Source organism: Mycobacterium sp. RTGN4, assembly GCF_033804635.1.
Taxonomy (GTDB): Bacteria; Actinomycetota; Actinomycetes; order Mycobacteriales; family Mycobacteriaceae; genus Mycobacterium.
The window spans coordinates 1-57,029 of the sequence record NZ_JAPZLB010000010.1 but is presented as its reverse complement, the minus strand read 5'-3'; the positions used below and the strand labels follow the sequence as shown (position 1 = coordinate 57,029).

The window sequence follows — 57,029 nt, the reverse complement described above, 5'->3', positions numbered from 1 at the left end:
AGTCGACCCATTCCATCGTTGCGTACTCGACGTCGTCGATGATGCGTAGCGGTCCGGTGAGGAATGGGCTGCCGTGGCCGATGGCTTCGGTCTTGAACAACCCGATCGTGGTCTCTGCCAACGTATTGTCGTATGCATCCCCGATGCTTCCGATCGATGCCGCGATCCCTTCCAGGACAAGGGTTTCCGCGAATGCGATGGACGTGTATTGGGCGAGCCTGCGTCGCTGTGATGGATCAACCCGACATCGACGCGGTGCTCGGCGTGATCGCGCCGCCACAACGCCATCTTCAGCACCGTGGTGACCATCGCGGTACCTACGTGGTCGGCGCCAACCCGGCCGACACCATGCCGCCAGCGATGCAGTTCATCGACGCCGCCCGCGAACGCAGCGCGCGCCTGATCGTCATCGACCCACGGACGACGAAGACCGCCGCCGGCGCCTTCCGCCATCTGCAACCGGTCCCGGGAACCGACCTCGCGCTGGCCAACGGCATGCTGAACATCGCCGTCCGCGAGAAGTTGATCGACGACGCCTACGTCGCCGAGCGCACCACCGGGTTCGAGGCCGTGCGCCGCACGGTACGCACCTACTGGCCCGACCGGGTCGAACGCATCACCGGCGTTCCCGAACAGGACATCGCCGACACCATCCACGCCCTCGCGAGCGCCGAGCACGCCATCATCCTCACCGCCCGCGGCGCCGAGCAACACCGCTCGGGTTCGGACACCGTCGTCGCCTACATCAATCTGGCTCTGGCCCTGGGCCTCACCTACCGGATAGGGTCGCGCCGCTCTAAATGAAGACCGCCGCGTAAGCGGGTGCGATACGCGATCACCGGTGCGAAACACTGAGCCCATGAGGGCTTGAACCTGCGATCGGCGGGTTCGCGTTTGGCCGTTTCCATCGGATGCCGGTTTGTTCCGGATTCTGTTGTTGCCTTTCGTAGCAAGCCCTTCCGCCGTTAAGCGTTGAACCCGCCGGCGCACACCAGTGTCTGCGCGCTGATGTAGTCCGACTCTGGGGTGCACAGCAGGTAGACCGCACCAGCAGCCTCGGTTGGTGTACCGGCTCGGCCCAGCGGCACCATGTTCTCGATTGCCGTCAGCAGAGCGGGGTTGACACCGACCTTGATATTGCGGCCCTGGATGTCGATCGATTCGGCGCCGTCCACGGTCGCGGCAGTCAAGCGTGTCGTGATGAGTCCGAATGCGACAGCGTTGACGGTGACGTTGTAGCGGCCCCATTCCTTGGCAAGGGCTTTGGTCAGGCCAATCAACCCGGCCTTGGCTGCAGAGTAGTTGGCTTGGCCTGAGTTTCCACCGACGCCCGACAGTGAGGACACGTTTACCACCTTGCGGCACGGGGCGGGTTGACCATGCTCAGCGGCCTGATACACGAGTTCACTGATGACTGGCTGGGCTGCGCGCAAGATCTGGAACGGCGCTCTCAGATGGACGTCGAGGATGGCGTCCCACTGTTCGTCAGTCATGTTCTGGACGTCTGAGTCCCAGGTGTAGCCGGCGTTGTTGACGATGATGTCCAACCCACCGAAAGCCTCGATCGCGCAGCCTACGAATCGGTCTGCAAAGGCTGCTTCGGCGACACTGCCCGGGCAGGGCACCGCCCGGGCGCCAAGCGCCTCGATGGCACGCACCGTCTGCTCGGCAGGTCCCACATCAAGGTCGTTGACGACGAGATGGGCGCCTTCAGAGCTAAGTTTCAAAGCAATCTCGCGGCCTATTCCTCGGCCGGCTCCGGTGACGATAGCCACCTTGCCGTCAAGTTTTCCCATTGCTGATCAGCAACCTTTCCGTTCAGCGAAACTTCGTTTGAGGTGCAGCGAGACCACGAATAATCCGCGCGGTTGGCGGCCTGTGTCGCGGTAGGGGCACGGGATCTGCGAACGTCGATAGCACACAGCGCACCCACGGGCCCCGGATCCGCACCCACGGAGTGGCGGCGAAGTCGGACAGACTTTCACTCCCGCGCCCTGACGGTCGGCCGGACCGGACCATCGCAGAGTCGGCTTGGCCCCGATAGCGCAATCTAGGCCGAATCTCGTTGCCTGCCAAAGCCACCCCTCGACGGCTAGCACCCCAGTGCGGACGAAGCGGACGTCGCTGCGCCACGTTCTCGTCGACGCCTCCGCCGCGGCGATTGCCGACGATGATGTCCTCCTGCGCAGCTTAGTTGCCATTATGGCAACTCATATGTACAAATACGGAGTGTGTTGACTGCAATGTGCGTTGACTCTACCTTGCTCAGGAGAGCACGCTAGATGCATCCGTGTTGCTTGCCCTGCATCGGCTGTGAGTGGCGATCGATGCCCGTCCTGTTATTACGGGCTGTGGGCTTGCCGCGACTGTTAGAGCCCGTTGACGAGTTGCCCGTCACTACAGCGCACCCACGTACGAGGAGATGAGAATCAAGACATGAAGACATTGGTTGTAGGGGCTACCGGCTATCTCGGCTCCGCCATCGCGCGCAATCTGAATCTGCACGGAGCGGAAACGTATGGGCTAGCGAGAAGTCCGGAGAAGTCCGCGCAGTTGACAGCGGCCGGCGTGCGCCCCTTTGACGGCGGGCTCGACGACATCGGCCAACGTAAGGCGCTTGTCGAACCGTTCGACGTCATCGTCCTTGCCGCCGCCATGCCATTCGATCTCGAATATGAAGTCGTCTCCTCGCTTGTCGACCTCTGTCGAGGCTCACGACGGCACCTGATACTTACCTCGGGCACGGGTGTGCTCGCGATCGACAGCAAGGACGGCCGGTGGAACGAGAACACGTTCGCCGAAGATGATCCTTTTCCGTTCCCTGCGTCCTTTGCGCGCGAAGCGCGACTCAAAACCGAGGACCTCGTCCGGGCAGCAGCTGCGGACGGTTTGCATACCACCGTCGTCCGGCCACCGCTGCTCTACGGTCATGGCGGAAGTTCTCAAGTGCCAATGATCTTCGATTCCGTCAGCAAGACGGGCGACGCCAGCTACATCGGTCACGGTCTCAACCTCTATAGCAATGTGCACGTCGATGATGCTGCCGACGTGTTCCGGCTGGCGATCGAAAAGGGCACGCCAGGGGCGCTCTATCACGCTGTGGCAGGAGAGGCGGACTACCGCTCGATCGCGGAGGCCGTCGCCACTGTGTCCGGCTGCAAGGCGCAGAGCATCAGCTACGAGCAGGCATGTGAAATTTGGCATCCGATCGCCGCCACCATGGGCCTCGCGGTGAATAGCCGCTCAACCTGCCCCAGAACCCGCAGGGAACTGGGCTGGGAGCCGCAGCGTCTGGACTTGATCGAGGACATCCGCAGCGGTTCATACCGCGACACCTACCTGGAAACGGCGCGCTGAACACCCCCTGGATTCCGTGGCCCGACTGCACCGGAGGCGGCCCACCACAGTCCACCACTCCGGATCGCCGGACGGCATCACCACCCGCTGGACTAAGAACCTGGTCGATTTCGTCATCGACATTCATTGAAGACAATGAGTCCACAACGAAACACCCTGAACCTCAAATGGTGTGTCTACTACATCAACGAAAGGCAGCCCAGGTACCGGACATCACCATTGAAATCCTCAAGCGGCAACATCCTTCTTCGTCCGGGAGAGCGACCCGCGCAACCGCCACTGACCAGTTCAGTCCCCACCGTGGATTCCTTGAGGTGCACGGTGTGGCCATTGCGCCAGGTGTGGCTCGTCGCACGACTGATACCCCGCTCGGCGCACTGTCTGCCGGCGCGCAGGTCTGCTCGACGGTTGACGGGTCACCGAAGATGCGGCCCTCGGTATCCTGAGTTGCAAAACAGGCAACTGAGTGGAGCGTTTGTGGCGGCAGCGAAACAACCCGGGCGGAAACGCAGTGCGACTGGCGTGAGTAACCGTGGTACCCGAACCACCGGCCCGCGCGTCGCGCCGGCCGACACACGGGACATGACCGGCGAAGGGTGGGAGTCGCGGGTAGTGGCGCGATCGTTGGGAGCAGCGAAGAAGCGCTCCCTAGATCGCTCGCGCGCGTTCATCGAAGCAGCGGTCGCTTTACTGCGAGAGAAAGGCCACGGATTTACCCTGGAGGAGGTTTCGGCGCGCGCCGGATTTTCGCAGCGGCTGTTCTACCAGCACTTCGGCGGTAAGCAAGACCTATTGCTGGCGGTTCTCGAGGAGGAATTGCGGGTCGCCACTCTCGACATCCGCGCCGAGGTGAATCGCGAACCCGATCCTCTGCGCAGGTTGGTTCGGCTTCTGGACTTGTTCTTAAAAGGTCCTCGCGAACACGTACCGCACAACCTGGCCCTGATTTCGTACGAACTCGGGCTGGTCACCACTCACCCGCAGCAGGTGGCGCGAGCGCACGCCCCGGAGGCCGAGCTCGCGGGAGAAGTCCTAGCCGCAGGTATAGAGGCAGGTGTGCTTACTCTGCGGAGTGCCGAGGAAGGGGCTTACATGGTCATCGCCCTAAAGCGCGCGTACAACCATTCACGATTAGTCGGCAACGAGCTGGGGATGATGTTGCCGCCCCCCGAGGAATTGATCCGGTTCTGTGTTGAAGGCCTCGGCGCACAGCTGACCGAATATGCGGCAAGTACCAAGGAACCCATCACACCCGGTCGGTGAACACATGCCCTCGTCATATGGCCAAACCGATGGGCCAATCCGACTAACGAGACGAAGTCATGCCGTCACACTGAAACGTGTTCACAGCGTTCAGTATTCGTTGAGCACCGAATGTCTGGGCCGCTTGCACTTGGTTCCCGGGCAGGTGTAATTCTCGATGCCAACCCCGACTCATTGTTGGGTTGCTCCGCGTTGTTGGGTTGCTCCGCGGAATGTCCATTCAAGCATCAACCGAACACGACGTTGAGCGGTCGCCAGGAGCGAGTGTAGTAACCGTCGAAGTGCGGTTGCTGAGCCGACGGATCGAAGCGAAGGTTGCGCAACCGCGTAAAGACGGTCTGCAATGCCACCTTCATTTCGGCACGCGCAAGCCCGGCGCCAGGACAGGTGCGCGGGCCGACGCCAAAGGCGAGATGCTTCTTGGGCAACCGTCGGCTTAGATCTACTTCCTGGGGGCATTCGTAGGTTTCCGGATCGCGATTTGCCGCAGCATGGTGGAGGACGATGCTGGCGTCCTTGCGTATCGGAACGCCACCGATTTCCAAATCCTGGGCGGCATACCGTACTTGGTATTGAACCGATCCATAAAAGCGCAGGGTCTCTTCGATGATCGCCTCGGCTGTCGCGTCGGCGTCGTCCAAGAGACCGGCTCGAGCTTCGTCGTGCGTCAGAATTAGGTAGAACGCGTTCGCGATGGCGTGGACCGTGGTGTCACTTGCGGCCAACAATAGTTCGCGACACATTGCGATGACGTCTTGGTCAGACATGTTCTCGTAGTGGTTCGGGCCCTCGGCGAGCGCTCGACTGACAAAATCCACTCCCGGCTCGGCTCGCCGACGTTGAATGAAGGGCAAGATCAAGTTGTTGAGTTGTTCCGAGGCCGTCTTGGCCTTGCGTTCACTCTCGACATCACCGGTGGCGCGCAGGCCGATCCAAGTCATCACGGCATCGTTGTGTTTGAGCAGGTCGCTGACCAGATCGTCGTCCTGCCAAGGCATGCCGAACAGTGCTGCCGTGAGCCGTGGCGGCAGCTGGTCACCAAAGTCCGCCGTGAGGTCCGCTGTCCCTCTCCGAAGGATCCGGTCGATCAGGAAATCCGTGATGGGCGCGACGAAGTCCTTGCAATACTCTTCGACAGCCGCGCGGGAAAGTAGCTGTAAGTGGAACCGCCGCATGCGGAGGTGCTCTTGCCCCTGCATCGACGTGATGTTGGGTCCGCCTTTGATCTGCTCAAACTGTGGATTCACCTTTGCGTAAGCGTTGTGGAATAGGTCCTCGTCGCTTTCGATGTACCGGCACGTCGCATAGTCCAGAACGATCCAGGATCGCATGCCCTCATCCCAGAGCACCTTGCCGCGGGTTCGCAGCTCCTCGAACACGTCCCATGGTTCGACTCCTTCGACGCATCGAAGGCTTACGGGGCAGCCGGGCGCGGACACCTCGAGTCTCACGGCGACGTCCTTCCACAGCGTTATGAGCGATAGTCCTGAAAACGAAGGCTCACGCATCCTGGACACGCGCGCCTTTGTTAAATTGTCACTCAGTGACAAAGTAACAGTCGGACGGCACAGGGACAAGTGCGCGAGGGAACCCGACGGTGGCTACAACGCAGCACTGATGGTCGCGAGAATCTCGTCGGCAGCTCGTGTGATGTCACCGCGACTGAGCTCTGACCGACCCCACAGTTCGAGGACCGCCATGTCGGCGCCAGCCACGAGTCCGGCATAGAGTCGCGGACGAACGTCGCCACTCGCATCGACATTCATACAGCGCGCACAGTAATTCGAAATTGCATCGACCAGCGCCTCTTGGCGCTCGCCGCGCGTGCGTGCCACGACTTCGGTTGCCTCGGCGGCAGCCACGCGCCATAACGTCAACGTAGGCTCGATGTCGATTCGGCTCTCGTCGAACTGGGCACGTAACACCTTCCACGCCGCAAGCGCGGGAGCCGGCGACGGTGTCAGCTCGGCGATCGCGATACACGTTTCATTGAGCCAGCGGCGCGGAAATGCAAGCAGGAAGTCCTCTTTGGTTGGAAAATAGCGAAATAGAGTGCGCGTCGACACACCGGCCGCGGCTGCTATCTCTTCCACCTTGACTTCGAAGAATCCGCGCTCGGCGAAGAGCGTCAGAGCGATCCGCTCGTATTCTCCGAACAACGTCCTACGGCGGCGCTGCCACCCAGGACTCGTCGACGTCTCAGAAGCCGGACTATCTCGCATCCCAGCAATCTTCGCATCATCGCCGCTGCGCCCACTACCCCGCTTCGTGGGGGCTTGCGCAGCAGAGTTGCTCACCTAACTCGCCCCGCGCCGGACGCCAGCTATTCGTCGACGAAGATATCGGTCAGCGGCTTGGACCCTCCCCCGTATCGAGCGAAGTCTTCGATTCCCGCCGCCCGAAGTACGTCGACGTCAATGTAGCACTGGCCATTGGCGTCCGACGCTGGGCGGGAAATGACGTCGACGGCAGCGTCGGCCATGATTGATGGGTCGCGGGATGCGGCCAAGTGCCTTCGTCAGCTGGAACGTGCCGCGGATGTTGATTTCCATCATCAGATCAAACTTCTTCGCCGACAACTCAGCGATTGGATCCGCGAACATCGCGCTTGCGTTGTTCACGCAAACATCAATGCTCCCAAACCTTTCCACGGCCGTGGCGACCGCCCCTGCACATCCTCTTCTCGTCTGACATCACCCACCACGGCAACCCCGTTTCCACCAGCGGCCTCCACGTCGCCGACAGCGGTGTGCACGGTGCCCGGTAGTTTCGGATGCGGCTCGGCGGTCTTCGCCAGCAGCACCACATTCGCCCCATGCCGCGCTGCACCGATGGCAATCGCCAGGCCGATACCACGGCTACCGCCAGAGACGACCAGTGTGCGGTCGGCCAACTTTCCCCGTTGAGGTGAGATTTCGACGCCTGGCGAATTGTGTCAGATCGGACGGGCCACGCCGCGCAATGGCCCACGCTCGATGGCAGGTGTTACGACTACGGGGTTGTCAATCCGCGAGGGAAATAGCCTGCCTGGGACACTGGCGAATCGCTTCCAGCACTTCGAGTTCGGTCTCGGGAAGCACTTGCGGCTGAAGCACGGTCAATCGATCATCGTCGCCGAGATCGAAGATCTCCGGAGTGACGCCCATGCACAAGCCGTTCGATTCACAGAGCCCGAAGTCGACCAGTATTCTCATCGATCAGCCAGGTCAGTTCGATAGCCGGACGGGTACGTTGGCGTAGCCGGCGACGCTGGTCATCGACACCCGGCGTAGGTTGTCCACGTCGACGGTGAATTCCGGCATCAGGTCCAGCAGGCGTTCGATGGCGATCCTGCTTTCCATCCGTGCCAACGCCGCTCCCAGGCAACTGTGAATGCCGTAACCGAAACCGAGGTTCTGGGCCTCGGTGCGGTCGCGGTTGATGTCGAAGACCTCGGCGTCCGTGAACGCCCGTTCGTCACGATTGGCCGAGGCGCCCAACAACATCACCGCACTACCCGCGGGGATGGTGGTGCCGTGCAGGTGGACGTCCTTCGTGCTGTAGCGGCAGTCGTATTGCACCGGTCCCACCAGGCGCAGCACCTCCTCCACCGCGAGGCCGACCTTGGAGCGGTCAGCACGCAGTTGCTCCCACTGATCGCGGTGCCGGTCGAACGTCACGATTGCGCTTCCCACCAACTTGGTCACCGTCTCGGCCCCGGCACCACCGAGCAGCGTGGCGAAGCCCGCAATCTCGGCATCATCGAGACTGGTGATGATGCCGTCCTCACGGACTACTTCTGCGGCGATCAGCGCGCTGATCATGTCCTGTTGGGGTTCGGTGTGGCGCTGCTGAATCAGGCCGTAGTACAGCATGCCGACCTGCATCATCGCGTCAGCCTGGGCACTAGTGATTCCGGATTGGCCCGGCTCACGTGTCAAAAACTCGTCGTTCCACAGCCGGATCTGCTGCCGCTGCTCTTCGGGCACCCCCAGCATGATGGTGATCACTTCCACAGGGAACAACGCCGCGAAATCGGCTACGACGTCAAACCCGCGAGGATCCACCTTCGACAGGTAATGGTCGACCCTATCGACGACCGTATTCTCGAGCAGCTGAATCGCCCGTGGCGTGAACACCTTGTTGACGAGGCTGCGCATTCGACGATGCTCTGGAGGGTCCATCCAGATGATCGACTGACCGTGCTCGACCTTGTTGGATTGAATCTCCTCCAAAGTGACACCCCGCGCCGAGGAGTAGGTCTCGAAGTCCTTGAACGCCACCGCCACATCGGCATGACGGCTCAACGCATAGAAGTCGTATTGCTCGCTGTAGTACACCGGGGCCTCATCACGCAGATGGCGATAGGACCCATACGGATCGTTGAAGTACTCCACCGAAAACGGATCAAAAATCACGCTCGACGTCGTCATCGTCCCAACCTCACACTTCCGGATTGCTCGGGCTGTAGCCGCAACCACCCCCTCGACCGGTGACCGTTGCCGAGGCAACAGACCACGCGACGGTATGGCGTGACTCACACTACTGTGACACTCTTTTGAGAGTATGTAAAGCGGGCAGAGGGCCAAGCTCGAGCTCACCCTCTGAGATGCCCACACGGACTACTTTGCCTCAAATGCATTGCTGCACTGTATATATCAGCTGGCGGGGCCCGGCCATCAGGCGCCAACGCACGTTGGGCGCATGCGTCGACTACCTCACTACCGGCAGGGAACGGTGTTACGGCACTTCGGCGTTTCGCCGCGACCACGGTCATTCGAACCTCGCCGGGCGCGAGGCCCGGCCCGCCTCGTGGCGAGCACGTTATACGTGGTAGTCGTACCACTTCAAGTAGCCGCCGCCGTCAACGCGCAACTGCATGCCGGTGACGTATCGAGCCTCGTCCGAGGCCAGCCACAAGATGGCGTTGCTGATGTCCAACGGCTCGACGTAGGGAATCGGCATCGCTTGCTGCACAGCGAAACCCGGTTCGGCATCTTCGCGTGTCGGGTTGTCCAGGTCGGGTCGGAAGACCCGATACATTGGCTCGCTTTGGAGCATGTCGGTGTTGCAGTTGGTGGGGTGAACGACGTTGGCACGGATGCCGTGAACCGCTAGTTCCGTTGCGAGATCGTGTATGTACGACGACAGCAACCGTTTGGCGGTGCGGTAGGCCATGCCACCGAGATCGGCTCCCGGGTTGTCTTTCTTGGCCATGTCCATCAAGGCCGCGGTGGAACCGGTGGCGATGATCGAGGCACCTTCGGTCAAGTGCGGCAACGCGACTTGGACGGCATTGATGGCCCCGACCAGATTTGTGTTGATCACGTCGCACCATGCCTGTCTCGGCGGCTGACCGAGCATCCCCGCGATACCAGCCTGGGCAACGACGATGTCCAGCTTGCCGAATTCGGCTATCCCATTGTCGACCGCGGTCTGCAACGAATCCGAGTCGCGCACGTCGGCGTGGGCAATCACGACGCCCTGGCCCGTCTTCTCGATCAACCGTGCCGTCTCGTCGAGGTCCTCGGGACGCGCGAGCGGGTAGCCGATCGAGTCGACATCGTGACAAATGTCGACGGCGATGATGTGCGCGCCCTCTTCTGCCAGTCGCACCGCGTGGCTGCGTCCTTGCCCGCGTGCCGCGCCGGTCACGAATGCGACCTTGCCCTCAACTCGTCCCATGCGATCTCCTTCTCTTGTCGTTGATTAGCGCCTTGCTATGCCCGTGGCCCAGCGGGCATCGGTGTCGGCGGCACCCACCGGCAGGCCGACCTCGCGGGGCCGCTCGTACCGCTCCGAACGTGTGTACCAACGACGTCCCCGTGAGCACCTACTGACAGCGAGCCTTGGGTTCATCAAACTGATTCCGACGTCGAAATTTTACTGATGATGGTCTGCGCGGTCAAGGCGTCGCGCGTAAACGGGTAAGCCGCCATCGTTCCGCGTTCCACCACTCCCTAGCAGCGCTGACGCCGGACGTGGCCGATCCGGTCACGATCTAGCCCGGACATCGACGAAGCGGCGCGCGAAGACATAGCCATCGGCTTGTGGCGTCAGTGTGTCGGTGTACCAACCCGCGTTCGTCGTTCCCCCGGTGGACGCCATGAAGATGAAGGACGATAAGGCGCTGATCTGCCCATTCCCGTGCAGACGCAAGTCCGGCGCCCCACAGACGTGAACTCCACGAGTGGACTGCTCGGCGAACGTCTTCAACTGTGAACGGCCGCTGATCTCGCGAGTACCGACCGCCATCACGCCGTCCGCTCCGAAGAGCAAACTCCAGGCATCGGCATCCAGGTAGTCGAGTAGCCGCGCGTAGTCCACGAGCAATTGCATTGCCGCCGCTCGGGCCGGGCCGGTAACGACGTCATCGACACCTGGCATCTTCAATTCTCCCAACGACGAGCGGTTATGAATTTGACGTCAGCATAAACTTGCGGCTCGCGGTTTCGGCCCGCTGCCCGTTCCGGCTGCCCCGGCCGACGTCTTCGGGTGTGGGTCGTGGACGCGGTGGCGAAGCTCAGCCGTCTGGAGCCCCCAGCACGGCGGGGTTGCCTTCGCGCCAGATCGCGGTAAACCTGCGATTGACGATCACCATGCCGTGCTCGGCGCGTCGAAGTTCGTCGTCGTAGAAACCGACGACGCGAAAGAACGGGCCTCTGGGATGGTCCGCGCGGACGAGCAGCGCATCCAGGTAGCTGTGGGCGGTGACGCCGCCCTGCTGCTCGACGACATGGATGTTGGTGATCTGGTGGGTGGAGGAGTCCAGTGGTGCATGGAGAACGGCCATGTGTCGGCTGAGCGCCTGTGCACCGTTGACCGTCCCCAACGCCGTGGTCATGGCGCAGTCCGGATCGAACAACCCGGTGAAGAGGTCCCAGTCCTTGGTGTCGATCGCTCGCGCGTAGGCAACGAGGACTCGTTGTACTTCAGCGAAGGTCGCCTCGGTGACGGCCTCGCCGCTGGGGCTGACCATCAAGCCTCGCCTATCAATCCGGGGAGCGGCGTCTCGGCGTCGGTGTGTGCTGCTTCGAGCAGGGCCGGCAGGTGGCCAATCACATCCTCCCAGAAAGCAGGCTCGTCGCTTCCCGGCGCGAAGTTGCTATCGAGGACGAGTTCGTGGCAACCCGCTTGGCGAGCGCCGACGATCTCCGAGCACAACGATTCCACGTCGCCTACCCAGCGGCCGGTCGAGCGACCCATGGGACCAAACTCACCTGTTCGCTGGCCGCCGTGTGCCACGGGCGAAGCCAACACGCGCAGCGAAAGCTCGAGTGGATCACGGCCGAATTCGGATACCGCCAGCTCGTTGATCGTGTCCAACTGCTCGACGGCGATATCGGGCTGTAGACCGAACGGCTGCCAAACATCACACCAGCGTGCGGTGCGACGCCAACCGGCCCGGGACACGAAGCCCCCATACGTACGCACTCGGACGCCGTTATAGGGGGGCGGCGAAGTCTGACAGGGAGGAATGTCCACGTGGCGTCCGTGGTACTCGACGGGACCACTGCTCCAGCACAGGTGGAGCGCCTCCAGGACTTCATCGGCGAGTTGACCACGGTGTTGAAATGAGGCACCGAAGATTCGGTACTCGTCCTCACACCAGCCGACTCCGAGGCCCAGGGCAAGGCGTCCACCCGACAGCAGGTCGACGGTCGCGGTCGCTTTGGCCAGTACAAGCGGGTGGTGATAGCCGACGACGAGCACGGAGGTGCCAAGCGTGCAACGCTCCGTCCGCCCGGCGACGAACGCCAGGACTTCGAGAGGAGCCAGCGCGTGAGCGTGTTTGACCGGCCACGGCTTTCCTGGCACCCCTCCGTAGCCCGAGATCGGGGCGAGCGGTCGGAACAGATGTTCCTCCACCCACAACGAATCGCAGCCGGCGCGCTCGGCTTCGACCGCAAAGTCGGCGACCAGGGGCATCTGGGCAGCTGGGCCTAGCTGCGGCAGGCAGACCCCTAGGCGCATCGCCGACCCCTTCCTCACCGTCACGTCGGTCCGGCCGAATTCCGCACCCCGCTGCGCACAATATACGATTTCGACGTCGTAATCAATATTATTGCGCGACACGTCGTCGTCCAGGGAACGCGGGGTTGGACCCGCCCAGCGGTCGGTGAGCGCTAACGCTGCACACGCTCGCGGTGTCGGTAATTTCTCGTCCAAGTAACGCGTCGGGGGGCGCGAACATAAGGCGCAACCCGTGGATCACTTAGGAGAATTCACGTGTGGAAAGCCGACCACCACCATCGCTCGACCCACGCCGAGCACGCGTTGACACCCGCTTTCATAACTTCTAGACTTTGACGTCGGAGTCACTTCGCTTGTGGTCTCTTTTCCCACTCCCCCGCGAGCGGTGTCGTGATGCCCTCCGATGTCGAGACGAAGCAACCACTTCGCCCACACCGGCGCACAAAGGCAATGAACTTACTTGAGGATGCCTGCATGGAATTGAAGGACAAGGTAGCGATCGTCACCGGAGCAAGTGCGGGCGTCGGACGTGCCTATGTACTCGCCCTGGCCGAGGCCGGTGCCACGGTGGTAGCGGCCGCGAGGACCGTTGGAGGGGTCGACGGCAAGAAGCCCCAGCGAAACACACTCGTCGAGGTGGTTTGCGCCGCCGACGAGCTCCCAGGGCACGTCGTGGCTCAGCAATGCGATGTCAGCGCGGAGGCAGACGTCGTCCGCCTCGCCGCCGAGACGGCCGCTACCTTCGGCCGCATCGACGTGCTCGTCAACAACGCCGGCGTCTACCCGCACTACCCCAGCCTGGCGGTGTCGGTTTCCGACTGGGACGATGTCATGCGCGTCAACGTCCTCGGTTGCTATCTGACGATGCGCGAAGTGGCAGGCCACATGATCAGACAGAGGTCGGGCAGCATCATCAACCTGACCTCGCTCTCGGCTGAGCGCACTGTTGGTGGCAGCGCCGGACACCGAGATCTGTTGGCCTACTCCGTAAGCAAAGCAGGGGTGAACCGCCTCACGACCTACATGGCCGAGGATCTCAAGAGCTACGGCATCGCCGTGAATGCCCTCAGCCCCGGAGCCGTGCTCACCGAAACATTCATGAGGGTCGACCCCGAGGTTGGAATCGAGGCCGAAAACAGCGGATGGGGCAAGCCTGCGACGCCAGAAGTCATGGGGCCCGCAGTGCTCTACCTCGCTCAGCAGACCTCCTCCACACTGACAGGACAAATCCTGCACACCGACGAATTCGGCACCACGTGGGGTTCGGTCTCGACCGCGGTGACCCCATGAGCAGTCGGTGGCAACGACTCGCTGCGTGGCGGTACGAACTCAGCCCGGAACGACGCCGGGTCTCTTCTTCGACGATCAAAGGGAGCGGCGCATGACCGAAGACAAGCCTTTCGACCACCACTCGCCCGAGCACGCCACCGACCCCGTCGGAGACTACGCAAGACTGCGGCACCAAGGGATTGTCCGCAGCGAGCGGCACGGCGGCTTCGCAGTGCTGACACGGTTCACGGACATCACCGAGGTCGCCGACGATCACACGCGCTTCTCCAACGCCCTCGAGCTTCCGGGTCCGGAGGGTTTCGGTGGCGGTATCACGCTGCCCCACAACCCTGCCGGCGGTCGGATGTCGCTAGCCGAAATGGATCCGCCGGACTGGCGCCCCCTGCGCCGCATGCTGAACCCCATGTTCAAGCCGGCCGCGGTGGCAAGGTTCGCCGCACGCCTGAAGGAGATCACCGACGAGTGCATCGACCGGGTCATCGAGGCCGGCGAGTGCGATCTGGTCTTCGATCTCTGCAGCCCCATCCCCGCCATTGTGGCACTCGAGTACGTGGGCATACCGACCGACGCCTGGAAGCGGTTCGCCGAGCCGATCCACAAGTTGGCCTATGCCGACCGCGATCACCCCGACAGCCCCGAGTTTCAGCAGCTCAACGCTGACTTTCAATGGATCTACGAGCAGGTTCGCCAGATCATCGCCGCGAGACGACACGATTCGGGCGACGGCGACATCTTGGCGGCACTGCTGAACGCAGGGGAAGGCGAGGAGAAGTTGGACGACGACCTCGTTTTCGAGACCGTCGTAACGTTCCTGGTGGCCGGCATAGAGACGACCACTGCCCTGCTCGGCTCTGCGCTGGTGCATCTGCAGAAAAACCCAGAGGACCGACGCAGGCTGATCGAAGACCCGACGCTCATTCCGACCGCATGCGAAGAGTTCCTTCGCTGCTACAGCCCGTCGCAGGCAACCGCCCGCACGGTGACCACCGACACCGTCATCGCCGGTGAGCAGTTCCACCGCGGAGACCGCTTACTTCTCGCCTGGTCGTCGGCAAACCGTGATGACGAACTCTTCGAGCGCGCCGGGGATTTCGTGCTGGACCGTAAACCCAACCGTCACTTGTCCTTTGGTTACGGCATCCACCGGTGTGTGGGCGCTCCCCTAGGCCGTCAGGAGTTTGTGGTCGCCCTCGCCCAGATCCTCGAGCGCATGCCCGACTTCGAAATCGACCTAACGAAGTCCCATCCGTATCCCGACCTGGGCCTGAACTACGGCTACATGTCCATACCTGCGACCTACACGCCCGGCAATGTCCGCGGGCCCGAGTTGACGGCAAGCTGACCCTCCACGATGTTCGCCCAATGACGTCGGGCGCTCGTGCGTCGCGGAATCGAGCGGGTCTGCGCCCAGGTGAAACCGAATCTACTCATCCTCACGAACGGAGCGCACCACATGTCTCGTCTATCGATCGGCATGGCCAACAACGATATTCGCAAAGGCGCGGACAACCTCCGCGAGTCTGCTCCATGAGGTATCGGCTCGAGGTCGTGGCCTCAACCATCGACTTCGTCGTAGCGCTCGCCGGTGGCTTCTTATTCGATCGTGCGGTCGGCGGCTGGGAGGTCATCGTCAACGTCGCAGACTTGATCGATGTCAGACCGCTTCAGATTCTCGGAGTGACCACGACGTGCGACCTCGAGTCCGTGCTTACGTCGGATTCGATGCGCCCGGTTCCGCAGATGTTGGCGGTAGACCCGGGGCTCTTCGGGTCGGATGCACGGGTTCGAGACGACGTACTGAGGTCATTCAAACGACGCGAGACTGAGGTGGCATTCCTGGGGAGCACGCGGCCGGACGGGCTCGGCCGAAGTGTTGCCGCGGCGCAGTATCAACTCAGCTCGGCCGCCCGAGCCTTCAAGGCTCAGGCGCTTCGGCCAACGAGTACGGTCCGTACTACGGTGGCCCCGACGGAGGTTTTCTTGATCGAGCAGGCGCGGCGTCCGCGTGGGTTGGCAGACCTGGCACCGGCAAGGCTGGGCCTTCACGCAGTTTCAGCGAATCCTGCCTCAGGCGTTTCCGTTTGACCGCGAATCGTTCCCTCGAAGGTCGGCTGAGCCGGTGTCACGGCAATGGCCCTCGATGAGTCGCTGACCCTTTACAGCTTGCCCCGTGAGTGTCACACTTAGGCGTGTTAAGTTCGTGGTCGATGAGGGAGATCTGGCTCTTGTCCACGACCGCCGAGTTGATCGGAGTCGCCAGCATATTATATGTGACACAACAGGTTCGGTGACCGCGCGATTCACGCGATCGCCACGGTCACCCAAGTGGCACGGCAATCGACACCGTGTAACTTCGTCCTTCGGATCTAGGCGCGCCAGCAATCGAGCCGATTGCCTTGAACGAGGAGAATCATCTGGCGGTGGGCTGGCGCCCATCCCACTGCTCAAATCTCAAAGTCCCTCGGATAGGCAGGAACAACACTGATGAATAACGTTTCCCACATACATCTTTCGTGCTTGGCGCCGCAGCGCGACGTCACCGTGGGCATCGCCGACGCGACCACCAATGACCAAACGCATGCGCAGAACATGGCGGTGGCCAATGGCTAATGGCGAGGTCGACACAGAGCGTGTCGCCCTAGTCACTGGGGCCGCACGCGGGCAAGGTGCCGCAATAGTGCGGCGACTGCGGGCAGATGGATTCGTAGTCGCCGCCGCGGACCGCGAGGTGGATCGATTACGCAGTACAGTAAGCGAATTGGATGATCCCGGGATAGTGGCGGTCGCCCTCGATGTGACGTCCGCAGAGCAGTGGGACGATGCGGTGCGCTCGATCGTCGAGCAGTTCGGTGGACTGTCCGCGCTAGTCAACAATGCAGGAATCTTGCAGCGAGCCAAGCTCGTGAACGAGACGCCCGACAGTTTCGAACGTGCCTGGCGAGTCAACTGCCTGGGCCCTTTCTTGGGCATCCGCGCAGCTCTCGGCCACCTGCGGGAGGCGAGGGGCGCAGCGATCGTGAATACGTGTAGCACCGGGGCCATGCGCCCTTTTCCGAACCACACGGCATATGGTTCGTCCAAGTGGGCATTGCGTGGACTGACCCAATTCGTGGCCGCCGAACTGACGGCCTCAGGCATACGAGTCAATGCGGTATTCCCCGGACCGATTCAGACGCCCATGCTCGACGATGAAATGGTCTCCCGGCTCGCCGCCAGCTCACCGACGGGTCGCATAGGTCAGCCAATGGAGGTCGCCGCTGCGGTCGCGTTCCTGTTGTCAGATCAGGCGTCATTCATCACCGGCTCCGAGCTCGTTGTAGACGGCGGACAACTTCTGCAGATCGCTTGACGTCCTAGGCTGAGCGACCCGCCAAGGAGCCCATCGACACCTGCCCACGTGAGATGTGGAAAGGGTCTCAAACCGGCCAAGCGCCCGTTATCAAAACGGTCTATCTCGACAGAACCTTAAGTGTGGGGCCGCGAACCGTCGATCCCTGTGTGGCCCGTGACATGTCCCGGGACTTGCGCGCTGCGAGGGTTGGCTGACGCACTCGCAGACAACGCTGGCGGCGCGCGCGGGTTCCCTGACACGGAACTCACCTCCGCTAACCGGCCGAGCTCCATGAATCAGTCAATGGGACCACGCCGCGGTCGGCAACTCATCCAGTGGCCCACGCGCGCCATAAAGAGTTCCGGTGCCGCGGTGGTGGGCAAGCCAGAACCGGATTGTCGTGTACAGGAATGGCTTGCCGGTCGCAGGTCGTAAAGTCCCAGTGGCACAGTGATTTAGGGACAGAATGCCGGTATCGCGTGAAGCGACCGGCTGGCGCGACGACGGCGATCAGGCTGGAGTTGGCCGGTACCCGCCGGCGGACCGCCTGAGTTGCCAGATGAGCTCGGGGCCCAATTCCTGGGCCGACTGGGCGATCAGATATTCCGCCTGATATTCATCAAAGGTGTTGAAGTCAGCCATGATTTCGCTGACGATAGGCGCGTACGACTCGCCGCGACGGATCGTGTCGCAGACGTCGTGCCCGTAAGCGAGTGCCGCGTCGGCATTTGCGAAGTCGTAGCCGGGTCGGACGGTGACGTTCAGCAGGTAAGCCGCCGCATCCGCGCTCGCGGCCGGGGCTGCGACGAACGCGGAAAGGTTCAAGGCAACCGCGAGGGCCAGTGCAACTCTGACTTGCTTCATTCTGTCCTTTTCCCGAGGCGGAAGCTCAAAAACATCTCCCAATTCACTTGAAGAAAGTAGTATTTCGAGACGAGATCGGTTGCATTGACGGGAGCTAGGCGATGACTTCAACGACGTCGACACAGGGTCGAGCGCTCGCCCTGATCGCTCTGCTGACAGTGACAGCTGGGGCCGTGGCGGCGCCCCAAGCTCATGCCGACAACAGCAGGCTGAACAACAGTGTCTTCGCCAACATTTACACCGCCCAGAAACAGAACGGTTGCGTGGCGGAACCACGAATCGATAGGCGGCTCGTCGACGCGGCGCGCGCGCACGCACTCGATGTGTTGAACAACAGAGACCTCGACGGCGACCTCGGATCAGACGGATCGACGACCGAGGACCGTTCCAGGGCCGCGGGTTTCACCGGCAAGGTGGCCGAGACCGTGGCGATCAATTCGGCGATCGCGATCAGCGGCATCGACATCCTGGGGCAGTGGTACGGGGATCCGGTGGCCTGGGGAATCATGAGGGATTGCAGTCACACGGCAATAGGGGTGTGGTCGGAGAACAGCTTGGACCGCAGCGTCGTGGTGGCGGTCTACGGCACTCCTGCGTGACGCTGCCGAAACGGGTTTCACATCGACGCCTCAACGTTTTCGTCTACGACAAGTAGTCATCGTCTCATCGAATGCACATTTGCCGCGCAGCCGCACCCCGTACGCCCACCCGAGGCAACCGCGCCCATGAGCAGGGTCAATGCGAGATCTGGTAGCAGCCCATACCTGACCGTCCATAGTCAATCTGCTTGTTGGTGTTGATGTTCAGTGACAAATCTACGTTCAGGACCGCGATGAGATGCCCACTCGTTGGTGGGCTCTCCGCCCACAGACACTAGGGTCGTCCTGGCCAACTCGCGGGCCCCACCAACGTTGGAATCGTGGATTTGCCACAGAGCCCGAGACGTTGACGCTCATGGGTGCGAGTCGATGCCTTGGGGCTCAACGCAGTCCGCTGAGCAACGCCGTCGAGTTGGCGGTGAACAATAGAATCGGCTTGCTTGGTCGTCATAGCGCCCGTGAAGCTAGGCCCAATTGATGGTAGATGTCTGGTTGCACGGCAGCTGACTCCGCCGTACTGAATACACCGCCCATCGCCCAATCATGGATTGCACCGTTCCGCAGAACGAAGGTGAATTGGCTGGCTGCGGTGTCGAGCACTTGTTCCTGTAGTCGAAGTACATCGGCCGCTAGCAAGTCTAGGCTGCCGCTGTACACAGCGGTCGGCGGCAAACCTGCTAGCGACCCATATATCGGACTCACCCAGGGATCGTTCGGACGCAGATCACCAGCCCATTGCTGGCCTGCCCGACGCAAACTTGCCTTCCTCAATACTGGATCGTCGATCAAGTCAAGTGCCGGGTTAGTCATGGTGACATCGAGCCACGGGGAGATGAGGACCATGTGCGACGGCGTCGGGTTTCCGCGACTGACCAACAGCTGCGTGATGGCCAAAGCCATTCCACCGCCGGCAGAGTCGCCGTAGACGCTGACATTGTCCGCACCGTGCTGCGTGATTCGATTAGAGATCAAATCCGCCATGTCCGGAATCACGCTCCGTGCCCTACCCAGAGGCGTCGACGACAGCGGGTAAATCGGAACGATCACGGTCGCGTGGGTTCGGCGGACAAGTTGCGAGTAGGCAGACCAGTGAAGAATTGTCGGCTGGACCACATAGGCACCGCCGTGAAGTGCCACGACGTATTTCCCCGACGGACGGCCCGAACCGATCACGTACACGGGGTGACCCGCAAAGTCATGGCGTTGCACGTCCAGGCCGCGCGAAGTGAAGAACGGTGGATGGTCGCACGCCGCCAACGGCGCAATCTGTACGCCGAAGTCGATTCCGAGGAATTCCGTCACTGCTCCCACCGCGCGTAGCACCGAGACTGCGACCGTGCGATTTGGTGACGGTTGTCCGGTGAACGCGAAGCGCGCCGGCGTGCGGGCGACGGTTGCCCTGGCTGACGTGGTTGAGAACAATTTTGCGCCGGAAAGCCCCCGTTTGGTGAGGACGGCTGCACCCAGCGCAAGGGCCGACGCTAACGCCAACACACCGATCCGGGATGCACTCACGAACTCAATTCTCACACCAGCGCTATCCGTTGTCGTCATTACGGCGACACCACAGCGCTAAAATGACGTGCGGGCGAGTAGGGAGCCGCGACACATAAGGCTTGCAACGGCTCCCGCCATTGCGGTGCGGTTGGCATACCGTCCGGACCACAGCATGATGAAGGCGATCTACGACACCGACCTGGCCACTGGCGAACGAGCCGCGCCGGAGGCGGGTCACCACTGTCGATTAATATCGTGCCGAATGGTGCAGGCTGCCAGTCGAACTGAGCACGTGCTTGTGTCACAGTGTCGTCGCATATGGACCCACGGGCGAGCAGGACTGGTCGCCGGTCGGAAATACATTGCCGCAGCCGAGCCCCGTGGCGATGTAAGTCGCGCCGCTGCGGTACGGCGAGAAGTAGACATCTACCGGGTCGAACGTGGGGTGGGTTGCACACTGTGGTGAGGCATAGCCCTTTAGTTCGAGGCACACCGTCAACGTGTTTGGGTTGATGTCTCCGGTGCACGGTCCAGGTTTCAGCGATGCTGTCACCATCTCTGTGCCGGACACCGTGACCTTCGATGGCGGCGTGAGTGTGTAGACGCACGATGCCGCCGGTGACGGGTCCGGCTGCGGCGGGGCCGCGCTTGCGGTGCCGCGGTCGAGACCAGCCATCAATAGCGCCGCGACAATCGAGAGAACGGCCACTCGAACGGTGTTCGTCATTGGGTGCACTGCAGCGGGCCTTATCGTTGGGGTCACGGACGTAACCGAGTTCCGGTCAGACGGGATCGAATTGCGAGATGAGCCATCGCCCGTTCACCCGCTCCAACACCACTCGCACCGTCGAGGCCAAGGCCGAGGGCGCGCCCGACCCCACCGTGGTGGTCTGATTGACGAACACCAGTGCCACCGCGTGATCGACGGTCGCCGACACCGACGCCGCCGCTGGGACCGCGGCAACCGCCGTGATCTGCTGCTGCTTGGCCCCGGGAATGACCACGTCGTTGGTCAACGAGGTGTACGAGTTTCGAAAGTCTCCGGTCAGCAGACCACGGGCGGAGGTGAGCTGCTTGTCGACGTCCGCTGGCGTGTACGACAACAGAGCCACTGTCGCATCACGGGCAGCCTGTACCGAATCGGTCCGCGCCGTTCGTGCGTCGCCGATCGTGGTGTCCGTCCACTTGAGGTAGGCCGAGCCCATCGTCACCATCATCGCGAAGGCGGGGAGTAACCCATAGGTGATGGTTCGCAACCAATTGCGCTGACGCCAAGCATGTTTCAGTTTCGTACTCTTATCTGCGACCTCGGAGGCGTCGATCCGCGGCCCGTCGATCTCGAGGTTGTCCTGGTGGTCGTCGAGTGTTGTCGTCGTCATCTGGGGAACTCGCTCATCCTCTGCGCTGTCATCGATGGTTTCTGTCGCTAATCTGGTCACGGTACGAACTGCACGTCGGAAACCTTGGCCTGATCCCCGACCTTTTGCACGTCGATCCGCATCCGCCACGCGCGCGGGCGCTGCTCTTCGGCACCGAGATTTGTCGTCTTGACCGACACTGCCACCAGCACTTGGGCTTGATCGCCGGACTCCGACTCGAGGCCAGCTTCCGTCACCGTCCCCACGGACTTGGATTGCGCCTGCTTCACCACCTCGACGAAAGGTTGTGAGCGCTTGGAGAAGTCGTCGTAGAAGGTGCCGGTTGCCGATTCCAGGATGCGGCTGATGTCGGCGTCGGCCTCCTGCCAGTCGATGGTCGTCAGGTTGATGGCGCCCTGTCGAGCCACCTCCAGAAACAGGTTGTCCCGATGCTGCGCCTGCTCCGACTGGTACGTCTGGAACCCAAGGAATCCGGCCAGCGCTCCCACCACGACGACGATCAACAGACTGATTGTCATCGCCGAGATGGCCGGCGACATACGCTTCTTGGAAGCTGGCGCCTTTGCGTCGTCATCGGATTTGGCTTCGCAATCGGCGGCGGTGGCGGTCTTGGCGCGGTGGCCGTCGGTGTGCTCGACCGCGGAATCCGCATCGGTTGCGGAGTCCGCGACGGCGTCGGGCTCGTTCAATTGGCCTTTGGGGGCAGCATCATGCTTTGCCACGTTTGCTCCTCTGGTGCGTTACTGCCGAGATTGGCTTGTGTGTAGACCTTGCCGTCGGGTCCGACGTAGGTTCCGGTGGCGGGGTCGTACTGGGCTATCGCGATCGGCGGAGGGGCCGCTGCCTCCGGAGGCAGGGGTGACGCCGTAGGCGGCGGTGCGTCAGCGGCGTAACCCGGGGGGATCGGATCGCCAGGGTTGAACTGCGGCACAGCCTGCCCGGATAGTGTCGCGTTGGGGTCGCCCTTCCAATTGAATCCGTCGTTCAATGGGACGTAGGGCTGATCGCTTTCACACAGCTTGACGGTGGCGGCGCGTTTTCCCGGACGTGTCTCGCACGGGTAGTTGCGTGCGCCGCGGACGTTGTTGGGCGAGTCCTGTGGCGTCCTGCAGTACAAGAGTCCCGCGGGTCGATCGGGGTAGTCGGTCAGCGACGGGGAACGCATCTGTTGCGCCGGTAGGAATCCCGTCGAACAGGGCTTGGGCAGGTTGATGTTGAGGTTGAAGCTCAAGAAGGCGCCCTTGTAATCTGGCTTGGTGTGCTGATTGGGCACAGTCGACGCTTGGACGATCTGCACACCCTGGGGTAGCAGAACCAGCAACTGCTCGAGGTCGGCGCGATATGCGACTCCCACGTCGGCCAGGCTCACCAGGTTAGACAGCACGATCGGCAAGGTCGGCTGCAACCGGTCGAACAGCGCGCGTACCTCGTCCGCCGCCGCGGGGCCGTTTTGGAGCACGCCGCGGACTGCCGAGTCGTTGTTCTTCAGCGACGTGGTGATGGCGGCCAGATGTGCCGCCCAGGCTTGCACCGAGTCGGCCGTGTCGGTCTGGCTGTCCAAGACCGGTCCGACGTTGTCGACGACGTTGGTCAACTCGTTGAGGTGCTTCTTGGCGTCCGTAGCCAGCTCGCTTCCGCCCCTGAGGATGCGGCCGAGCTCGGGTCCGAGTCCTCCGAATGCGGTGTAGGCCTCGTCGATCGTGGTCTTGAGGCTGTCGCGCGGAATAGCCTGCAGACCGCGATTGGTCGCGTCGAGCAGTGCGTTGATGTCCGGTGGGGCGGTGGTGTCCGCGCTGCGGATGACATCGCCGTCCTTCAATGGCGCAGAGCTGTCGTTGCGGGGGGATAGCTGGATGTATTGCTCTCCGACCGCGGAGACACTGTGTACCTCGGCGACGAGATCTGAGGGGATCTTGACGTCCGAATCGAGCGAAAGCTCGGCCCGCACACCAGTATCGGTGAGGGTGACATTCTTGATCAGCCCGACTTCGCTGCCTCGGTACGTGACGTTTCCCCGCTGGTACAGACCACTCGCCTCAGGCAGCTCGAGATTGACGGTGTACCGCCCCACGCCGAAGAACAAGCTCGGTACCTGGATGTAGCCGAAGGCCATGATCGTCAGGGCGACGAGCGACACGACCAGGAGGATGCTTAGCTGGACGATCGTCCGCCGGGTGAGGTACATGTCACGGCCCCTGGTTGAAGTGGTAGGGAACGACGAGCGGATTGCGGGCGGTGTACGGACTGGGCATCTGCCCGATGGTCCGGCCCCACTGCAACTCCAGTTCGGTCAACTCACCCTCGAAGCGAGTGCCGGTGAACAGGCTGGCGTCGAGCCGACTCAGAGTGAGGTCGATTATGCCTGTCAGGTTGGCGTAGTCGCCGCGGAGCCATTTCGCCAAAGTCGTTTTCGGAAATGGGAAGGTCGACAGGAAATCCAGCGAACGGGTCACTGCGGGCCCCGCGTCGGCCAAAGACTGCAGCACGGGTCCGAGGTCTTTCAGTTCCTTGACTAGGTTGTCCCTGGTCTGATTCACCGAGTCGGCGGCCAGAGCGGCGAACTTGCCCAGCGAGTCGACCGCGTCCACCAGAGTCTGGCGTTCGTCCTTGAGCACCGCGAGGGCGTCCGGGATTGTCGTCAAAGCCCTGTCCAACAACGGCTTTTGGGCAGCGAACTGCCCGATCAGGTTGTTCAAGCTATCGGTGGCGGCAATGATGTCGCCGGTCTGGTCGTTGAGGTAGCTGGCGAACGTGTCCAGTTGGTTGATGAGGCTTCGCAGGTCGTCCTCGCGACCCATAAAGGCAGTACTCAATGTGCGGGTGATCTCCTGGATGTAACCGATACCGCCGCCGTTTAGCAGTACAGACACGGCGGCCAGCGTCTGTTCGGTTGAGGGAACAGTGCTTGCTGAGGCAAGCGGGATCAGTGACCCGCCGTGCAGCTTTCCTTGCGGTGGAGCGTCTTTGGGGGGCGCCAGCTCGACGTGAAGTGATCCGAGCAAGCTAGTTTGCCCTAGCGTGGCGGTCGCATTGGCGGGCAGGTCGACGTTCCCGTTCAGCGACAGTGTCAACAGGGCATTCCAGCCTTGGCGCTCGATTTTCGTCACCTTCCCCACGGTGACGTCACCGACGCGCACCCGTGAGTTCCGCTCGATGTTGTCGACGTCGGGCAGTTGGACTTGAATCGCGTATGCGCCCGCCCCGCTGCCTTCGGTGCCGGGCAGGGGCAGTGAGTTGGCGCCCTGCCACTCCGCGCAACCCGACAGCCCCAACGCGATCGCCACTGCGGTCGCGATCGCAACAACTCGGGGCCTGCGCATCACGATCCCCCTTCCTTAGGCACCATCAAGCCGGGCAGCCCGGCGTTCGGATCGGTTTGCACGGCCGTCAGCGGCGGCGCACCCGGATCGGGTACGGCCGGAACGAATGGCGGATCGCCGTGGTTCGGGTCGGCAGGTTCACCGTAGGTGGTGAATGGGGCGCCGGCGGGTGGGAGTGGGCCCGACGGCGGTGGCGGCGCGGTCGAATCGTCGCGCCCCGCCCCCTGGGCGGGCAGTGTCCCGTCTGGTGCGGCACCTGGGGGCGGGATGTAATCGGGACGCAGCCAGTCTTCGCTGTACGTCAGTTCATTCGGCCGGGCCGACGCCCCGTTGATGAGGTTTTCTCCGAGGGGCAAGAAATTCAATTGGCGGTTCTTGATGATCGGCGCGAGATACTGCACGCACAGCTTCGCCGACTGCTCGGCGCCCAGTCGGGAGGCCGCCTGCACCGCGCCGCATATGAATTGGAGGGGATTCGAAAAGTTGCTCGCAAGGATGCCCGTGAGCGCACCCTGCGCCGGTTGATAGATGTTGAGGAAGTTCGAGAAGGCCGGAGTACCAACGTGTAGCACTTGTTTGATGTCGTCGAGGCTGTGAACCAGCGCCGTCGAGACGGATGCGAGCTTGTCCGAGGTGGTACCGAGTGACTCACGGTTGTCGGCGACGAAGCTTCGCACGTCGCCGACGACGGCATTGATGTCGCCGATCGCGCTGCCGAGCTCGTTCGGGTCGTTCGACAGCAGGCCCGTCACCGCGGCCAGATTCTGGTTCAAATTGCGCAGCAGATCCTGGCTGCTTTGCAGCGCGTCCACCAGAATCGACAGGTTCTTGACGGTGGTGAAGAGGTCGCTGCTGTGGTCACCGAGGGCCGAGAATGCTTGAGACAGTTTGATTATCGTGTCGCGGATGGTGGCGCCTTGACCACGCAGATTGTCGGCGGCGGTGTTGACGAACGCACCGAGCGTACTGACGCCACCGGGCTGCGTGGGTTGCAGCGTCTCCGTCAGCCGTTGCAACTGGACACGGAAGTCGTCGAACTCGACCGGTACCGCGGTGCGGTCCTGGGAAATCACCGCATTGTCACGCAGCTCGGGTCCCCCGGTATAGGCGGGCGTCAACTGGATCGCACGCACGCTGACCAGCGACGGCGACAACACCACCGCCTTCGCGTCGGCCGGCACCCGATATTTCTGGCCGTACCAGAAGCTGATCCTGACCCGTTGGGGCTCGGGTTCGATCTTCTCGATCTTGCCGACGGGAACGCCGAGGATACGCACCTCGTCACCGACGAAGATGCCGTTGCTGTTGGCAAAGTATCCGACCACGTGAACACGGTCGACGCTTGCGTTCGACGGAGTGAGGGTCAAGACTCCGGCCACCAGCAGCACGGTCAGCACCGCCGCCAGCGCGAGTCGGGTGTAACGGGGCGGCCTCATCCCTCACCACCCGACGTCGGTCCGGGCACAGCCCCGGCACCCTGGCCCGGCGTGATCGGTGCGACGGAGGCTTCACCCGGTGCCGGAACGTCTACCGGCGGCTGCGGCCGATCGATCGACTGCTGGTTCGGAGGACCGAGCGCAGGCGGCCCAGGTGGTGGACCGCCAGGGGGCGGTGCGGGCAGCGGCTCCCGGTATGGGTAGCGACCGGGGAACTGCGCGGGCATGTTGGGGTCTTGGTTGCCGGTAATGGCATCGGGAAGCGTCAGTTTCGGGTCGCCTCCCTGTCCGGTCCGCGGCAACGGCAACGGCAATGCCGGGGTCCCCGGCTGGCCGATCTGTGGATCCGAACGTTCTGACGGGGCTAGCACATTGGGATCCAGACCCAGGTCGGAGAAGGCCGCGTCGATGAACGGCTGTAGGAACTGGCCGGGCAGCAGATTGGCGACATAGGCCTGAAAGAATGGTCCCGAGGAGACTGATTCCCCCAGCGACGTCGCGTAATTGACCAGGCCACTGATCGACTTCTGCACTTCGGCCTTGCGGTTGTCGACGAGGGTAAGTACGCCGTTCAGTTTGTCCAGCGCCGGTTTGAGGGTGTTGCGGTTGTCGCCGATGAAGCCCTTGATCTCCAGGGCGACGGCCGACAAGTTGCCCGATATCTGGTCAAGCGCAGCGCTTTGACTCTGCAGCTGCACCAGCAATTCATTTGTGTTCTTGACGAGACTGACGATCTGGTCGCTGCGTTCCGCGAGCACCCCGGTCGCCTTGTTGGCGTTTGACAGCAGGTTCCGAAGTTCGGCGTCGCGCTTGTCCAAAGTGTCGGAGAACCTGGCGATACCCGCGACCGCAACCCGCAGAGATGGCGGTGTCTCGGCGAAAGTGTTGGCGAGCACGGCAAGTGAGTCCGAGACCTGGCGGGTGTCCAATCCGCTGATGGCGGTCGTCAAATCGCCCAGCGCGTCGGGCAGTTGATACGGCGAGCGCGTGCGATCGATCGCGATCGGTCCCGATTGTCGTCCGTCACCGCGCGGCGTGACTTCGAGAACCTTTGCGCCGAGCAGGGTCTTGGTCTTGATGGCCGCTTCGGTGCGGTCACCGAGGTGAATGTCGTCATCCACCTCGAATTGTACGAGCACTCGCGCACCGTCGAGTTCGACACTGTCCACCTGGCCTACTCGAAACCCCGAAACCTGCACGGGGGCTTGAGGAATCAATCCACCGGCCTCGGCGAAGTAGGCAGAATACTTCGTCGACTGCTCAACGAACGGCAACTTGTCATAGTTCAGCGCCGCGATGATGGCGACGGCGGTGAGTCCGATGCCGACGGCACCGATGACAAACGGGTTGCGCTCGGCGAAGGTCTTCATCGCGGCGTGCACCTTCCGCTGTCTTGACCGACCAGCTTGACGTACACCGGTTGTCCCCCTTTACCGTTCACCTTCAGGATGATGTCGCATAGATAGAAGGAAAAGAAGTCGCCGTAGATTCCCTGGCGGCCCATCATCTGGTAGGCATCTGGCAGTGTCTTGAGTAGGTTGTCGACGAAGTCCTTATCAGCTACAACATTTCCCGCTGTCCGGTCCAACTCGGTGACGACCTTCTTGGCAGGTGGGCGGGCTTGGGCCAGCAGGTCCGCGATACCGCCCGCCGCCGCATTCGCGTAGGCCACCGAATTGCTCAGCTCCTGTTTACGGTCGGCCAAAGTCTTGATCAGCTCCGACAGCGAGTCGACGGTCTTGGCGAACTGCGTGCTGTGATCGCCGAGTGAGCCCAGCACCGAGTTGAGGTTGACGATGACCTGTCCGATGAGATGATCGCGGTCGGCCAACGTATTGGTCAGTGTCGCAGTCTGATTGAAAAATGATGCAAGGGTGGCGCCCTGGCCCTGGAAGGCGGCGATGAGCTGACCTGTGAGCGCGTTGACCTGGTCGGGGTCTAACGCGCGGAACAGTGGCCGGAAACCGCCGATGAGCGCGTCGAGGTCCAGCGCCGGTGAGGTTTGAGTCAGCGGTATCGTGTCGCCGGGATTCAGACGCTTGGTGCCACCTGCACCCTCCTCGAGGGCCAGGTAACGACCGCCAATCAAGTTGTCGTACCGAATCGCCGCGCGACTGCCCTGGGTCAGCACCACCGAGTCCTCGGCGTCGAATTCGACTAACGCGGTGGTGTCTGGCTGAATCGAGATGTCGTTCACCTTGCCGACCTCGACGCCTGCGATGCGGACGAACTGTCCGATCTCGAGACCAGTTACGTTGCCGAACAGGGCACGGTAGGACTTGTCGGACTGGAACCGGAGCTGCCCGAAGATCGCGAACATCGCGAAGATCGCGAGCACACAGACCGTCATGAAGATGGCCAGGCGCCAGATGGCACCGCCCAAGTTGTCCTTCACAGCCGATCCCTTCGTGTGCCGATGACTGACGGCGCGGTCATGGTCCGGGAATCCCGGGCACCGGAACCGGCGCCTGCGGCGTGGGTTGCGCCTCCGCGGGGTTCGTAACGTAGAACGGTTCCGATCCGGGCGGTGGCGGGCCGGGTTCGCGCGGCCTACCGGGTGGTGGGGCGGCAGGCAACCCTGGGTAGAGCGGGGTGCCGTCGGGGGCGTAGAGCTGCGCGCCGTACGGCGGCGCACCGAAGTATGGAACTGGGCCTGGAGCGGGTCCACCGGGATTACGGATGCTTGGCGGCCTTGGGAGCCCACGGGTCGTGGGCAGATAGTCGGCGTAGCCGGGGAACCCGATGCCCGGGTTGGGCCGGTTGTCTAGACCGGTGCCATAGCCGATATTGGTGATCAGGTTTCGGACCGGCCAGTTCTTGCTGACGTCTGGACCCGAGCCGCAGCCTGGCTGACCACCCGGGCCACCTCTCGCGCCGTTGATCGGAAGATTCTCGGGATACTTGTAGGGGTCGTCGCCGCCAAGGAGCGCGACGTCGAGGATCACTGACTTGCCGTTCGCGCCACCGGCGACGTCTGCGAAGCCCGAGTCGACTGTCTGCTTGGCCCCAAGGAACACGCAGGTAAGCTCAGGGTTGTACTTCATCAGCAGCCGAGTGGTCGGCTCCAGGTGGTTGACGCCCGTGATCAGGTTGTCCTTGTTCGCGCCGAGTAGGTCGATGCCCTTGCTTGACAAGCCCGTCACATTCAGGAGCAGCGCGTCCAACTGTTTGGACTCGTCGACGATGGTCGTGCTGGTGGTACTAGCGGCGTCGAGCACCGCGATGACGTTCTGGGCGGCGGCGGCATAGGTGTCGCTGAATCCTCTGAGTGACTGGAAGTCTCGTCGCACCGTCTCCGAGCGGGGATTGAGTTGCTCGAGGACTTCGTTGCCGTCGGAGATCGCTTGACCCAGCGTTTGCCCCTGTCCGCGCAGGCCTTCGGCCAGCGCGGACAGCACGCCGTTGAGCTTGGCCGGGTCGATCTGTTGCAGCACACCGGTCAGATTCTGGAAGACGGTGTTGACTTCGGTACTGACGTTCTCCGACTGGATGACCGCACCCGCCGTCAGCCGAGCCCTACTCGGCTTGTCGGGGTAGATGAGGTCTACGTATTTGGCTCCGAACGCAGTGGTAGCTCGAATGCGGGCCTGCACGTTGGCCGGAACGTACCTCAGCTGGTCCTCGTCGATGGCCAGAGTGAGACTCACCGTGTCCCGGCCGCCTCGAATGTTCTTGACCTGTCCAATCTGGACGCCGCGCAGTTTCACCTTCGCGCCGTCCTCCATGACGAGGCCCGATCGGTCCGAGGTCAGCGTCACCGGGGTGTAGGACTTCCAGCTGCCGGTGAACATGACCATAGTGAGCGTGATGATCCCGACGAGGACCACCACGAGAATCAAGGCCCACCATCCGGGCTTCAGCCGGCCTTCGCTTCGTGAGGATTCCATGTGCTATCCCGAGAGGTTGAAGCCGCCGGACCGGCCGTAGAGGGCCAGCGATACGAGCAGAGTGACGAAGACCGCAGCGACGAGCGAGGTTCGCACGGCGCGGCCTACCGCCTCCCCCACGCCTGCCGGCCCACCGGAGGCGTTGAAGCCGTAGTACGTGTGCACGAGCATCACGACGATCGCCATCGAAATCGCCTGCAGGAAGGAAAAAATGAGATCGTAGGGGTTCAAGAAGGTGTTGAAGTAATGGTCGTAGACACCGGTGGACTGGCCGTAGATGAAGGTGTCGCCAATCTTGGTGGCGAGGAAGGCCGTCAGTACCGCGATGCAGTACAGCGGAATGACCACGATGACGCCGGCGGCGACTCGCGTCGACGCGAGGTAGGCCACGGAGCGGATGCCCATCACTTCGAGCGCGTCGATCTCCTCGCTGATCCGCATCGCCCCGAGTTGCGCAGTGGCGCCGGCGCCGATGGTCGCGGCCAGCCCAATGCCGGAGACCAGAGGACCGACCAGCCGGACATTGAGGAACGCCGAGGTAAAACCGGCGAGCGCATCCACGCCGACTTCCTGAAGCTGGGTGTAGCCCTGAATGGCGATCAGCGTGCCTGCCGAGAACGTCAGGAATCCGACGATGACGATCGTTCCACCGATGATCGCCAACGCCCCATTGCCCAGGCTCATCTGCGCGATGAGACGGATCAATTCGGACTGGTATCGCACGAATGCGTCGCCGATGCCCCTGATGGTCTGGACGTAGAACTGTGTTTGGCGCCCGATTTGATTCCAGGCGCCCGTCACCGCGTCGCCGGTCCTGCGCAGCCGCGGATAGGTCGTGCTCGCCGTCATGTCGTCACACTCATTTCCCGAACGTCGCCTTGACCGCGACGCCGGTCGCGATCACGTTGATCACGAACAGCGCCATGAAGGTGAAGACCACCGTCTCGTTGACTGCGTCGCCGACGCCCTGGGCGCCGCCGCCGACGGAGATGCCCTTGTAGCAGCCGATGAGGCCCGCGGCGAGACCGAAGATGGCGGCCTTGACCAAGCAGATGATCACTTCCGTGGGTCCGACCAGAAGGGTGAGCCCCGCGGCGAAGGCTCCGGGGGTGACGCTCTGGAAGTAGACCGCGAAGAGGAAGCTGCCCACGATGCCGACCAACGTCACCAGCGAAGCCAGCATCAGCGAGACGAGTGTCGCGGCGAGGACCCGAGGAACGACCAGCGCCTGCACTGGGTTGATGCCCAGTACCCGCAGCGCGTCGAGCTCTTCGCGAATGGTGCGGGCACCCAGGTCCGCGCAGATCGCCGTGGCGCCGGCGCCGGCGATCACGAGCACCGTGACGATCGGTCCGATCTGGGTTACGGCCCCGAGCGCGGCGCCGGCGCCGGAGTAGTCGGCGGCGCCTATCTCGACGAGCAGGATGTTGATGGTGAAGGTGGTGAGCACCGTGAAGGGAATCGCCAGCATCACCGTGGGGAACAGCGAGACCCGTGCGATAAACCAACTCTGTAGCAGGAATTCACGCCATGCCCATGGCGGCTTGAACATGAAGAGCACCACGTCGAGGCACATGGCGAAGAAGTCGCCCAGTGCCCGCACGGGCTTGGCTGCCGCACTGGTTCCTAACAACCCACAGTCTCCATCCGTGATCGAACTTCGATCACGCCCAGCGAGTTCCCTCGCAAACCTCGGGCTGAACAGACCGGCGGGACGGCACGCCGTAATGCAAGTGGTGCAACGGGATTGACTCGCAGGCGCGAGGTCGCCTCATCGCCCAGAGACTCCCCCGGTCCGATCTCGATCAGCGGAATGCTGGCGATCGCAATGTGGGGAATAGTGCGCACGGTTGGAGGCATCAACACACGGCGCGCCAAAGAGCCTGCCTGAAGCAGGAATTCATGCCACGCAGATGGTGAATCAAAGACCCGCTTAGAAGTGACTGGGCAGATCGCGGGAAGCCCGCCGAGCCCGCATGCCCCCTTGGCAGCGCCTTCGGTCCAGACCATCAGTGGACTCCTCGTTGTTGGTTCGGCGGACCATCGCGTCGTCGGGCCTGCCGATCGCATCACCGCCAAACCCTGGCTGTGACTCACGGCACAAACACTCGCTGACGCACGCTACACCACAATTTTCGCCCGGGGCAACCGTTTTGATTTTGACCTCAATACCAATCTCGCTGTCATTCGATGATTAGCTAACCTTTGCTGAGATTCGATGAGACACAATGCGTTCAACCATCTCACGACACGCCGCCAGCGCGACAGTGTCTGCCAATGGCATGATTGGGCACATGTCGTCAAGACTTCCCAATAGCAAGAGATTGCCAGCTTATGTGGCTATACCCGTTGACGAACGAGTGAGCCGGACGCGACGCGCCATCGCCGAAGCTGCCGCCGCGGCGTTTCAGACGAATGGCTATTCAGCAACGACAATGGAGAGCGTCGCTGCATTAGCCAGGGTGTCGCCGCGCTCGGTCTATCGTCATTATGGCAGCAAGAGTGAACTCTTTGCAGCAACCATCGCAATCGGGATGTCAGACTTCCTCGAGCAACTCAGTGCACACCTCGAACGATGGCCGCTGCGGCGTGCAATCTTGACGGCGTTCGTCCAAACAACGGTCGAGGCGACCGAGGGAAGCCGTCAAATGATGAACCTCGCGGCGACCGAGGACGACGTCACTCGCTACTGGATCGAGGCTACGCAACGCATGCGACCGAAGCTGACTGCGATTCTGCGCACGGCCGCTGGCGACACGGAAAACGACGGCGACTTCCAGTGGGAGGTGCGGGCCGCGTCATTGCTTGCGGCACTGAACCTGGCCTACCAAAGGTGGGGCACCCTGCCCGGATCAGATCTTCTGGACCTCGTCACAGCCGCCGTGGATACGGTGCTGCCCGGACTGCACCGCAATGATGACCCGGTAGACGAACGTCACGACTAGCCAACGGCTTTGACGCCGATGACCGACTCGGGACCGCGACCTGATGACCGGCGCTGCGATACGGTTGTTGGGTAGGCACTTCTTTCCGCATCGCTGCTCGCGACGTACTGGCACTAACATGGCTGGGGTCGTCGAGAAATTGAACCTTCGGCGAAGCCGCTCAAACTTCTTTGCGTTGTCGAGATTTGCTCAAGCGATAAGGGGCGTGCAGACTACCGCAACCAACAATCATCTCGCCCGCTTGCAGAATCTTCGACGGAGTCCGACAGTTTCACTGTTTACGGGGGCGCCACGCCGCCGCAAACAGTGAGGGTGACCGGGACACTCCAAGCCGCGGGCTGCGCTTGGCGCGCCTGCCCCTCGTAGTCGCGCGATCGTGCTCCCTATGCGCGGCGCTACCGCAGGCGCCCCCGGAGGGCGGGTCCGACGATGGCTCTGATCATCGCTTCTTCGGCCGCGGGATCGGCGATCGGCCAACATAACAGCGACAGCGTCATCCGCTCCAACCACTCGCAGGCAATTGCATCACCGGGGTCAAGTCCGGAGAGTACCGCGGTGGCTCCGCTGACCTCAGACAGGAGCGAACTGCTGACGGTGTGCGCCGCTGCCGGTCCGGTCAACAGAGCCGCGGATACTGTGTCCCGGCGTATCGTGGCGAGGGCGACGAGGACGACGGTTACGGCGCGTTCCTCGCCAGCCAATCGTGCCACCGCCTCAGACACTGCGGATGTGATGCGGGCAATGGCTAGTTGAACCACGGCATCGAGGATCGCCTCCCTTCCGCCCACCCGGCGGTAGACGGTTGCTCGAGAGCACCCTGCTCGCGCGGCGACGTCGTCGATCGAGAGTCCCTCGAGTCCGTACTGCGCGACCGCGGCGGTGGCAGCATCGTAGATCTCCTCCGCGGCAAGCGGGCACGGCGTCCCGACTCTTCGCAGTGCCGATCGTCGAGCACGACCATCGCAGGTCGCATCGGCGCGCGGGAGGCTCCATTGGTTCAAATGAGCACGCGCCGTTCCAAACTGATCCGCGGCGCCCTCGCCGTGGCCCTCAACGGTCTGCGCCAGGGCCGAAGAGCCAGCCAGGGCAGCCTCAGACACGAGTGCCTTCACCATCCTCGACGGGACTGAATGCAAAGGTGACGAGTTGGGTGCCGTCGTCGCGCGTGCTCAACGGCACCATGGTCAACTCCACTGCCATCCCGAATCGGATTCGGGCAGGGTCGCTTTCGGTCAGTCGCCCCTCGACCCGGACCACCTCGTCAAGCTGAACGAGACCGACGCCGAACGGTAGGAAAGCCTGCCCGACCTCGCCGACAAAGGGCGGCCCGGGCGGGAACCCCTGGGTGGTCCAGGACACCAACGTGCCGCGCCGGGGCAAGAGCATGTCGGACATGTCGTCGCCGCTGCAATTCGGGCACGAAGCCTGAACGGGGAAGGTTACCGCCGCGCACGTGCCGCAAAGACTTCCGATCAGTTGGGGATGCTCATTCGGCCACGTCGAGAGCTCTGGTGCGAGTGCTATCTGCATTGCGTTGGGCCTTTCGTGTTGCAGCTAGCCAACAGGACGTCGAGACTCGTCTGACGATTCTTCGCGGGCTGCCAGCCTTCAACATCGCCATGGCAGAGCGCTTCTCGAGCCGGTCGCACCGTTACCCCTTTCCCACGGAGACCTTGAACAGGTCGACGAGATTGCCTCCCATCACCTTCTCGAGGCCACCTGGCACAAGACCGGAGAGGTGATCGACAAGCGAGATTGGATCCTTCAACCCCTCCGGGTGCGGCCAGTCCGAACCAAAGATGACCCGGTCAATACCGATGAGGTCCGCGACCTCGGAGAAGTCGTCTTCCCAGAACGGGGCCACGTAGACGCACCGCTTGAATGCCTCGATGGGATCTTCCTCGAACTCTTGCGGCATCTTCGCGTAGACGTCTCTCAACTCGTGGAAGAGATGTGAAATCCATGACGCGCCGTTCTCGATCGACAGGATCCGCAGGTCGGGATTACGACTGAACGCCCCGTGACAGATCAGGGCTCCCATGGCATCCTCGATGGCCCGCTTGCCCATCGCGAGCAACCGGAAGGCCGTCGGTTTGAACGGCAGGTACTCGTCTTCGGCCTCCCACGCCGCGGCGAATTCGGCGTAACCGCTGTCGGATGCGTGCATGCACACCGGAATCCCCGCTTTGACGCATGCCTGCCAGAACGGATCGAACTCCGGCAGTCCGAACGACCTCGTGCCGCGGAATCCTGGAACCGGGGCCGGGCGCACGAGCACGGTCTTGGCGCCGCGTTCCAGACACCATTCGAGTTCTTCGAGGGCACGGTCCACGATCGGCAACGTGATCACCGGTGTGAGGAAGATACGGTCCTGGTAGTTGAACGACCACGTCTCATAGATCCACTCGTTGAGCGCATGGACGACGTCGTGGATGAGCACGGGGTCGTCCTTCATCCGCTCCTCGACCAGACTGGCCAGGGTGGGGAACATCAGGCTGTAGTCCAGCCCAAGTTCGTCCATGACTTCCAGTCGCGGGCCAGGCTCGCGGAACGCGGGAATCGCCTTCATCGGCTTGCCCATGACTTCACGAAAGGTCTTTCCGCCGCTGCCGTTGCGGAAGTAGTCCTCCTGCGCTCCAGGCGCCGCCACCACTTCGAATGTGGGGTTCGGAATGTAGTCGCTGATCACATTCCGGACCACGATCTTCGTACGGCCGTTGACCTGTACGTATTGGATCGCCTTCTTGCGGTGGTCGGGTAGGAACTTGGTCAAGGCCTCCTGCGGCTCATACAAGTGGTTGTCGCCGTCGAATACCGGAAAGTTGAGCTCGCGCGATGGCATGTCGCCTCCATGAAGCAGGATCATTGAGTCGTGAAGTTACAGTAGTTAGAGTGTTTGTAACAGCAATGCGTGGCACAATCAACCCTGCGATCAGAGTGCCGTCCACTGCGAGACTGTTGGGTGGTCGAGGAAATCCGTTTCGATACGGAATAGGCACGTACATGTTCGGGCGGGCTGGGTCCTCCGTCATGACAATGACAATTCGGCTAGGTTTGTAACAGTTTCGAGAGCTCAAGCGCCGGGGTAGGTGCTCCAACATCAGAAGTGGGTGCGCGTTGACGGTGTCGCCTGGCGGGCAGGGCTTATGGGCGGGCTTTCTGGATCGGCTGCCTGCGGCCGAGGCGATGAAGACCGTTCGCGACATCGAGATTGCCGGCGTCTCCACGATCTGGCTACAGGAGTACAGCGGGACCGATGCCAACCGCGCAGCGGGGCAGATCACGTCGTCATCCAGTTCGTGCCGCCGCCTCCGGCGACAGTCGTGCTGAGCCGCATCAAGGATGGACCGCTCGACGGTGCAGCCTCGTGAGGCCGCCGTCGAACGAATTCACCACGACCTCGGGAGCCCGAACAGCTGGGTGGCAAGGACATTGCGCACGATCTCGGAAGAACCACCCGAAATCGTCAGTGCCCTCGACCAGAGGAATGCCTGTTGCAATCGCGCATAGACGTCGGCCGCCGCGGGCCGCAGACGCCCGGACGTGGCCAGGTTGACACCGTAGGTGCAAAGCGCGACGTTCAGCTCGCTGTAGGCCAGTTTGGCGATCAACCCATCTGACGGCAGATCTTGGTGGATCGCCACCGCATCGACGGCGGACTGGGCGATGCGCTGCACCCCCGATACCCGCGCCTGCCAGTCGGCCAACGTTTCACGCACGAAGGGGTCGTCGATGGCGAGTCCACCGGGAACGTCGAGATGGCGTGCCATCTCGACGACATCGTCGAAGAGCAGCTCCAGCATGACGGCGTTGGCACCGACGTAGGCACGTTCGGAGGCCAGGCCTGAATTCACGACCGACCAACCTTGATCGACGTGTCCGAGTACGGAGTCGGCGGACAAGACCACGCCGTCGAGGTAGACCTCGCAGAATTCTGCGGAGCCCGTCATCTCCCGGATCGGCCGGATGTCGATACCGGCACTCGACATGTCCACGACGAACACGGTCAGGCCGGCGTGCGGACGTGCCGCCACGTCCGTGCGGGCCAGCAGTACACCCATCTGAGCCCATTGCGCGTCCGTCGTCCAAACCTTTTGGCCGTCTACACGATAACGCCCGTCTGGCAATTCGACGGCCTTCGTAGTGAGCCTTGCAAGATCGCTACCCACGCCCGGCTCACTGAACAGCTGGCACCAGATGTCCTCTGCCGAACGAATCCTGGGCAGATACCTGCTGCGTTGCGCATCCGAGCCGAACTCGATGATCAGGTGGGCCGACAGGAGGACTTGGTCGATCGGTCGGGGAGCGCGCGCACGCACGATCTCTTCCATCACGACCGCGTCCTGGTGGGCGTTGTGATCGGCACGGCCGCCGTACTGCACGGGCCAGGATCCGCCCAGCAGACCGTCCCGGAAGAGCGCGGCATACCACTTGCGCATGGCATGCTCCGTCGCCGCGTCACGTGGTACTCGGACGCCGTCGTGCCACGTGCCCATTGGCGCGTTGCGCGCGATGAATCCTCGAACACCGGCGCGGAAGCCGTCACCGGCGGGCTCGGTCACCATTTCGCCACCTCGGCTAGACGTCGGGCTGGTCGGCCGCGTCCTGCACCCAGTGTGGCGTTGTGCGCCACCCGGCGCAGATAGAAGTGGTGACCGAATTCCCAGGTGAATCCGATGCCGCCACACAGCTGAATGCAGTCACTGACGAGATCGACACTCCTTGCCCAGTAGAAGGTCTCTGCCGTGGCAGCGAGATGCGCAGCGCTTGGATCGTTCTGGTCGTACGCCGTGACGGCGGCGTTCAACAGCAGACGCATCTGGCGGGCCGTGACGGCATGATCGACGAGTCGGTGGGCCACCGCTTGGTACTTGCCGATCGGCGCGCCAAAAGTACTGCGTTGCTTGGCATACTCAGCAGTCCGGGCCAGCACCTGCTCGACCGCACCCAAGGTGTCGGCGCAGTACAGCAACGCGCGCGCCGTCCGGCCGTAGCTGGCTGTGGCCGGGTCGGCAGGTCCAACCGTCGGCAGCGCCGCGCGGTCGAGGCTCACCTCCACCGTTCGCCGCGTGACATCGAGAGTCGGCTGAGCCGAGCTTGGCTCGGGAAGTGATGATAAGACGACGATCTCGTCGCGGGCAGTAGCGACGACCAGTGCCGCCCGGTCCTCCGCCTGCACCATGGGATCGAGTCTGATGACGGCCGAATCGATGGGCGCCAAGCTGTCCTCGGTGGCAAAGAACATCAAGGGCGCTTCCCTGACCCCTTGGGTGATCATCGTGTGCTCGCCGGTGATTCGACTGAGCACCGAAGCCGCAGTGAGCACCTCACAGCTGGGCCCGGGGTAGAGCGCACGACCCAACTCCTCTGCGATGACCACGCCCGCGGTCAATGAACCGTCCGGTGGCTCCGTGGTCGACCAAAATCCCTGCGCGGTAAGAGCGTTCCATGTCAACGGCCAGGACGCCGACCAGCCATCGTCGCTCACCTGACCAGGCAGCGATTCAAGCGTCGCACGCACGGACTCCCTGAGCAGCGATAGCTCGTCTGCACTCGGCAGCTCGCTGACGTTGGTAACGCTCATCGATGCCTCCTCTGGCCGACCCGCACGACCCATATCGTCCTGCTTCATACGTAGCGTGACCCATTCGACTCAGCCGGCTGTTCACGGCAGCGGAGATACCGTCTCTGCGTTCAGCCAGCAGGACGACGCGAGGTCACCGCCGGCCCTTCACTTCGTGCCGATCTCGTCCTTCATGCCGTCCAGACCCACCAACGCCGGCCACCCGGTCTCGGTCATGGCATTGCCGTGGCCCAGCTGATGAATGTCGAAGACGGCCTGCACCGCTGTGGTGAAGCCTTGGACATCCAGCGTCTGGTTGACTGCGCGTTTGGCCATTCGCAACGCGAACGGGTGCATCCGCGCGATCTGCAAAGCCAGCGCACGCGTCTCGGAGTCCAGCTCCGCGCCCGGCACCACCCTGTTCACCATGCCTACTCGCAAGGCTTCTTCGGCTGTGACGGGCCGGCCGGTGAAGAGCACCTCCTTGGCCAACCGCGCGCCCATTTCCCAGGTATGGGCGTGATACTCCACCCCACCAATGCCCATGGCGACCACCGGGTCGGAGAACTGAGCGTCGTCGGCGGCGATGATGAGATCGCACGGCCATGCGAGCAACAATCCACCCGCGATACATTTTCCCTGAACCGAGGCGATGGACGGCTTGTCGACATTTCGCCACTTCATGGAGTAGCCAAGGTAGCGCCGGCTCTCGAATCCGTAGAGCGCCGCTACCGTCTTGACTTCCTCTCCCGCAGGCGCTTTGAGGTCATGGCCCGCCGAGAAGTGCTTACCGTTGGCACGCACGACGATGACCTTCACTTCAGGATCTTCGGCTGCGGCCGTCCACAATTCGTCGAGCCGATCGAGAAGCTCGCGGTTTTGCGCATTGGCGGCCTGCGGCCGGTTCAGGCTGATCGTGGCCACGCCTTCGATGACGTCGTAGAGGACGAGGTCGGCGGTCACCGGCACTGGGCCTGGCCGGATCGACACGTCGACTCGCCAAAGCCCATGGCACGTGTGGCGTTCCGAGCGATCTCCTGGGTAGCCGCCGACAGTATCGAAAACTGCTGCGCTGGCATGGCTTTCCTCACTTCTTCGTCGGCCGGTCACTAAGCCCGCCGGGCACGATGAACCGGCATCTACGGCTTGCGATGCGCCAACCACTTGGCGTCCTCACCAGTTCGTCGTGATACACGGCGCTCCTGGACTCTCCGGTGTCGCGATCGATGAACAACAAATCTTGAACCGTGCGCGCTCTGTCGACGTCGACCATATCCACGACCGGCACGCCCCCCAGGTGAAGGCCGCCAGGAGCCGCCTTGGCCATGCCGCGAAGCGCCTCGCGACCTTCGAATGACCGACCATAGACCTCGTAAGAGGCGTCGGTGGTGAAGAGCGAAACCCAGCCCTCCACGTCGTCCTCATCCAGGCTCAGGCAGTACCGCGCCAGCAGATTCATGATCGCCAACTGATCCTCTGGCGTGGGAATCACGTCGCTCCTCTTGCGCAGGTCATCGGGTGGAACGTCCGGACGGTCGGCTTTCCAAGAAAAAGAGGCCTTACGCCCGAAACCCATGGTGCACTTCGCGACGCCGAAGCCCGCGCGCTTGCCCGCAGGATGCAAGAATTCTATACTGACGTCGAAATCAAAGCAAGGAAGGTGGTCGTGTCTACTTGCAGACACGGTGAGGCGCTGCTCGACCAGCCACTCGCTGAGTTCGCGGACCAATTCCGTCGGTGGCGACAGACGCACGAATCCGAGTTGGCTCCCGCTTTGGTCGGGCTCAGCGACTACGACGAGCGCGTCGCGCAGTCGCGAGCGCTGCGGCGGCTACTTTGCGAGCACGGATGGGGGTTGTACGGCTGGCCTGAGGCCATCGGCGGGCGGGGCGGCTCAATACTTCATCGCGCGACCGTCTACGAGGAGCTCTTCCGCGCCGGTTGGACGGGGCCCACGATCTTCGAACACCTCGAGATCGTCGCGCCCACTATCCTCCATTTCGCCAGGACCAGCTTTTCGACAAAGGTGCTACCGAGCTTCTTGTCCGGCGAACACGCTTGGGCGCAGGGATTCTCGGAACCCGAGGCGGGTTCCGACCTCGCATCGTTGCGCACGCGCGCCCGGCCCGACGGCGATGCGTTCATCGTCACGGGTGCCAAGATCTGGACCAGCTGGGCGAAATATGCGGACTGGTGCCTGGCACTGGTGCGGACGGGAACTGCCGAGGAACGGCACCGCGGTCTGACGATGATCGCCATCGATTTAGCCGCACCCGGCGTCGTTGTGCGCCCGATCAGGCAGGCAAACGGCACCGACGAGCTCGCCGAGGTGACGTTCCAGGGGGTCCGCGTTCCGGTCGGTCAGGTCATCGGGGACGTGGGGGGCGGCTGGGGTGTCGCGATGTACCTGCTCGCGCGCGAACGCGGGACCCTGTCGTGGTTGCGCCACTGTGCATTTCGCCAACGCCTCGCGGCGAGCTCTGACCTCATGCGTGAGGATCACGACCGTGCGGTCGGTGAGGTCGTTCTGCAGACCCTCGGGGTGCGCGCGAGCGCGTCGACGCTGTTGGCTCGCGACGCCCGCGGCCACGTCCTTGGCCCGGAGGCGGCGTTCAACAAGCTGTTGATGACGCGAGCAGAGCAGAAGCTCTTCAACGTACTGCGAGAGGTCGATCAACTCGGCGTCGCGTTGCCGAGCGACTGCACCGACGAGCTACTCCTGCAGCAGGAATACCTGTTCTCGCGAATCGTCACAGTTTACGGAGGCTCACAACAGATGCAGCTCATGACCGTGGCCAGGCACATCCTCGGACTGCGCGATGACTGACGGACTGCGACCCAGCGACTACATCACCTTCCGGGACGCCGCCGGCGCCATTTTGGAACGCCACGGTGGCGGTGATGCCTTGTCAGTGTTCGGGATCGACGAGATCTTGCAGGATGCCGGCAAGGACGCAGACCTCACGCCGGTGTACGCCTTCTTGGAAGCGCAGGGCTACCACTGCGCAGTGACGCCCGCCCTTGGCAGGCTTGCCGCGGCCGCGCTCCTCGAATGCCCAGGGTTGCTGGCGGTTCGAGACACCGTCGTGCTGGGTTGCCCGCTCAGCACCGGCGACGTCGCAGCGGTCCTCGGAGCATCGACGGACACCCCCATCGCGATCGACCGGGCCGGGGTTGGGGTGGTGCTACTCGAGCGCTCCGTGAATGTGAAGCGACACAACCTCTCTCGTGATCGCGATGACTACCTCACCGTCATCGACGTCAACGATTCAACCGGCACGGTAGTCGTACCCGACGGGCCAATGCGTTTGCTCCGACCGCTAGTGCTCGGCCGCCTGCGGCTCGGCGCCGCTGCGGAACTACTGGGTTTGGCCGACCGAATTCTCGACGATGCGGTCGGTCACGCGCGGGTCCGACAACAGTTCGGCCGTCCGATCGGCGGGTTTCAATCGATGCAGCACCTTTTAGCGTGGGCCGCGACCGAACGGCATCAGCTGCGATGCCTATTCGACATCGCCGTCGGGCGCGCTGCGGCGGGACCGTTGGATCCCGATCTCAGCAGTGCCGTGAAGGCGATGGCTGGCCAGATCCTGCACGTGATCGTCCAAACGGCGACACAGGTTACCGGGGCAATCAGCTTCACCTGGGAGTACTCACTCAATCGCTCACACAGGCGGGGCATGGCGCTCGATCAGATCGCCGGCTCATCGGCCGATCTCATCGTGGCGCTGGGCCGCCAGCTTCGCACCCAGGGTTTCTCACCACATCTGGTCGAGCTCGCTGATGCGGTCGTATGAATCTGCACTACTGGGCGATCCAAGGGGAGCACCTCGCCGCGTCGAGGTTCACGTGTCAATGTTGACGTCGACGTCATCCCCCTGGTAGACGCTCGGGTACGATCTGCGCTCGAAGGGTGCACCGGCACCTCCTAACTGGAGCGCGTCTAGCGAACCCGAACGGAGTAATGATAGTGATGGTCGCTGAGCCTCGCTCGGAGAAGGGCCGGCGCACGCGAGCCCGATTCATCGACGCTGGGAAGGTCGTATTCGAACGCGACGGCTTTCTCCAGGCGCGCATTACCGATGTCGCCGCCGAGGCCGGGGTGTCGCACGGCTCCTTCTATCATTACTTTCAAACGAAGGAAGAACTCTTCCGAGAGATCGCCGAGCAAGTAGAAGTCCGCCTCGTCTCGATGGATGACATCCCACAGAGCGACGAATCAACCGGGCCCCTCGACAGAATCCGCGCGGCGAATCGGTCTTACCTCCAGGCTTACCGGCAAGAGTCACGCATCATGCGAGTAATCGAGGAAGTCAGCCGCTACGACGAGGACGTCCGCCGCGTGCGAACCAAGCGCGACGACTATCTGGCGGTCCGACTCGAAGCTGCGATCTCGCGCCTGCAAGCGGCCGGTCTGGCCGACGAGCGCGTTGAACCCCGCTATGCCGCGGAGGCACTGGGCGGGATGGTCGCTCGATTTGCCGAGAATTTGTTCGTCGGCGGGCGGTCCTACGACTTCGAAGCCGCCGTCGAGCAATTGACGCTGCTCTGGGCCAACGCCCTGGGCCTCGAGAACTGACGGCACTTTAAGGCCACAGAGGCCCGCGTCATATTCGAATTTGACGTCAACTAATGTTCCATGTGACGCTACAGCGACCGCATGAGGGAGAGTTGATGACGTCGGACGAGAAACTTCTGATCGATCACCGCGACGACGGAATCGTCGTGGTGACGATGAACCGCCCGGAGGCTTACAACGCCGTCGACGAGGACCTGCACGAAGCAATCTCCTCGGTGTGGTTGCGGCTGGCGTCGGTGGAGGATCTGCGCGCGGTGGTGCTCACCGGCGCCGGAGAGGCGTTCACCGCCGGTGGCGACCTCTCGTTGTTGGAGCGGATGGCGGTCGATCCTGCGCTGCGCGCACACATCATTGCCGAAGGCGCCAGCCTCGTTCGGTCGCTCGTGTCCTTCCCGGTGCCGATCGTGGCCGCGGTCAACGGCGCAGCAGTCGGTCTCGGCTGCAGTCTTGCATCACTGTCGGATCTGGTCGTGATGGAGGACCACGCCTACCTCGCCGATCCGCACGTGGCCCTCGGTCTGGTCGCCGGCGACGGCGGTGCGCTCACCTGGCCGTTGAACATGGGCTTGCAGCGAGTGAAGGAATGGCTCCTCCTGGGTGGACGCATCTCCGCCAACCAGGCCTTCGACATCGGACTCGCCAACCGAGTAGTCGCTCGCGGTGAGGCATTGGCCGAAGGGGTGAAGCTCGCCAAGCGGCTCGCCAACTTGCCTCCGCAAGCACTCAACGAGACCCGTCGCTTCTTGAACCAACCAATGAACGCACTCGTGGAGTCCACGCTCGACGACCTGTTGGCCGCGGAGACGGCGTCGTTCGACGAGCCGGCATTTCAGAGTAACTTAGCCGCCATGGCAAGGCGTCGACGCGCCTAATGGGTCGCCATGTGCCATGCGGGTTGTGAGGCGCCGGGCTCACTGGCGTCGCTGACCGACTATCTCGCGCGCTGAGCCAACCGCCGAGGCTTGCGAATCCAGATCACCCTGACCCCGACGCGGATCCAGCCGCGTAGGGCGAAGTCGGCGAGTGCCTTGTTCACCGTTTCTCGCGTGGTGCCCACCAGTTGTGCGAGCTCGCCTTGGGTGAGTCCGTGAGCGACACGCAGTTCGTCGCCGTCATGGACACCGAATCGTTCCGACATCCGCAGCAATTGCTTCGCCACGCGGCCGGGCACGTCGATGAAGACGAGGTCCGACAGGTAGTCGTCAGTTCTTCGTAGCCTGCGCGCCAGGTCCTGTAACAGGTGTTGGGACACTCCGGGACTTTCCCGGAACCAGACACGCAGGGCGGGGCGGTCCATCGACAGCGCATGAACAGCTGTAATCGTCGTGGCGGTTGACGTTCGAGGGCCTGGATCGAAGGTCGACAACTCTCCGAACATGTCGGACGGTCCTAGCAGCGCCAAAATGTTCTCCCGCCCGTCGGTGGTCCGATGGCCGATCTTCACCTGGCCGGAGGTGATGATGAACAGCCGGTCTCCGGGTTGGCCTTGCGCGAAGATTACGTGCTTGCTGGGGAATTCGACGGGTTCGAGCCTGCTGACGAGCGTGGCGGCCGCGTCGGGTTCGACTCCCTGCAGCATTCCCGACTGAGCGAGGACAGCCTGCACCTCGTGTCCTTCCGTAAACTTCTCGTGCGCCGATTCGTGAGGATTTCGACGGTTCCCGGGGTGGCCACAGCGCGCAGCTGACGACCGGCGCCGGATCGGTGGTCGAACCGCGGCGCTAGCCGGGAGTCGCACGGGAGGTGCGGGTCGTCGCGCTCATTCGGGCAGACCGATGGTTTTCCCTTCCAGGTATTCCCTGAAGCCTTCTTCGCCGTTGCGTCGGCCGAGACCGCTCTGTTTGGTGCCTCCGAACGGGCTGGAGATTCCGAAGTGTGACTTGCCGTTGATGGTGACGTTGCCGGTGCGAATTCGCTTGGCCACGTTCATCGCTCGTTCGACATCAGCGGAGGACACTTCGCCCGACAAGCCGTAGATGGAGTTGTTGGCGATGGCGACCGCCTGTTCCTCCGTCGCGTAGGGCATCACGGTGAGTACGGGGCCGAAGATCTCCTCCTGCGCCACAAGGCTGTCGGGATCGACATCGCCGAGCAGGGTGGGTTGAACGTAGTAACCCGTGCGCAGGTCATCTGGGATCGAACCACCCGTGACGAGGGTGGCGCCCGATTCGAGTCCGGACCCGATCAGCCCCAAGACCTTCTGTCGCTGAACCTCGCTGATCTGCGGACCTTGGACCGTGCCCGGATCCCAGGGGTCGCCAACGGGGATCGACTCCATGCTGGCCTTCAGAATCTCCACTCCCTCCGCATAACGATTGGCGGGCAGCAAGATACGGCTCGGCAGCACGCAGCTTTGACCGGACATCACGCAGGCCATCATCGCTGCCATCGGCAGCGCAACCGCGAAGTCGGCGTCATCGAGCACGATGTGGGCGGACTTGCCGCCCAACTCGAGCAGCGTCTTCTTCACCGTCAGTGCCGCCGCGGCCAAGATGGCTCTGCCCGTGGCCGTCGACCCGGTGAAGGTGACCATGTCTACCCGCGGGTCGACAGACAACGCTGCGCCCACTTCGTTGGCGTTGGACAGCACGACGTTGAAGACACCCGCTGGAATATCGGTTTCCTCGGCCACTATGCGCCCGAGTTCGCTGCCCGACCACGGTGTGAGTTGAGCAGGCTTGAGTACTACGGTGTTGCCAGCCATCAGCGCCGGGGTGGTCTCGGCGATGTTCAGATAGAACGGCACATTCCACGGCGTGATGGCCCCGACCACCCCTACAGGTTCGTAATGAATCTTGCGATGCGCGGGTCCCAACGGAGACTGGTGGAGTCCGGTGTCGACGAGGTAGTCGAAGGCCTTTCCGTGGTCGGCCCAATGGCCCACTTCGCTGATGGGATCCTCGATTTGGCTCGCCGTCATCGAGATCGGGCAGCCGACTTCGGTGACCACGATGGCACGTATTCGTTCCTTGCTCCGCTCGAGCGCGCTCTGCAGTTGCTTGAGACAATGGAAACGGAATTCGACGTCACGTGACCAGTCAGAGTCGTCGAACGCGCGCCGCGCAGCAGCTATCGCCCGGGCCATGTCGTCTACCGTGCCATCGGTTGCGTGACCGACGACCTCCTCACTGCCGGGGTGGACGACGTCGAACAATGCGCCGCTGGCAGTGTGCTGAAGAGCGCCATCGATGAGCATCCGCTCGTCGCCCGTAATGATTCCGGTGCCGTTGTGAACGCTCGTCATATTCAACCTTTCTGCGTACGTGCCCGGCCGATCCGATCCTGGGGTCGGGCCGGCCCCTCGGCGAAGGTAGTCGGTGGGTAGCTGAAATGTTACAGCCTTGTCGATGATTGTCACAGTAATCGGTTCACGACGTCGCAGTCGACCCAAAGGACCCACGCAATTCCCGCGGGCGATGCCAACGGTGCGTAGTGCACTACACGGTGCAGCGCGGACGAGTAAACCAGGTTTACCCTCCGAGCGAACTTTCGCCGCGGAATACGCGAGCTCGCCTGGACGGAACCCAATTTTGGTCGAAACCGTCCTCGCCGCAGTCGATTTAATTCAGTCCGAATCCCTGAGCCTGGGCGCGAGGAGCGCGGGACGCAACTGGTGGCCATCGGCGACGACTCGGCGCTGAATCTTGCCGCTTGCCGTGCGCGGCAGCGGAGCATCCCACACCACGATCTGCTCCGGCAGTTTTCGCTTGGCGAGGCCGGCGGCCAACAGCCAGCCGATGACGGCGTCGAATTCGACGACGGCATCCGGTGCGACAGGGCGGATGGCAAGCACGAGACGTTCACCCGTGTCGGGGTCCGGCAGCCCGAAAGAGACACATTCTTCGATGCCTGGCAGGCCGCTGGCCGTCTCGTCGATCTCGGCGAGCGAGATCTTGAGGCCCTTGCGCACGACCGTCTCCTTCAGTCGGCCGGTCACCGTGAGGCGGCCTTCGTCGTAGCGCGCGAGGTCTCCCGTGCGGAACCACCCTCCGCCACTGAAGGTTTGGGCGTTGTCGTCGGGATCTAAGTATCCGAGAAACCTCACGGGTCCGCGGACGAGCAACTCGCCCGCCACCGGACCGTCGGTGCGGAGTTCGGTGCCGCGAGCACACGCTCCATCATCACCAAGCCGCCTCTCGCCAAGCTCTGAGGGTGGGGTGGTGGTGGCACAAGGCGCCTCGGAGGAGCCGTACACCCGCACGGGTGTGATTCCGTACCGCCCGACGGCCATGTCGAGTAGCGGGCGCGGAATCATCGAACCGCCAAGGCTGATGACGCGCAGGCCGACATCCACCAGGTCTTGAGACTGGGCCTCACGCAGCAGTTGCTCGACGATGATGGGGGCACCACCAAGGACTGTCGCCCCCTCACGTTGCATGCGGGCGAGCGATTCCGGCGCATCGAAGCGGTCCTCGAGCAGCAGCGCGGCACCTCGGTCGAGCGTGAGATGAATTTGGACGAGCCCCGTCACGCTGGCGAGCGGCGACGACAGAACGGCGATGTCGTCCTTGGACAGTCGCACCGCCTCTGCCATGTTCCGAGCCCCCGCCCATATCGTGTTGAGACTGTGTACGACACCCTTGGGCCTGCTGGTCGTCCCGGAGGTGAATACGACCGCGATGGGCCGTTCCGGGTCGGGTTCAATCCAATCGTTGCGCTCGACATCGGATGCGAGCAGTTCGGCGTAGGTCACCACCGGCACGTCGAACTGCGCCAACTCGAGGTGTTCGACGAGTTCGGGCGTCGAAATGACGAGGTCGGCCTGCGCCGATTCCATGGCTTGGGCCACGTCGGCCCGACCCGCGCGGCGGTCAAGCATGACGGCGACGGCTCCGTTGCGGAGCACGGCGTGGTACGCGGCCACCGCAGGCGCGATGAGGGGCGCAATGATCAACACCACTGATTGATCGTTGATGTCGAGGCGGTGCAGGTACCCGGTCGCGCGGGCTGTCGCGGAAGCCAATTGGCCATATGTCCAGCGTGTTTCGCCATCGATGAGCGCGACCTTGGCGGGATGCAGGCGAGCGTGCTCTTCAACCCCATCAGCCAGCCTGGTTGCGTTCCACAAGCCCTCATCGATGTAGTTGGCACGTACATCGGCTGGGATCGATTCTGCTCCAATGATTTTCATGAGTGGGAGAAGTCTCGGTAGGCAGTCACTCGGGCGATCAGTGCGACCGATCCGTCCGCCCCGATGGCCTGCGCCTCGGCAACACCGCTATTGCGGCCGACGCGTACGTTGTGCGCTTCGTATCGCGAGCCGCTCCCGGCGAGAAACTCTCGCACGAAGTTCACCCGTAACGAGGCCGTTCGCATCGGGGCGCGGGCGCCTCGCGGATTGAGCGCAGCCGAGGCTGCCAATTCAAGACCCGCGGCCGCCACTCCCCCGTGCACGATGCCGAGCGGGTTGTTGAGCGCGCCGTCTCGTCGTTGGTGGATCACCGCTCTGTCGCCAGCTCTGGGCTCGACGGTAAGCGCCATGATGTCCCGCAAATCGGAGGGTCGTTTGCCACTCGAGCGCAGATCCGGATCATCGGGGAGGTCGCTCACCGGCGTGAAGAAGAACGAGCGCACCACGCCCATGCCGACGACTACGTCGCGGTGGGCAATTTCACAAGTACTGACCGACGTCGAACCCTTGCTACCAAACGGTTTTCCACTCGCCACGACTGGCACCTGCGGTGCGGATGCGATCGACGACAACGCGTCCGGGCTCAGTTCCAACGACAGCTCGGTCGATACGGTCCACTCGCCCACCGCCCGACGATGAAAATTGACCAACCCGCCGATGAAGTCCACCAACACCGCCAGCGGCCCCGCGGAAAGTTCACCGGTCACCGGATTGCACAGACCGTCCATGCGCATCTCGGCTACGGACGGAGCCGGGCCATCCACGAGCGTTTCGATACCGAAACGGGCCCACGGAGTGGTTGCGACCTCGGAGTTCGCGTTGACGGCTTTAGACATCCGTACGCATGCCCTTGATGCCGACGGTCACTGCACTCTCCTACCTCGGGTGTTCCTACCTCGCCTGAATCCGCCGGTTGCGGTCCACCACGTTCCTCGTGGTCAGCTCCTGGCGCCCGCGATTTCCTTCGCGCTGGCTTGGAAATCCGCGAAGCTGGTGCCGGTCTTTTCGTGCCTGCTGAGAGCCTGGATGCTCACGTCGTGGTCTCCCGCAGCGGCACGCAACGCACCGACGGTGGCGGCTTCCCTTGGCACGTGGTCGAACGGCTCGAAATGATAGAGCTTCATGGCGTTGAGATGGGTCATCTTGTCGATCTCGTCATCACTCACGTCATGGGCCTTGAACACCGTGTCGAGTTCCTCGGGGGCGCCAGGCCACATCGAATCGCTGTGCGGATAGTCCATCTCCCAGCAGATGTTGTCCACGCCGATCTCATGACGGAGTTTCACCCCGACCGGGTCGGAGATGAAGCAGGTCATGAAGTGGTCCCGGAACACCTCACTGGGCATCTTCCCGCCGAAGTCCTGATGGGTCCACGTCGAGTGCATTTCGTAGGTGCGATCCGCCCGCTCCAGAAAGTACGGAATCCATCCCGTGCCCCCCTCCGAGAGCGCGATCTTGAGGTCCGGGTAGTCCTTGATCGGTTTGGACCACAACAGATCCGCGGCCGCCTGGACGATGTTCATCGGCTGCAACGTGATCATCACGTCCATGGGCGAGTCAGGCGCCGGAATCGACAGCCTGCCCGAAGATCCGATGTGCACATTCATCACTGTGTCGGTGTCCACCAGCGCCTCCCACAGCGGCTTCCAGTAGTCGTCGTGGAAGCTGGGGTATCCCAGAGCGGCTGGGTTCTCGGTGAACGTCAGCGAGTGCACCCCCTTCTTCGATACCCGGCGCACCTCCGCCGCGGCAAGTTCGGCGTCCCAGATGACGGGCAATGCCATGGGGATGAACCGCCCGGGTTGCGATGCACACCACTCGTCGATGTGCCAGTCGTTGTAGGCCTGCACCAACGCCAGCGAGAAGTCCGAGTCACTGGTGGCGAAGAGGCGGCCCGCAAACCCGGGGAAGGACGGGAAATTCATCGTGGCCAGCACTCCGCCGGCGTTCATGTCCTTGACCCGCTCGCCCGCGTCGTAACACCCCTTGCGAATCTCGTCTAGCCCCTGCGGCTCGAGCCCGTATTCCTCCTTCGGGCGGCCTGCCACCGCATTCAAGGCCACGTTCGGTATCACGGTCTCCCGGAACTGCCAAGTGTCACTGCCATCGGGGTTGTGCACGAGTCGCGGTGCGTCGTCGAGATACTTCGCCGGCAGATGATCGTTGAACATGTCGGGCGGTTCGATGATGTGATCGTCCACGCTGATCAAGATCATGTCGTCCTTGTTCAACAGCCGCTTCCCTTCGATCGACGGGCAACTCCGCGCTGACAGACGATGGCCACCCGCGTCCAACTGTGACAGTTTACGACTGCATTGTAAAGCTAAGGTTCTATGCCTGCGCCTGATGCCACTTTCGGTCGGCTCGATCGACGCTGCCACAACTGTGACGAGCCTTCCCCGGCCGGCCGGCGTAGCACCCACCGACGATCGAAAAGCACTGACCCGCCGAACTTTTACGAGCAGTTCACAGTGAGTTGTGAACGGGGAATTACTCGGTAGTTGGGCGGTAGAGGCCAGCCGCATACCTGAGTTCGGCCAAGAACCGGTCCGCGTCGTCGTCTGGGAGTAGATAGTGCGACATGGCGACCCGCATCACGGTCGACGCCGCCAGCGCGGGATTGGGCCCCGGAATGATCGATTTGAGGCGATCCCCCAACACGGGCATGAGCCCGGACAGTCTCAAGATGACTTCACCAGGTTCGAGGTCGAACATTCGCAAGCCTGAATGGGCAAGCTGAAACCTGACGATGAATTTCAGTGTTGCGTCCAATCTTTCGGCACCCCGCAGACCCGCGGTCGCCTTGAGCAAACTCTCTTCCATCTTGTCGGATTCCCAGCGCGTGAACGCGTTGACCAGATCTTCCTTGGACGCGAAAAACCGGTAGATCGTCATGCGGGACAGGTCCGCCTGCTGGGCCACCTCGGAAAGATTCAGCTTGGTGGTACCTCGGCGGGCCAACACTTCGGCGGTGGCCTGGAGGATGCGCTCCCGGCTGTCACCGAAGGCACGCTCACGATCGCGATTCTCCATCGAGAGCGGTTGGTCCATATAGGAATTGTGACAAAGTTTTCTTGTTGTGTCAGGTCTTTGTGGCTCAGCCGATAGTGGGACCTAAGACTGCCTCGTTGTACGGCACGCAACCCGTCGGGCTCGCCGCGGGGCCAGCCCTGAAAACCCCGCCGTGAATCGATGGCCTCTCAGAGAATGGCACCGTCCTGTTTGTACTCCTCGATCGCGTTCCATTCGAATCCGGCTTCGAGCAGCACTTCCTCGGTGTGCTGACCGTGTTCCGGTGCTCCGATCGGCACCACGGGGCGCTCGTCGAATTGCACCGGACCGGTAGCAAGGTGATACGGCAGGCCGCTCATCGTGTGCACGGTGGGTATGTATCCATTCGCCACCACGGCTGGATCGACGTGCAGTTCGCCGGCCTGTTGCATCACGCTCCACGCACCCGACAACGGTTGCAGAACCTTCCGCCACTCGTCGCTATGACGTTGGACGAAGACGTCGTCTAGGATGCGGATCAACTCGACGCGGTTGTCGAATCGCGAAGCACCGTCGACGAATCGGGGGTCAGTCACCAATTCCGACAAGCCCAGCAGGGTGACCACTTCCGGAAAGAACCTGTCGATCTGCAGCATCATCAGCGTGATGTAGCGGTTGTCCTTGGTCAGATAGTTGCCGACGAGCGGGTTGGGCGCATCGCGGTGGCTGAGCGTTGGCAGCGGTGCGTCGCCATAGAGGTTGCTGGCGGTGATTCTCGGGGTCATCGCGAACGCAGCCATTCCGAGCAGGGATACGTCTACCACCGAGGTGACCCCGGTGGCCTTTCGCTTGTATAAAGCCGCCGCTATTCCGCCTGCGATCGCCATGCCGCCGAGCAAATCTCCGAACGCGGGGTGTCTGCTGGATGGGTTCGACGTGGTCGGGAGTCAGTGCGTCGGCGATGCCACCACGGGACCAGAAGGACACGCCGTCGTACCCTGGCCGGTCGGCATCGGGGCCCGATGGGCCGTAACCTGATCCACGCGCGTAGACGATGTCTGGATTGGCGGCACGGATGTCGTCGACGTCGATGCCGAACAAGGCCCGTCGGCCAGGCAGGTAACTGGTGAGAAAGACGTCGCAGGTCTTGGCGAGGTCGCGAACGACCTGCTGGCCACCCGGCGTGGAGAGGTCGATGCCGACGGATCTCTTTCCCCTGTTTGGCATCTCGATCATGTAGTTGACGCCGCCGGCAGCCCCGGGGACCAGCCCCATCGTGATGAGACCACGCTGCGGATCCCCGCCTTCTCGAGGTTCGACCTTGATGACGTCGGCACCCCATTCCGCAAGCACCGCGCCGGCCGACGGCACGAACGTCCACGCTGCGACCTCCAGAACTCGAATGCCTTCTAGAACCCTGTCGGCGTTCATGCTCGGTCTCCTCGTGCGACGGTGGTCGGTGAGTAGGTCGGTCGTCCGAGTCCCATCTCGTGTTGTGCAATCATGTTGCGGAAGACTTCGATTGTGCCGCCGTAGATTCCGCTGGGAAGTGCCAGGCGGTAGAGCTTCTCGGCCGTTCGGTGATCGGCTGCCCGAGCGGCGTCTGCTAGTAGCGATGACCGTGCCCCTGCGACGTCCATGAGATCAGCCGAGATGTCCCGCATCGTTTGAGCGAGCGCGACCCTGCCGTAGATGCCGGGCGTGCTCACCGCCGCCTCCGCCCGGGAGATGCTGCGCCCGAGTCGGTATTTCACGGACTGATCGTCGAGTAGACATCCCTCGATCGAAGGCTCACTGGCTGCGGAAGCGACTACGGCATCGATGGTTTCCAGCATGCGGGTGCCGTGCGGCGCGAGTATCGAGATCTCATTCAGACCTGACGCGTCGGAATCCGTTCCCCCGTGTTCGGCGTTGAGTGCCGAACGGAGCACAGTCCATCCGCCGTGTACGTCCCCGACGCGGTACCTGTCGTCGATTCGAACGTCGCTGTAGTAGACGAGGTTCGTCCGGTCCCCGTCCACGGTACGTAGGCCCTGGATCTCTATCCCCGGTGTGGTGAGCGGGACCAGGAACATGGTCAGGCTTTGATGTTTGGGCGCTTTCGGGGCGGTGTTGGTGATCAGAAAGACGTACTGACTGTTCTGGGCGTTGGAGGTAAACATCTTGGCGCCATTGATCACCCAGCTACCGCCGTCCTGCACCGCGCGGGTCTTGCACGTGGCGACGTCTGATCCCCCCTCCGGCTCGGTATATCCCAGACAGAGCCGGACGTGGCCGGTGAGAACGCCTGGCAGGACCTCGCCCTTGAGATCTGAGGAAGCGAAATCCTTCAGCGTTCGAGCAATCAGCTTGGTGGTGTCCCAGTGGAAGTACGGCATCTGTACTCGGCGGGTCTCCAGTTCCCAAAGCCGGCGGCGTAGCGGGGAAAGACCGCCTTCGGATTCAGAGAGCCACTCACGAGCGAGCCAACCGTGCGCACCTAGCGCGAGGTGAACCTCCTCATCGAAGTTCTCCCCCGACTCATGGTCGCGGATTCGCACCTCGTCGGTGACGACCGAGTTGAGCAGAGCCCGGACCTCGGTGAGAAACGCGCGATCATCGTCGGCGAGGGTCACTCGGGAGAAGTCCACCTGAGGTCAGCCTTTCTCAGCATTCACGGTCTGCGCGGCGAGTACGCCCGCGGGTGCGTGACGACGTTCGCGGGTCGTGACGATGTCGACGATGTGCTGGGCGACACGTCCCGGGTCGCCACCGGCCAATGGCCACCCCCTGGCCCGCAACACGTAATCCGTCGCCGCCGCCTCGAGCGAGACACCTAGACCGCCCTGAACGTGTGCGGCCGCGGTGGCCGCCTTGCTGGCCTCCTCGGCTATGAAGACAAACGCCGCGCAGGCCAGCTCGGGTCTTTCGTCAGGCTCGTTGTCGAGGTACCACGCGGCCCGGTGGGTCAGGTTCCGACCGCTCTGCACGGCGATCGCGATGTTGGCCAACGGATGCGAGATCCCTTGCAGAGTTCCGATGGGTACACCGAGTGTGTAGCGCGTCTTCGCGAACTCAGCGGCAATGGTCATCGCCTCGTCGACCAGCCCGACCAATGCAGCAGCCGTCAAAAGATGCCATTCGTACACTGCGCGAAGATAAGTCGTCACCGCCACCGCGCCACTGCCGAGCACCATGGACTGGGCGGCAACGTCTGGATCAATCCACGCTGCCGGGAGCCTAGCGATGTTGTCCACCTTGGCGGGCCGTGGATCGTAGGCCAGTGCTACGACGCGCTCGCCGTCCCGTACCACGATGTGGTCGGCAACCGCTCCACTCGGCAAGAGCCGTCGTCCGCTCGTCGGGTGCAACTGGGGATCGAAGCCTGCCAACCGCGCCCCGGTGAGTAGACCCGTCGTCCAAGTCTCGTTCGGTCCCAACGCATCAAGTCGGGCCAGTAGTCGCGTGGTGCACACGTGGTCGATCCACGGCACCGGGGCCAGCGTCCGCCCGATTTCCTCGGCTATCAGCGTCAAGTCGACCAAGGAGGCGCCGTCGCCGCCGAATTCCTCGGGGACGGCCATCGTCGTTGCACCCATGGTGCACAGTCGTTTCCATAGCTTCTCGTCGAATCCGGTGGCCTCTGCTGCGCGCACGGTTTCAATGGGGGAATGCGCCCTGAAGAACTTGCCATACGCCGCCTGGACGTCCCGGTGATCCTCGGACAAGCCGTAGTCGAGCCTGCGCAGCTCATAGCGATCCAAACGTCTTCACTCTCTGTGTCAGGCCAGGGATGTCCGGTCAGTCTCGCACCGCCGAGGCATCGACGGCCCTGTTAGAACTGTGACAGTTATTGAGGATGTTGTAAAGACACTGCCGATGGATCCGTCGTTCGGTCACCAGCCAGCATCGTGTCGAGATCGGCGCGTTGCATGTGCACGTCATGAGGTTGATGGGATTTGGAGGTGGCAGCGCAACGACTGCGAAAGTCGGAGCCGCACCGATGACTGGCTTACCATGTGACACTTCACGCTGGTATTGTCACCGCAGTCTCAGCAATGGTTGCCACTAGTTTCTGACGAAGCTCGCGAGCGCAACGGCGACTGGGCGCGCTCGAAGTGGAATGGGTAGAGAGGAACTAGTTCAGGTGAATGACGTAGCGATCATCGGCGTCGGCTTGCACCCCTTCGGTCGGTTCGAGGGAAAGTCGGCGATGGAAATGGGGCGCGAGGCGATTCGGCTCGCTCTCGCGGATGCTGGCGCGGCGTGGGGCGACATCCAGTTCGGTGTTGGAGGCAGCTACGAAGTTTCAAACCCCGACGCCGTGACCAAGCTGGTGGGCCTTACCGGCATACCGTTCACCAACGTGTACAACGCCTGCGCCACGGCGGCCAGCGCCACGCAGTTGTGTGCCGACACGATCCGGCTGGGCAAGTACGACATCGGTATCGCAGTCGGCATGGACAAACACCCGAAGGGTGCCTTCGCCGACCATCCAGCCAAGTTCGCACTGCCACAGTGGTACGGCGAGAACGGCCAGTTCGTGACTACCAAGTTCTTCGGCATGAAGGCCAACCGCTACCTGCACGACCACGGCATCTCGCAAGAGACTCTGGCCAAGGTCGCGGCCAAGAACCTGCGTAACGGCGCGCTCAATCCAAACGCGTTCCGACGCAAACCGATTGCCGAACAAGACATACTCGACTCGCAAATGGTGAATTACCCCCTTACGCAATACATGTTCTGCACACCCGACGAAGGCGCTGCGGCAGTGATCATGTGCCGTGGCAACGTTGCGCACCGCTTTGCACGCAAGCCGATCTTCATCAAAGCCGTGGAGATCCGAACTCGTCGTTACGGTGCCTACGAGGTTCACGCGACGTCGGCTCCTGTGGCGGAAGACGCGTCGCCGACTGTGTATGCCGCGACGGCAGCGTTCGAGTCAGCCGCCGTTTCCCCCGGGGACATCGGCGTCATCCAGCTCCAGGACACCGATGCCGGCGCCGAAGTCATCCACATGGCCGAGGCGGGCTTTTGCGCCGATGGCGACCAAGAGAAGCTGTTGGCCGACGGCGCGACTGAGCTCGACGGTCCGATGCCCATCAATACTGATGGCGGGCTAATTGCCAACGGTGAACCGATTGGTGCTTCAGGCCTGCGGCAGGTGCACGAACTGGTGCGGCAACTCCGTGGCGAAGCGGGTGATCGACAGGTACCCGGTAATCCACGCATCGGCTTCGCCCAGGTGTATGGAGCGCCAGGAACGGCGTCAGCAACGATCCTCAGCGTGTGAGGTTCGGCGCTTCGCCGTTGACCAACTCACACAAGATCGCATCGTCCACACAGTCCCATTGCGAGTTCACGGCCATGCGAGCCATGGTTTCGAGGCACCACCCAGTGACGTGTACAGCTGATGGCGCGGCGATGCACCCTCGGATTGATACTGCCGCTGGAGCTACGGCGCCATGACGTCGCCGAAGTGGTCAGCGATCGCCGCTGACGAAATCGCACCGGCTCCAGCGCGCAACTGGACCACTATCTGGAAGTACTCAACTGTCAGCGGTCACATAATTCCTCCAGCTTGAGGGGTTGTCCGTCACGGAATTCCCCCACCTCGTCTGTCACGTAATTCCGCCACCCGGGCGGTGTGGCAGCCGGTTGTGGG

Annotated in this window: 55 protein-coding genes and 2 pseudogenes (1 of these 57 running past the window's edge); 16 read left to right on the top strand and 41 right to left on the bottom strand. The window is 62.6% G+C overall.

Going from position 1 to position 57,029, the window contains the following annotated elements; all coding sequences use genetic code 11:
• Window positions 1–280 carry the 5' portion of an integrase core domain-containing protein gene (locus tag SLQ30_RS21570; RefSeq protein WP_319448732.1) on the bottom strand. 113 nt of this gene lie to the left of the window's left edge, so the window shows 280 of its 393 coding nt (coding positions 1–280); it begins with the start codon at window positions 278–280; its stop codon lies off the left edge, out of view.
• On the opposite strand from SLQ30_RS21570, the gene SLQ30_RS21565 reads away from it, so the two are divergent.
• Complete coding sequence (locus SLQ30_RS21565) at window positions 232–804, top strand: molybdopterin oxidoreductase family protein (protein ID WP_319448733.1); 573 nt, start codon at window positions 232–234, stop codon at window positions 802–804. The genes SLQ30_RS21570 and SLQ30_RS21565 overlap by 49 nt on opposite strands.
• Before the next feature lie 161 nt (window positions 805–965).
• Here SLQ30_RS21565 and SLQ30_RS21560 read toward each other — a convergent pair whose 3' ends face one another.
• A complete protein-coding gene (locus SLQ30_RS21560) occupies window positions 966–1,796 on the bottom strand; it encodes an SDR family NAD(P)-dependent oxidoreductase (RefSeq protein ID WP_319448734.1) in 831 nt (276 codons plus the stop codon).
• 640 nt (window positions 1,797–2,436) lie between these two features.
• On the opposite strand from SLQ30_RS21560, the gene SLQ30_RS21555 reads away from it, so the two are divergent.
• Entirely contained in the window at window positions 2,437–3,357 is a 921-nt protein-coding gene (locus tag SLQ30_RS21555) for an NAD-dependent epimerase/dehydratase family protein (protein ID WP_319448735.1), read from the top strand.
• A gap of 582 nt (window positions 3,358–3,939) precedes the next feature.
• Window positions 3,940–4,620: a helix-turn-helix domain-containing protein gene (locus tag SLQ30_RS21550; RefSeq protein WP_319448736.1), complete on the top strand. Its 681-nt coding sequence runs from the start codon at window positions 3,940–3,942 to the stop codon at window positions 4,618–4,620.
• Window positions 4,621–4,847: 227 nt separating this feature from the next.
• On the opposite strand, the gene SLQ30_RS21545 is transcribed toward SLQ30_RS21550, so the two are convergent.
• From SLQ30_RS21545 to SLQ30_RS21505, 10 genes and pseudogenes are all read right to left on the bottom strand, one after another.
• A complete protein-coding gene (locus tag SLQ30_RS21545; RefSeq protein WP_319448737.1) occupies window positions 4,848–5,999 on the bottom strand; it encodes a cytochrome P450 in 1,152 nt (383 codons plus the stop codon).
• Window positions 6,000–6,221: 222 nt separating this feature from the next.
• Window positions 6,222–6,779: a TetR family transcriptional regulator gene (locus SLQ30_RS21540; protein WP_319448738.1), complete on the bottom strand. Its 558-nt coding sequence runs from the start codon at window positions 6,777–6,779 to the stop codon at window positions 6,222–6,224.
• Window positions 6,780–6,943: 164 nt separating this feature from the next.
• Window positions 6,944–7,102 carry a hypothetical protein gene (locus tag SLQ30_RS33160; protein WP_413468132.1) on the bottom strand — a complete coding sequence of 53 codons (159 nt, stop codon included), beginning with the start codon at window positions 7,100–7,102 and terminating at the stop codon, window positions 6,944–6,946.
• A pseudogene (locus SLQ30_RS21535) lies at window positions 7,035–7,513 on the bottom strand (SDR family NAD(P)-dependent oxidoreductase). The gene SLQ30_RS33160 and the pseudogene SLQ30_RS21535 overlap by 68 nt, the downstream one beginning before the upstream one ends.
• Before the next feature lie 109 nt (window positions 7,514–7,622).
• A complete protein-coding gene (locus SLQ30_RS21530) occupies window positions 7,623–7,814 on the bottom strand; it encodes a ferredoxin (protein ID WP_319448739.1) in 192 nt (63 codons plus the stop codon).
• A 12-nt stretch (window positions 7,815–7,826) separates the two neighbouring features.
• On the bottom strand, window positions 7,827–9,032 hold the full coding sequence (locus SLQ30_RS21525; RefSeq protein ID WP_319448740.1) for a cytochrome P450: 1,206 nt from the start codon (window positions 9,030–9,032) through the stop codon (window positions 7,827–7,829).
• Between the two features lie 391 nt (window positions 9,033–9,423).
• Complete coding sequence (locus tag SLQ30_RS21520) at window positions 9,424–10,284, bottom strand: mycofactocin-coupled SDR family oxidoreductase (RefSeq protein WP_319448741.1); 861 nt, start codon at window positions 10,282–10,284, stop codon at window positions 9,424–9,426.
• 309 nt (window positions 10,285–10,593) lie between these two features.
• A complete protein-coding gene (locus SLQ30_RS21515; protein WP_319448742.1) occupies window positions 10,594–10,986 on the bottom strand; it encodes a nuclear transport factor 2 family protein in 393 nt (130 codons plus the stop codon).
• Between the two features lie 136 nt (window positions 10,987–11,122).
• Complete coding sequence (locus tag SLQ30_RS21510) at window positions 11,123–11,578, bottom strand: nuclear transport factor 2 family protein (protein WP_319448743.1); 456 nt, start codon at window positions 11,576–11,578, stop codon at window positions 11,123–11,125.
• A complete protein-coding gene (locus SLQ30_RS21505; protein WP_319448744.1) occupies window positions 11,578–12,573 on the bottom strand; it encodes a TIGR03619 family F420-dependent LLM class oxidoreductase in 996 nt (331 codons plus the stop codon). Before SLQ30_RS21505 ends, SLQ30_RS21510 begins: the two co-directional genes overlap by 1 nt.
• A 474-nt stretch (window positions 12,574–13,047) precedes the next feature.
• Here SLQ30_RS21505 and SLQ30_RS21500 point away from each other — a divergent pair, with 474 nt between their 5' ends.
• The 5 genes from SLQ30_RS21500 to SLQ30_RS21480 all read left to right on the top strand — a co-directional run bounded on the left by SLQ30_RS21500 (window position 13,048) and on the right by SLQ30_RS21480 (window position 17,212).
• Window positions 13,048–13,863, top strand: a complete 816-nt coding sequence (locus SLQ30_RS21500; protein WP_319448745.1) for an SDR family oxidoreductase — start codon at window positions 13,048–13,050, stop codon at window positions 13,861–13,863.
• 91 nt (window positions 13,864–13,954) lie between these two features.
• Entirely contained in the window at window positions 13,955–15,205 is a 1,251-nt protein-coding gene (locus tag SLQ30_RS21495; RefSeq protein ID WP_319448746.1) for a cytochrome P450, read from the top strand.
• A gap of 206 nt (window positions 15,206–15,411) precedes the next feature.
• A complete protein-coding gene (locus SLQ30_RS21490) occupies window positions 15,412–15,948 on the top strand; it encodes a hypothetical protein (RefSeq protein WP_319458336.1) in 537 nt (178 codons plus the stop codon).
• Between the two features lie 399 nt (window positions 15,949–16,347).
• Window positions 16,348–16,473 (top strand): hypothetical protein, encoded by a 126-nt coding sequence (locus SLQ30_RS21485; RefSeq protein WP_319448748.1) that lies wholly within the window; start codon window positions 16,348–16,350, stop codon window positions 16,471–16,473.
• On the top strand, window positions 16,466–17,212 hold the full coding sequence (locus SLQ30_RS21480; protein ID WP_319448749.1) for an SDR family oxidoreductase: 747 nt from the start codon (window positions 16,466–16,468) through the stop codon (window positions 17,210–17,212). The genes SLQ30_RS21485 and SLQ30_RS21480 overlap by 8 nt, the downstream gene beginning before the upstream one ends.
• Before the next feature lie 492 nt (window positions 17,213–17,704).
• Here SLQ30_RS21480 and SLQ30_RS21475 read toward each other — a convergent pair whose 3' ends face one another.
• A complete protein-coding gene (locus SLQ30_RS21475) occupies window positions 17,705–18,058 on the bottom strand; it encodes a DUF732 domain-containing protein (RefSeq protein ID WP_319448750.1) in 354 nt (117 codons plus the stop codon).
• 101 nt (window positions 18,059–18,159) lie between these two features.
• On the opposite strand from SLQ30_RS21475, the gene SLQ30_RS21470 reads away from it, so the two are divergent.
• The gene (locus tag SLQ30_RS21470) at window positions 18,160–18,657 is read left to right on the top strand and encodes a CAP domain-containing protein (RefSeq protein ID WP_319448751.1); all 498 of its coding nucleotides are present in this window, start codon (window positions 18,160–18,162) and stop codon (window positions 18,655–18,657) included.
• 447 nt (window positions 18,658–19,104) lie between these two features.
• On the opposite strand, the gene SLQ30_RS21465 is transcribed toward SLQ30_RS21470, so the two are convergent.
• The 12 genes from SLQ30_RS21465 to SLQ30_RS21410 all read right to left on the bottom strand — a co-directional run bounded on the left by SLQ30_RS21465 (window position 19,105) and on the right by SLQ30_RS21410 (window position 31,752).
• The gene (locus SLQ30_RS21465) at window positions 19,105–20,211 is read right to left on the bottom strand and encodes an alpha/beta hydrolase fold domain-containing protein (protein WP_319448752.1); all 1,107 of its coding nucleotides are present in this window, start codon (window positions 20,209–20,211) and stop codon (window positions 19,105–19,107) included.
• Window positions 20,212–20,455: 244 nt separating this feature from the next.
• Complete coding sequence (locus tag SLQ30_RS21460; RefSeq protein ID WP_319448753.1) at window positions 20,456–20,830, bottom strand: hypothetical protein; 375 nt, start codon at window positions 20,828–20,830, stop codon at window positions 20,456–20,458.
• A 106-nt stretch (window positions 20,831–20,936) separates the two neighbouring features.
• Window positions 20,937–21,533, bottom strand: coding sequence for a hypothetical protein (locus SLQ30_RS21455; protein ID WP_319448754.1), 597 nt, complete (start codon window positions 21,531–21,533; stop codon window positions 20,937–20,939).
• 56 nt (window positions 21,534–21,589) lie between these two features.
• The gene (locus SLQ30_RS21450; RefSeq protein ID WP_319448755.1) at window positions 21,590–22,255 is read right to left on the bottom strand and encodes an Mce protein; all 666 of its coding nucleotides are present in this window, start codon (window positions 22,253–22,255) and stop codon (window positions 21,590–21,592) included.
• Window positions 22,219–23,718 carry an MlaD family protein gene (locus SLQ30_RS21445; protein ID WP_319448756.1) on the bottom strand — a complete coding sequence of 500 codons (1,500 nt, stop codon included), beginning with the start codon at window positions 23,716–23,718 and terminating at the stop codon, window positions 22,219–22,221. The genes SLQ30_RS21450 and SLQ30_RS21445 overlap by 37 nt, the downstream gene beginning before the upstream one ends.
• Window position 23,719: 1 nt before the next feature.
• On the bottom strand, window positions 23,720–24,853 hold the full coding sequence (locus SLQ30_RS21440) for an MCE family protein (protein ID WP_319448757.1): 1,134 nt from the start codon (window positions 24,851–24,853) through the stop codon (window positions 23,720–23,722).
• On the bottom strand, window positions 24,853–26,289 hold the full coding sequence (locus SLQ30_RS21435) for an MCE family protein (protein ID WP_319448758.1): 1,437 nt from the start codon (window positions 26,287–26,289) through the stop codon (window positions 24,853–24,855). Before SLQ30_RS21435 ends, SLQ30_RS21440 begins: the two co-directional genes overlap by 1 nt.
• Entirely contained in the window at window positions 26,286–27,659 is a 1,374-nt protein-coding gene (locus SLQ30_RS21430; protein ID WP_319448759.1) for an MCE family protein, read from the bottom strand. Before SLQ30_RS21430 ends, SLQ30_RS21435 begins: the two co-directional genes overlap by 4 nt.
• A complete protein-coding gene (locus tag SLQ30_RS21425) occupies window positions 27,656–28,684 on the bottom strand; it encodes an MCE family protein (RefSeq protein ID WP_319448760.1) in 1,029 nt (342 codons plus the stop codon). Before SLQ30_RS21425 ends, SLQ30_RS21430 begins: the two co-directional genes overlap by 4 nt.
• A gap of 37 nt (window positions 28,685–28,721) precedes the next feature.
• A complete protein-coding gene (locus tag SLQ30_RS21420) occupies window positions 28,722–30,176 on the bottom strand; it encodes an MCE family protein (protein ID WP_319448761.1) in 1,455 nt (484 codons plus the stop codon).
• A 3-nt stretch (window positions 30,177–30,179) separates the two neighbouring features.
• Entirely contained in the window at window positions 30,180–31,025 is an 846-nt protein-coding gene (locus tag SLQ30_RS21415) for an ABC transporter permease (protein ID WP_319448762.1), read from the bottom strand.
• A gap of 10 nt (window positions 31,026–31,035) precedes the next feature.
• A complete protein-coding gene (locus SLQ30_RS21410; protein ID WP_413468129.1) occupies window positions 31,036–31,752 on the bottom strand; it encodes an MlaE family ABC transporter permease in 717 nt (238 codons plus the stop codon).
• Window positions 31,753–32,404: 652 nt separating this feature from the next.
• Here SLQ30_RS21410 and SLQ30_RS21405 point away from each other — a divergent pair.
• Window positions 32,405–33,121: a TetR/AcrR family transcriptional regulator gene (locus SLQ30_RS21405; protein WP_319448764.1), complete on the top strand. Its 717-nt coding sequence runs from the start codon at window positions 32,405–32,407 to the stop codon at window positions 33,119–33,121.
• A 395-nt stretch (window positions 33,122–33,516) separates the two neighbouring features.
• Here the strand turns inward: SLQ30_RS21405 and SLQ30_RS21400 are convergent, their stop codons facing one another.
• From SLQ30_RS21400 to SLQ30_RS21390, 3 genes are all read right to left on the bottom strand, one after another.
• A complete protein-coding gene (locus tag SLQ30_RS21400; RefSeq protein WP_319448765.1) occupies window positions 33,517–34,221 on the bottom strand; it encodes a TetR/AcrR family transcriptional regulator in 705 nt (234 codons plus the stop codon).
• A complete protein-coding gene (locus SLQ30_RS21395) occupies window positions 34,214–34,651 on the bottom strand; it encodes a Zn-ribbon domain-containing OB-fold protein (protein WP_319448766.1) in 438 nt (145 codons plus the stop codon). The genes SLQ30_RS21400 and SLQ30_RS21395 overlap by 8 nt, the downstream gene beginning before the upstream one ends.
• 121 nt (window positions 34,652–34,772) lie before the next feature.
• Window positions 34,773–35,963: an amidohydrolase family protein gene (locus SLQ30_RS21390; RefSeq protein WP_319448767.1), complete on the bottom strand. Its 1,191-nt coding sequence runs from the start codon at window positions 35,961–35,963 to the stop codon at window positions 34,773–34,775.
• A gap of 275 nt (window positions 35,964–36,238) precedes the next feature.
• Here SLQ30_RS21390 and SLQ30_RS21385 point away from each other — a divergent pair, with 275 nt between their 5' ends.
• The gene (locus SLQ30_RS21385) at window positions 36,239–36,451 is read left to right on the top strand and encodes a hypothetical protein (RefSeq protein WP_319458335.1); all 213 of its coding nucleotides are present in this window, start codon (window positions 36,239–36,241) and stop codon (window positions 36,449–36,451) included.
• A gap of 59 nt (window positions 36,452–36,510) precedes the next feature.
• Here SLQ30_RS21385 and SLQ30_RS21380 read toward each other — a convergent pair whose 3' ends face one another.
• From SLQ30_RS21380 to SLQ30_RS21365, 4 genes are all read right to left on the bottom strand, one after another.
• Entirely contained in the window at window positions 36,511–37,686 is a 1,176-nt protein-coding gene (locus SLQ30_RS21380; protein ID WP_319448768.1) for an acyl-CoA dehydrogenase family protein, read from the bottom strand.
• Window positions 37,680–38,705, bottom strand: a complete 1,026-nt coding sequence (locus tag SLQ30_RS21375) for an acyl-CoA dehydrogenase (RefSeq protein WP_319448769.1) — start codon at window positions 38,703–38,705, stop codon at window positions 37,680–37,682. Before SLQ30_RS21375 ends, SLQ30_RS21380 begins: the two co-directional genes overlap by 7 nt.
• 147 nt (window positions 38,706–38,852) lie before the next feature.
• Window positions 38,853–39,668 (bottom strand): enoyl-CoA hydratase, encoded by an 816-nt coding sequence (locus tag SLQ30_RS21370; RefSeq protein ID WP_413468128.1) that lies wholly within the window; start codon window positions 39,666–39,668, stop codon window positions 38,853–38,855.
• 103 nt (window positions 39,669–39,771) lie between these two features.
• Entirely contained in the window at window positions 39,772–40,308 is a 537-nt protein-coding gene (locus SLQ30_RS21365) for a nuclear transport factor 2 family protein (RefSeq protein WP_319448771.1), read from the bottom strand.
• Between the two features lie 42 nt (window positions 40,309–40,350).
• On the opposite strand from SLQ30_RS21365, the gene SLQ30_RS21360 reads away from it, so the two are divergent.
• From SLQ30_RS21360 to SLQ30_RS21345, 4 genes are all read left to right on the top strand, one after another.
• The gene (locus SLQ30_RS21360; RefSeq protein ID WP_319448772.1) at window positions 40,351–41,511 is read left to right on the top strand and encodes an acyl-CoA dehydrogenase family protein; all 1,161 of its coding nucleotides are present in this window, start codon (window positions 40,351–40,353) and stop codon (window positions 41,509–41,511) included.
• Entirely contained in the window at window positions 41,504–42,481 is a 978-nt protein-coding gene (locus SLQ30_RS21355; RefSeq protein ID WP_319448773.1) for an acyl-CoA dehydrogenase family protein, read from the top strand. Before SLQ30_RS21360 ends, SLQ30_RS21355 begins: the two co-directional genes overlap by 8 nt.
• Window positions 42,482–42,657: 176 nt before the next feature.
• Window positions 42,658–43,263, top strand: coding sequence for a TetR/AcrR family transcriptional regulator (locus SLQ30_RS21350; RefSeq protein ID WP_319448800.1), 606 nt, complete (start codon window positions 42,658–42,660; stop codon window positions 43,261–43,263).
• 95 nt (window positions 43,264–43,358) lie between these two features.
• Entirely contained in the window at window positions 43,359–44,135 is a 777-nt protein-coding gene (locus SLQ30_RS21345; RefSeq protein WP_319448774.1) for an enoyl-CoA hydratase/isomerase family protein, read from the top strand.
• 59 nt (window positions 44,136–44,194) lie between these two features.
• On the opposite strand, the gene SLQ30_RS21340 is transcribed toward SLQ30_RS21345, so the two are convergent.
• From SLQ30_RS21340 to SLQ30_RS21300, 9 genes and pseudogenes are all read right to left on the bottom strand, one after another.
• Window positions 44,195–44,869 (bottom strand): Crp/Fnr family transcriptional regulator, encoded by a 675-nt coding sequence (locus SLQ30_RS21340; protein ID WP_319448775.1) that lies wholly within the window; start codon window positions 44,867–44,869, stop codon window positions 44,195–44,197.
• A 153-nt stretch (window positions 44,870–45,022) separates the two neighbouring features.
• Window positions 45,023–46,507, bottom strand: coding sequence for an aldehyde dehydrogenase family protein (locus SLQ30_RS21335; RefSeq protein ID WP_319448801.1), 1,485 nt, complete (start codon window positions 46,505–46,507; stop codon window positions 45,023–45,025).
• Window positions 46,508–46,828: 321 nt separating this feature from the next.
• Window positions 46,829–48,394 carry a class I adenylate-forming enzyme family protein gene (locus SLQ30_RS21330; protein WP_319448776.1) on the bottom strand — a complete coding sequence of 522 codons (1,566 nt, stop codon included), beginning with the start codon at window positions 48,392–48,394 and terminating at the stop codon, window positions 46,829–46,831.
• Entirely contained in the window at window positions 48,391–49,230 is an 840-nt protein-coding gene (locus tag SLQ30_RS21325) for a PaaI family thioesterase (RefSeq protein ID WP_319448777.1), read from the bottom strand. Before SLQ30_RS21325 ends, SLQ30_RS21330 begins: the two co-directional genes overlap by 4 nt.
• A 102-nt stretch (window positions 49,231–49,332) precedes the next feature.
• The gene (locus tag SLQ30_RS21320; protein ID WP_319448778.1) at window positions 49,333–50,625 is read right to left on the bottom strand and encodes an amidohydrolase family protein; all 1,293 of its coding nucleotides are present in this window, start codon (window positions 50,623–50,625) and stop codon (window positions 49,333–49,335) included.
• 259 nt (window positions 50,626–50,884) lie between these two features.
• Window positions 50,885–51,445: a helix-turn-helix domain-containing protein gene (locus SLQ30_RS21315; RefSeq protein ID WP_319448779.1), complete on the bottom strand. Its 561-nt coding sequence runs from the start codon at window positions 51,443–51,445 to the stop codon at window positions 50,885–50,887.
• A gap of 149 nt (window positions 51,446–51,594) precedes the next feature.
• Window positions 51,595–52,816 (bottom strand): annotated as a pseudogene (locus tag SLQ30_RS21310) (CaiB/BaiF CoA transferase family protein).
• On the bottom strand, window positions 52,813–54,015 hold the full coding sequence (locus SLQ30_RS21305; protein ID WP_319448780.1) for an acyl-CoA dehydrogenase family protein: 1,203 nt from the start codon (window positions 54,013–54,015) through the stop codon (window positions 52,813–52,815). The pseudogene SLQ30_RS21310 and the gene SLQ30_RS21305 overlap by 4 nt, the downstream one beginning before the upstream one ends.
• A gap of 6 nt (window positions 54,016–54,021) precedes the next feature.
• Window positions 54,022–55,128, bottom strand: a complete 1,107-nt coding sequence (locus SLQ30_RS21300; RefSeq protein ID WP_319448781.1) for an acyl-CoA dehydrogenase family protein — start codon at window positions 55,126–55,128, stop codon at window positions 54,022–54,024.
• 359 nt (window positions 55,129–55,487) lie between these two features.
• Between SLQ30_RS21300 and SLQ30_RS21295 the strand changes: the two genes are divergently transcribed.
• A complete protein-coding gene (locus tag SLQ30_RS21295; RefSeq protein ID WP_319448782.1) occupies window positions 55,488–56,657 on the top strand; it encodes a thiolase family protein in 1,170 nt (389 codons plus the stop codon).
• Window positions 56,658–57,029 lie beyond the last annotated feature (372 nt).

Bases quoted from the DNA above. Each gene is read 5' to 3' on its own strand.
- SLQ30_RS21345 (WP_319448774.1), top strand. From the start codon at position 43,359: ATGACGTCGGACGAGAAACTTCTGATCGATCACCGCGACGACGGAATC.
- SLQ30_RS21380 (WP_319448768.1), bottom strand. From the start codon at position 37,686: ATGGTGACCGAGCCCGCCGGTGACGGCTTCCGCGCCGGTGTTCGAGGA.
- SLQ30_RS21325 (WP_319448777.1), bottom strand. From the start codon at position 49,230: ATGTCTAAAGCCGTCAACGCGAACTCCGAGGTCGCAACCACTCCGTGG.
- SLQ30_RS21445 (WP_319448756.1), bottom strand. From the start codon at position 23,718: ATGTACCTCACCCGGCGGACGATCGTCCAGCTAAGCATCCTCCTGGTC.
- SLQ30_RS21525 (WP_319448740.1), bottom strand. From the start codon at position 9,032: ATGACGACGTCGAGCGTGATTTTTGATCCGTTTTCGGTGGAGTACTTC.
- SLQ30_RS21475 (WP_319448750.1), bottom strand. From the start codon at position 18,058: ATGAAGCAAGTCAGAGTTGCACTGGCCCTCGCGGTTGCCTTGAACCTT.
- SLQ30_RS21440 (WP_319448757.1), bottom strand. From the start codon at position 24,853: ATGCGCAGGCCCCGAGTTGTTGCGATCGCGACCGCAGTGGCGATCGCG.
- SLQ30_RS21355 (WP_319448773.1), top strand. From the start codon at position 41,504: ATGACTGACGGACTGCGACCCAGCGACTACATCACCTTCCGGGACGCC.
- SLQ30_RS21410 (WP_413468129.1), bottom strand. From the start codon at position 31,752: ATGTGCCTCGACGTGGTGCTCTTCATGTTCAAGCCGCCATGGGCATGG.
- SLQ30_RS21455 (WP_319448754.1), bottom strand. From the start codon at position 21,533: ATGACGACGACAACACTCGACGACCACCAGGACAACCTCGAGATCGAC.
- SLQ30_RS21330 (WP_319448776.1), bottom strand. From the start codon at position 48,394: ATGAAAATCATTGGAGCAGAATCGATCCCAGCCGATGTACGTGCCAAC.
- SLQ30_RS21460 (WP_319448753.1), bottom strand. From the start codon at position 20,830: ATGGCTGGTCTCGACCGCGGCACCGCAAGCGCGGCCCCGCCGCAGCCG.
- SLQ30_RS21530 (WP_319448739.1), bottom strand. From the start codon at position 7,814: ATGAGAATACTGGTCGACTTCGGGCTCTGTGAATCGAACGGCTTGTGC.
- SLQ30_RS21465 (WP_319448752.1), bottom strand. From the start codon at position 20,211: ATGACGACAACGGATAGCGCTGGTGTGAGAATTGAGTTCGTGAGTGCA.
- SLQ30_RS21350 (WP_319448800.1), top strand. From the start codon at position 42,658: ATGGTCGCTGAGCCTCGCTCGGAGAAGGGCCGGCGCACGCGAGCCCGA.
- SLQ30_RS21550 (WP_319448736.1), top strand. From the start codon at position 3,940: ATGACCGGCGAAGGGTGGGAGTCGCGGGTAGTGGCGCGATCGTTGGGA.
- SLQ30_RS21510 (WP_319448743.1), bottom strand. From the start codon at position 11,578: ATGGTCAGCCCCAGCGGCGAGGCCGTCACCGAGGCGACCTTCGCTGAA.
- SLQ30_RS21435 (WP_319448758.1), bottom strand. From the start codon at position 26,289: ATGAGGCCGCCCCGTTACACCCGACTCGCGCTGGCGGCGGTGCTGACC.
- SLQ30_RS21495 (WP_319448746.1), top strand. From the start codon at position 13,955: ATGACCGAAGACAAGCCTTTCGACCACCACTCGCCCGAGCACGCCACC.
- SLQ30_RS21315 (WP_319448779.1), bottom strand. From the start codon at position 51,445: ATGGACCAACCGCTCTCGATGGAGAATCGCGATCGTGAGCGTGCCTTC.
- SLQ30_RS21415 (WP_319448762.1), bottom strand. From the start codon at position 31,025: ATGACGGCGAGCACGACCTATCCGCGGCTGCGCAGGACCGGCGACGCG.
- SLQ30_RS21505 (WP_319448744.1), bottom strand. From the start codon at position 12,573: ATGCGCCTAGGGGTCTGCCTGCCGCAGCTAGGCCCAGCTGCCCAGATG.
- SLQ30_RS21515 (WP_319448742.1), bottom strand. From the start codon at position 10,986: ATGCCAGGTGTCGATGACGTCGTTACCGGCCCGGCCCGAGCGGCGGCA.
- SLQ30_RS21430 (WP_319448759.1), bottom strand. From the start codon at position 27,659: ATGAAGACCTTCGCCGAGCGCAACCCGTTTGTCATCGGTGCCGTCGGC.
- SLQ30_RS21480 (WP_319448749.1), top strand. From the start codon at position 16,466: ATGGCTAATGGCGAGGTCGACACAGAGCGTGTCGCCCTAGTCACTGGG.
- SLQ30_RS21295 (WP_319448782.1), top strand. From the start codon at position 55,488: ATGGGTAGAGAGGAACTAGTTCAGGTGAATGACGTAGCGATCATCGGC.
- SLQ30_RS21520 (WP_319448741.1), bottom strand. From the start codon at position 10,284: ATGGGACGAGTTGAGGGCAAGGTCGCATTCGTGACCGGCGCGGCACGC.
- SLQ30_RS21395 (WP_319448766.1), bottom strand. From the start codon at position 34,651: ATGCAGATAGCACTCGCACCAGAGCTCTCGACGTGGCCGAATGAGCAT.
- SLQ30_RS21500 (WP_319448745.1), top strand. From the start codon at position 13,048: ATGGAATTGAAGGACAAGGTAGCGATCGTCACCGGAGCAAGTGCGGGC.
- SLQ30_RS21555 (WP_319448735.1), top strand. From the start codon at position 2,437: ATGAAGACATTGGTTGTAGGGGCTACCGGCTATCTCGGCTCCGCCATC.
- SLQ30_RS21560 (WP_319448734.1), bottom strand. From the start codon at position 1,796: ATGGGAAAACTTGACGGCAAGGTGGCTATCGTCACCGGAGCCGGCCGA.
- SLQ30_RS21390 (WP_319448767.1), bottom strand. From the start codon at position 35,963: ATGCCATCGCGCGAGCTCAACTTTCCGGTATTCGACGGCGACAACCAC.
- SLQ30_RS33160 (WP_413468132.1), bottom strand. From the start codon at position 7,102: ATGGCCGACGCTGCCGTCGACGTCATTTCCCGCCCAGCGTCGGACGCC.
- SLQ30_RS21375 (WP_319448769.1), bottom strand. From the start codon at position 38,705: ATGAGCGTTACCAACGTCAGCGAGCTGCCGAGTGCAGACGAGCTATCG.
- SLQ30_RS21565 (WP_319448733.1), top strand. From the start codon at position 232: ATGGATCAACCCGACATCGACGCGGTGCTCGGCGTGATCGCGCCGCCA.
- SLQ30_RS21335 (WP_319448801.1), bottom strand. From the start codon at position 46,507: ATGACGAGCGTTCACAACGGCACCGGAATCATTACGGGCGACGAGCGG.
- SLQ30_RS21485 (WP_319448748.1), top strand. From the start codon at position 16,348: ATGAATAACGTTTCCCACATACATCTTTCGTGCTTGGCGCCGCAGCGC.
- SLQ30_RS21405 (WP_319448764.1), top strand. From the start codon at position 32,405: ATGCGTTCAACCATCTCACGACACGCCGCCAGCGCGACAGTGTCTGCC.
- SLQ30_RS21470 (WP_319448751.1), top strand. From the start codon at position 18,160: ATGACTTCAACGACGTCGACACAGGGTCGAGCGCTCGCCCTGATCGCT.
- SLQ30_RS21420 (WP_319448761.1), bottom strand. From the start codon at position 30,176: ATGGAATCCTCACGAAGCGAAGGCCGGCTGAAGCCCGGATGGTGGGCC.